The sequence below is a fragment of the Acinetobacter sp. CIP 101934 genome (assembly GCF_000369585.1).
Classification (GTDB): Bacteria; Pseudomonadota; Gammaproteobacteria; order Pseudomonadales; family Moraxellaceae; genus Acinetobacter; species Acinetobacter schindleri.
The window spans coordinates 144,135-201,805 of the sequence record NZ_KB850094.1 but is presented as its reverse complement, the minus strand read 5'-3'; the positions used below and the strand labels follow the sequence as shown (position 1 = coordinate 201,805).

The 57,671-nt window shown below is 43.5% G+C and carries 49 protein-coding genes, 2 tRNA genes, 2 rRNA genes and 1 other annotated feature (1 of these 54 only partly in view); of the genes, 24 read left to right on the top strand and 29 right to left on the bottom strand.

Annotated elements, in window-relative coordinates:
- From F899_RS01455 to tyrS, 6 genes are all read right to left on the bottom strand, one after another.
- A 23S ribosomal RNA gene (locus F899_RS01455) occupies positions 1–2,759 on the bottom strand; it reaches 135 nt to the left of the window's first position.
- Positions 2,760–3,131: 372 nt separating this feature from the next.
- Positions 3,132–3,207 (bottom strand) — tRNA-Ala (locus tag F899_RS01450).
- Positions 3,208–3,275: 68 nt separating this feature from the next.
- Positions 3,276–3,352: transfer RNA gene (locus F899_RS01445), tRNA-Ile, on the bottom strand.
- Positions 3,353–3,413: 61 nt separating this feature from the next.
- Positions 3,414–4,951, bottom strand: a 16S ribosomal RNA gene (locus F899_RS01440).
- Together the 16S and 23S rRNA genes with 2 tRNA genes alongside form the textbook arrangement of a ribosomal RNA operon.
- Before the next feature lie 734 nt (positions 4,952–5,685).
- Positions 5,686–5,979 carry a hypothetical protein gene (locus F899_RS01435; RefSeq protein ID WP_008306955.1) on the bottom strand — a complete coding sequence of 98 codons (294 nt, stop codon included), beginning with the start codon at positions 5,977–5,979 and terminating at the stop codon, positions 5,686–5,688.
- 534 nt (positions 5,980–6,513) lie between these two features.
- The gene (tyrS, locus tag F899_RS01430; protein ID WP_004813954.1) at positions 6,514–7,746 is read right to left on the bottom strand and encodes a tyrosine--tRNA ligase; all 1,233 of its coding nucleotides are present in this window, start codon (positions 7,744–7,746) and stop codon (positions 6,514–6,516) included.
- 63 nt (positions 7,747–7,809) lie between these two features.
- Between tyrS and F899_RS01425 the strand changes: the two genes are divergently transcribed.
- A complete protein-coding gene (locus F899_RS01425) occupies positions 7,810–8,937 on the top strand; it encodes an anhydro-N-acetylmuramic acid kinase (protein ID WP_004897500.1) in 1,128 nt (375 codons plus the stop codon).
- Positions 8,938–9,011: 74 nt separating this feature from the next.
- Here the strand turns inward: F899_RS01425 and F899_RS01420 are convergent, their stop codons facing one another.
- The 4 genes from F899_RS01420 to F899_RS01405 form a co-directional block, all read right to left on the bottom strand.
- Positions 9,012–10,301: a lytic murein transglycosylase gene (locus F899_RS01420; protein WP_004813957.1), complete on the bottom strand. Its 1,290-nt coding sequence runs from the start codon at positions 10,299–10,301 to the stop codon at positions 9,012–9,014.
- Between the two features lie 687 nt (positions 10,302–10,988).
- Positions 10,989–12,110: a 5-(carboxyamino)imidazole ribonucleotide synthase gene (locus F899_RS01415; protein WP_004897498.1), complete on the bottom strand. Its 1,122-nt coding sequence runs from the start codon at positions 12,108–12,110 to the stop codon at positions 10,989–10,991.
- Positions 12,111–12,125: 15 nt separating this feature from the next.
- Positions 12,126–12,638, bottom strand: a complete 513-nt coding sequence (gene purE / locus F899_RS01410; RefSeq protein WP_004647147.1) for a 5-(carboxyamino)imidazole ribonucleotide mutase — start codon at positions 12,636–12,638, stop codon at positions 12,126–12,128.
- A 198-nt stretch (positions 12,639–12,836) separates the two neighbouring features.
- Positions 12,837–13,178, bottom strand: a complete 342-nt coding sequence (locus F899_RS01405; protein ID WP_004897496.1) for a DMT family protein — start codon at positions 13,176–13,178, stop codon at positions 12,837–12,839.
- Between the two features lie 5 nt (positions 13,179–13,183).
- Here F899_RS01405 and F899_RS15535 point away from each other — a divergent pair, with 5 nt between their 5' ends.
- From F899_RS15535 to F899_RS01395, 4 genes are all read left to right on the top strand, one after another.
- Complete coding sequence (locus F899_RS15535; RefSeq protein ID WP_017401641.1) at positions 13,184–13,357, top strand: hypothetical protein; 174 nt, start codon at positions 13,184–13,186, stop codon at positions 13,355–13,357.
- Positions 13,358–13,408: 51 nt separating this feature from the next.
- Entirely contained in the window at positions 13,409–14,770 is a 1,362-nt protein-coding gene (gene mpl, locus F899_RS01400) for a UDP-N-acetylmuramate:L-alanyl-gamma-D-glutamyl-meso-diaminopimelate ligase (RefSeq protein ID WP_004897494.1), read from the top strand.
- A 244-nt stretch (positions 14,771–15,014) separates the two neighbouring features.
- On the top strand, positions 15,015–15,161 hold the full coding sequence (locus F899_RS15985; protein ID WP_004897491.1) for a hypothetical protein: 147 nt from the start codon (positions 15,015–15,017) through the stop codon (positions 15,159–15,161).
- A gap of 27 nt (positions 15,162–15,188) precedes the next feature.
- Positions 15,189–16,100 carry a zinc-dependent alcohol dehydrogenase family protein gene (locus F899_RS01395; RefSeq protein ID WP_004897490.1) on the top strand — a complete coding sequence of 304 codons (912 nt, stop codon included), beginning with the start codon at positions 15,189–15,191 and terminating at the stop codon, positions 16,098–16,100.
- Between the two features lie 64 nt (positions 16,101–16,164).
- Here F899_RS01395 and F899_RS01390 read toward each other — a convergent pair whose 3' ends face one another.
- A complete protein-coding gene (locus F899_RS01390) occupies positions 16,165–16,635 on the bottom strand; it encodes a BLUF domain-containing protein (RefSeq protein ID WP_004897488.1) in 471 nt (156 codons plus the stop codon).
- Between the two features lie 190 nt (positions 16,636–16,825).
- Between F899_RS01390 and F899_RS15300 the strand changes: the two genes are divergently transcribed.
- A complete protein-coding gene (locus tag F899_RS15300) occupies positions 16,826–17,209 on the top strand; it encodes a hypothetical protein (RefSeq protein ID WP_005220468.1) in 384 nt (127 codons plus the stop codon).
- On the opposite strand, the gene F899_RS01385 is transcribed toward F899_RS15300, so the two are convergent.
- Positions 17,163–17,456: a GNAT family N-acetyltransferase gene (locus F899_RS01385; protein WP_004897484.1), complete on the bottom strand. Its 294-nt coding sequence runs from the start codon at positions 17,454–17,456 to the stop codon at positions 17,163–17,165. The two genes, F899_RS15300 and F899_RS01385, sit on opposite strands and share 47 nt — an antisense overlap.
- Before the next feature lie 106 nt (positions 17,457–17,562).
- Complete coding sequence (locus F899_RS01380) at positions 17,563–17,844, bottom strand: GNAT family N-acetyltransferase (protein ID WP_004897480.1); 282 nt, start codon at positions 17,842–17,844, stop codon at positions 17,563–17,565.
- 154 nt (positions 17,845–17,998) lie between these two features.
- Between F899_RS01380 and F899_RS01375 the strand changes: the two genes are divergently transcribed.
- From F899_RS01375 to F899_RS01355, 5 genes are all read left to right on the top strand, one after another.
- Entirely contained in the window at positions 17,999–19,183 is a 1,185-nt protein-coding gene (locus F899_RS01375) for a sugar transporter (protein WP_004897477.1), read from the top strand.
- A gap of 331 nt (positions 19,184–19,514) precedes the next feature.
- Positions 19,515–20,480 (top strand): TerC family protein, encoded by a 966-nt coding sequence (locus F899_RS01370; RefSeq protein ID WP_004780335.1) that lies wholly within the window; start codon positions 19,515–19,517, stop codon positions 20,478–20,480.
- Between the two features lie 199 nt (positions 20,481–20,679).
- Positions 20,680–22,014 carry a guanine deaminase gene (gene guaD, locus F899_RS01365; RefSeq protein WP_004897475.1) on the top strand — a complete coding sequence of 445 codons (1,335 nt, stop codon included), beginning with the start codon at positions 20,680–20,682 and terminating at the stop codon, positions 22,012–22,014.
- A gap of 218 nt (positions 22,015–22,232) precedes the next feature.
- Complete coding sequence (gene hpt, locus F899_RS01360) at positions 22,233–22,760, top strand: hypoxanthine phosphoribosyltransferase (protein WP_004813981.1); 528 nt, start codon at positions 22,233–22,235, stop codon at positions 22,758–22,760.
- A gap of 171 nt (positions 22,761–22,931) precedes the next feature.
- Positions 22,932–23,189 carry a GlsB/YeaQ/YmgE family stress response membrane protein gene (locus F899_RS01355; RefSeq protein ID WP_004813984.1) on the top strand — a complete coding sequence of 86 codons (258 nt, stop codon included), beginning with the start codon at positions 22,932–22,934 and terminating at the stop codon, positions 23,187–23,189.
- 135 nt (positions 23,190–23,324) lie between these two features.
- On the opposite strand, the gene F899_RS01350 is transcribed toward F899_RS01355, so the two are convergent.
- Positions 23,325–24,026 carry a DsbC family protein gene (locus tag F899_RS01350; RefSeq protein ID WP_004897472.1) on the bottom strand — a complete coding sequence of 234 codons (702 nt, stop codon included), beginning with the start codon at positions 24,024–24,026 and terminating at the stop codon, positions 23,325–23,327.
- Positions 24,027–24,149: 123 nt separating this feature from the next.
- Entirely contained in the window at positions 24,150–25,097 is a 948-nt protein-coding gene (gene dmeF, locus F899_RS01345; RefSeq protein ID WP_004897470.1) for a CDF family Co(II)/Ni(II) efflux transporter DmeF, read from the bottom strand.
- A gap of 56 nt (positions 25,098–25,153) precedes the next feature.
- On the opposite strand from dmeF, the gene F899_RS01340 reads away from it, so the two are divergent.
- A complete protein-coding gene (locus F899_RS01340) occupies positions 25,154–25,420 on the top strand; it encodes a metal/formaldehyde-sensitive transcriptional repressor (RefSeq protein ID WP_004813991.1) in 267 nt (88 codons plus the stop codon).
- A 175-nt stretch (positions 25,421–25,595) separates the two neighbouring features.
- The gene (locus F899_RS01335; RefSeq protein ID WP_034429865.1) at positions 25,596–26,741 is read left to right on the top strand and encodes an MFS transporter; all 1,146 of its coding nucleotides are present in this window, start codon (positions 25,596–25,598) and stop codon (positions 26,739–26,741) included.
- Positions 26,742–26,783: 42 nt separating this feature from the next.
- Here the strand turns inward: F899_RS01335 and mnmE are convergent, their stop codons facing one another.
- The 5 genes from mnmE to rpmH all read right to left on the bottom strand — a co-directional run bounded on the left by mnmE (position 26,784) and on the right by rpmH (position 30,891).
- Entirely contained in the window at positions 26,784–28,142 is a 1,359-nt protein-coding gene (mnmE, locus tag F899_RS01330; RefSeq protein ID WP_004897464.1) for a tRNA uridine-5-carboxymethylaminomethyl(34) synthesis GTPase MnmE, read from the bottom strand.
- Positions 28,143–28,235: 93 nt separating this feature from the next.
- Positions 28,236–29,999 carry a membrane protein insertase YidC gene (gene yidC / locus F899_RS01325; protein ID WP_004814010.1) on the bottom strand — a complete coding sequence of 588 codons (1,764 nt, stop codon included), beginning with the start codon at positions 29,997–29,999 and terminating at the stop codon, positions 28,236–28,238.
- Between the two features lie 5 nt (positions 30,000–30,004).
- On the bottom strand, positions 30,005–30,325 hold the full coding sequence (yidD, locus tag F899_RS15295; RefSeq protein WP_004814012.1) for a membrane protein insertion efficiency factor YidD: 321 nt from the start codon (positions 30,323–30,325) through the stop codon (positions 30,005–30,007).
- 9 nt (positions 30,326–30,334) lie between these two features.
- A complete protein-coding gene (gene rnpA / locus F899_RS01320) occupies positions 30,335–30,727 on the bottom strand; it encodes a ribonuclease P protein component (RefSeq protein WP_004897461.1) in 393 nt (130 codons plus the stop codon).
- Positions 30,728–30,756: 29 nt separating this feature from the next.
- Positions 30,757–30,891, bottom strand: coding sequence for a 50S ribosomal protein L34 (rpmH, locus tag F899_RS01315; protein ID WP_000831329.1), 135 nt, complete (start codon positions 30,889–30,891; stop codon positions 30,757–30,759).
- Positions 30,892–31,552: 661 nt separating this feature from the next.
- On the opposite strand from rpmH, the gene dnaA reads away from it, so the two are divergent.
- The 5 genes from dnaA to F899_RS01290 all read left to right on the top strand — a co-directional run bounded on the left by dnaA (position 31,553) and on the right by F899_RS01290 (position 38,365).
- Positions 31,553–32,935, top strand: coding sequence for a chromosomal replication initiator protein DnaA (dnaA, locus tag F899_RS01310; RefSeq protein ID WP_004897458.1), 1,383 nt, complete (start codon positions 31,553–31,555; stop codon positions 32,933–32,935).
- 109 nt (positions 32,936–33,044) lie between these two features.
- A complete protein-coding gene (dnaN, locus tag F899_RS01305) occupies positions 33,045–34,193 on the top strand; it encodes a DNA polymerase III subunit beta (protein WP_004814015.1) in 1,149 nt (382 codons plus the stop codon).
- Between the two features lie 27 nt (positions 34,194–34,220).
- The gene (gene recF / locus F899_RS01300; protein WP_005220464.1) at positions 34,221–35,303 is read left to right on the top strand and encodes a DNA replication/repair protein RecF; all 1,083 of its coding nucleotides are present in this window, start codon (positions 34,221–34,223) and stop codon (positions 35,301–35,303) included.
- 55 nt (positions 35,304–35,358) lie between these two features.
- Positions 35,359–37,827: a DNA topoisomerase (ATP-hydrolyzing) subunit B gene (gene gyrB, locus F899_RS01295; RefSeq protein WP_004814017.1), complete on the top strand. Its 2,469-nt coding sequence runs from the start codon at positions 35,359–35,361 to the stop codon at positions 37,825–37,827.
- A gap of 190 nt (positions 37,828–38,017) precedes the next feature.
- Complete coding sequence (locus F899_RS01290) at positions 38,018–38,365, top strand: hypothetical protein (protein ID WP_005220462.1); 348 nt, start codon at positions 38,018–38,020, stop codon at positions 38,363–38,365.
- Positions 38,366–39,102: 737 nt separating this feature from the next.
- Here the strand turns inward: F899_RS01290 and F899_RS01285 are convergent.
- Both F899_RS01285 and F899_RS01280 read right to left on the bottom strand, forming a co-directional pair.
- Positions 39,103–40,266: a zinc-dependent alcohol dehydrogenase gene (locus F899_RS01285; RefSeq protein ID WP_004814020.1), complete on the bottom strand. Its 1,164-nt coding sequence runs from the start codon at positions 40,264–40,266 to the stop codon at positions 39,103–39,105.
- Between the two features lie 330 nt (positions 40,267–40,596).
- The gene (locus tag F899_RS01280; protein ID WP_005220461.1) at positions 40,597–42,540 is read right to left on the bottom strand and encodes an ATP-binding cassette domain-containing protein; all 1,944 of its coding nucleotides are present in this window, start codon (positions 42,538–42,540) and stop codon (positions 40,597–40,599) included.
- Between the two features lie 230 nt (positions 42,541–42,770).
- Here F899_RS01280 and F899_RS01275 point away from each other — a divergent pair, with 230 nt between their 5' ends.
- The 4 genes from F899_RS01275 to erpA all read left to right on the top strand — a co-directional run bounded on the left by F899_RS01275 (position 42,771) and on the right by erpA (position 46,693).
- Complete coding sequence (locus tag F899_RS01275) at positions 42,771–43,775, top strand: putative solute-binding protein (RefSeq protein ID WP_005220459.1); 1,005 nt, start codon at positions 42,771–42,773, stop codon at positions 43,773–43,775.
- Between the two features lie 254 nt (positions 43,776–44,029).
- Positions 44,030–45,040, top strand: a complete 1,011-nt coding sequence (locus tag F899_RS01270) for a putative solute-binding protein (protein ID WP_005220458.1) — start codon at positions 44,030–44,032, stop codon at positions 45,038–45,040.
- 187 nt (positions 45,041–45,227) lie between these two features.
- The gene (locus tag F899_RS01265; protein ID WP_005220456.1) at positions 45,228–46,241 is read left to right on the top strand and encodes a putative solute-binding protein; all 1,014 of its coding nucleotides are present in this window, start codon (positions 45,228–45,230) and stop codon (positions 46,239–46,241) included.
- Positions 46,242–46,357: 116 nt separating this feature from the next.
- Positions 46,358–46,693 carry an iron-sulfur cluster insertion protein ErpA gene (gene erpA, locus F899_RS01260; RefSeq protein WP_004814030.1) on the top strand — a complete coding sequence of 112 codons (336 nt, stop codon included), beginning with the start codon at positions 46,358–46,360 and terminating at the stop codon, positions 46,691–46,693.
- A gap of 73 nt (positions 46,694–46,766) precedes the next feature.
- On the opposite strand, the gene F899_RS01255 is transcribed toward erpA, so the two are convergent.
- From F899_RS01255 to F899_RS01230, 6 genes are all read right to left on the bottom strand, one after another.
- Complete coding sequence (locus F899_RS01255; RefSeq protein WP_171063867.1) at positions 46,767–47,144, bottom strand: hypothetical protein; 378 nt, start codon at positions 47,142–47,144, stop codon at positions 46,767–46,769.
- A gap of 104 nt (positions 47,145–47,248) precedes the next feature.
- Entirely contained in the window at positions 47,249–48,163 is a 915-nt protein-coding gene (locus F899_RS01250; protein WP_005220452.1) for a matrixin family metalloprotease, read from the bottom strand.
- Between the two features lie 69 nt (positions 48,164–48,232).
- Entirely contained in the window at positions 48,233–49,063 is an 831-nt protein-coding gene (locus F899_RS01245) for an OXA-134 family carbapenem-hydrolyzing class D beta-lactamase OXA-278 (RefSeq protein WP_005220450.1), read from the bottom strand.
- Positions 49,064–49,212: 149 nt separating this feature from the next.
- Positions 49,213–51,153 (bottom strand): molecular chaperone DnaK, encoded by a 1,941-nt coding sequence (dnaK, locus tag F899_RS01240; RefSeq protein ID WP_005220446.1) that lies wholly within the window; start codon positions 51,151–51,153, stop codon positions 49,213–49,215.
- Between the two features lie 118 nt (positions 51,154–51,271).
- Positions 51,272–51,814, bottom strand: a complete 543-nt coding sequence (gene grpE, locus F899_RS01235) for a nucleotide exchange factor GrpE (RefSeq protein ID WP_004814040.1) — start codon at positions 51,812–51,814, stop codon at positions 51,272–51,274.
- A gap of 1,110 nt (positions 51,815–52,924) precedes the next feature.
- Positions 52,925–53,419: a hypothetical protein gene (locus F899_RS01230; protein WP_004814042.1), complete on the bottom strand. Its 495-nt coding sequence runs from the start codon at positions 53,417–53,419 to the stop codon at positions 52,925–52,927.
- 206 nt (positions 53,420–53,625) lie between these two features.
- Between F899_RS01230 and F899_RS01225 the strand changes: the two genes are divergently transcribed.
- The gene (locus F899_RS01225) at positions 53,626–54,696 is read left to right on the top strand and encodes an alpha/beta hydrolase (protein WP_004814044.1); all 1,071 of its coding nucleotides are present in this window, start codon (positions 53,626–53,628) and stop codon (positions 54,694–54,696) included.
- 71 nt (positions 54,697–54,767) lie between these two features.
- Here the strand turns inward: F899_RS01225 and F899_RS01220 are convergent, their stop codons facing one another.
- On the bottom strand, positions 54,768–55,439 hold the full coding sequence (locus tag F899_RS01220) for an acetoacetate decarboxylase family protein (RefSeq protein WP_004814046.1): 672 nt from the start codon (positions 55,437–55,439) through the stop codon (positions 54,768–54,770).
- Positions 55,440–55,543: 104 nt separating this feature from the next.
- Between F899_RS01220 and F899_RS01215 the strand changes: the two genes are divergently transcribed.
- Entirely contained in the window at positions 55,544–56,128 is a 585-nt protein-coding gene (locus F899_RS01215) for a peptidylprolyl isomerase (RefSeq protein ID WP_004814048.1), read from the top strand.
- A gap of 426 nt (positions 56,129–56,554) precedes the next feature.
- Positions 56,555–57,424 (top strand) — a sequence feature (16S ribosomal RNA rRNA prediction is too short).
- Positions 57,425–57,671: the final 247 nt, after the last annotated feature.

The following is a 57,671-nucleotide window of genomic DNA, read 5'->3' as shown; positions in this document are numbered from 1 at the left end:
AGGCTTCCCGCTTAGATGCTTTCAGCGGTTATCCCTTCCGAACATAGCTACCCGGCGATGCGACTGGCGTCACAACCGGTACACCAGAGGTTCGTCCACTCTGGTCCTCTCGTACTAGGAGCAGATCCTCTCAAATTTCCAGCGCCCACGGTAGATAGGGACCGAACTGTCTCACGACGTTCTAAACCCAGCTCGCGTACCTCTTTAAATGGCGAACAGCCATACCCTTGGGACCTGCTTCAGCCCCAGGATGAGATGAGCCGACATCGAGGTGCCAAACACCGCCGTCGATATGAACTCTTGGGCGGTATCAGCCTGTTATCCCCAGAGTACCTTTTATCCGTTGAGCGATGGCCCTTCCATACAGAACCACCGGATCACTAAGACCTACTTTCGTACCTGCTCGACTTGTGGGTCTCGCAGTTAAGCGCGCTTTTGCCTTTATACTCTACGCGTGATTTCCGACCACGCTGAGCGCACCTTCGTACTCCTCCGTTACTCTTTAGGAGGAGACCGCCCCAGTCAAACTACCCACCAGACATGGTCCTCGTCCCGGATAACGGGACAGAGTTAGAACCTCAATATTACCAGGGTGGTATTTCAAGGACGGCTCCATGGCAACTAGCGTCGCCACTTCAAAGCCTCCCACCTATCCTACACAAGTAAGATCAAAGTTCAATGTCAAGCTGCAGTAAAGGTTCACGGGGTCTTTCCGTCTAGCCGCGGGTACACCGCATCTTCACGGCGATTTCGATTTCACTGAGCCTCTGCTGGAGACAGCGCCCCCATCATTATGCCATTCGTGCAGGTCGGAACTTACCCGACAAGGAATTTCGCTACCTTAGGACCGTTATAGTTACGGCCGCCGTTTACTGGGGCTTCGATCAATAGCTTCGCTTGCGCTAACCACATCAATTAACCTTCCAGCACCGGGCAGGCATCACACCCTATACGTCCACTTTCGTGTTTGCAGAGTGCTATGTTTTTAATAAACAGTTGCAGGGGCCTGGTTTCTGAGGCTGCCAACAGCTCAAGGAGCAAGTCCTATCACCGCCGGCAGCGTACCTTCTCCCGAAGTTACGGTACCATTTTGCCTAGTTCCTTCAGCAGAGTTCTCTCAAGCGCTTTGGTCTACTCGACCTGACCACCTGTGTCGGTTTCGGGTACGATTCCTGTTTAACTGAAGCTTAGAGACTTTTCCTGGAAGTATGGTATCAGCCACTTCACTGTACAAGTACAGCTTGCTATCAGTTCTCAGCATAGAGTACCCCGGATTTGCCTAAGATACATGCCTACAACCTTCCACCTGGACAACCAACGCCAGGCTGACTTAACCTTCTCCGTCCTCTCATCGCATTAAACAGAAGTATTGGAATATTAACCAATTTCCCATCGACTACGCCTCTCGGCCTCGCCTTAGGGGTCGACTCACCCAGCCCCGATTAACGTTGGACTGGAACCCTTGGTCTTTCAGCGAGCGGGTTTTTCACCCGCTTTGTCGTTACTCACGTCAGCATTCGCACTTCTGATACCTCCAGCAGACTTCTCAATCCACCTTCATCGGCTTACAGAACGCTCCCCTACCACTTGCAATAAATTGCAAATCCGCAGCTTCGGCATATAGTTTTAGCCCCGTTACATCTTCCGCGCAGGCCGACTCGACTAGTGAGCTATTACGCTTTCTTTAAAGGGTGGCTGCTTCTAAGCCAACCTCCTAGCTGTCTATGCCTTCCCACATCGTTTCCCACTTAACTATAATTTAGGGGCCTTAGCTGGCGGTCTGGATTGTTTTCCTCTTGACTACGGACGTTAGCACCCGCAGTCTGTCTCCCGGATAGTACTCATTGGTATTCGGAGTTTGCATCGGTTTGGTAAGTCGGGATGACCCCCTAGCCGAAACAGTGCTCTACCCCCAATGGTATTCGTCCGAGGCGCTACCTAAATAGCTTTCGGGGAGAACCAGCTATCACCGAGTTTGATTAGCCTTTCACCCCTATCCACAAGTCATCCCCTGGCTTTTCAACGACAGTGGGTTCGGTCCTCCAGTCAGTGTTACCTAACCTTCAACCTGCTCATGGATAGATCACCCGGTTTCGGGTCTATACCCAGCAACTAAACGCCCTATTAAGACTCGGTTTCCCTACGGCTCCCCTATACGGTTAACCTTGCTACTGAATATAAGTCGCTGACCCATTATACAAAAGGTACGCAGTCACCACTTGACGTGGCTCCCACTGCTTGTATGCATGCGGTTTCAGGATCTATTTCACTCCCCTCACAGGGGTTCTTTTCGCCTTTCCCTCACGGTACTGGTTCACTATCGGTCAGTCAGGAGTATTTAGCCTTGGAGGATGGTCCCCCCATATTCAGACAAGGTTTCACGTGCCTCGCCCTACTCGACATCATCATATCAGCCCTTTCGTGTACAGGACTATCACCCACTATGGTTGCACTTCCCAGAGCATTCCACTAAAACTGATATGACTTAATGGGCTGTTCCCCGTTCGCTCGCCGCTACTGAGGGAATCTCAATTGATTTCTTTTCCTAGAGGTACTGAGATGTTTCACTTCCCTCCGTTCGCCTCGTATGACTATGTATTCATCATACGATACCTGGCTTATACCAGGTGGGTTTCCCCATTCAGACATCTCCGGATCACAGGATATTTGCCGCCTCCCCGGAGCTTTTCGCAGGCTATCACGTCTTTCTTCGCCTCTGACTGCCAAGGCATCCACCACATGCACTTAATTACTTGACTATACAACCCCAAACAGTCGCTAGTACCTACAAGTAGTACTATCAACATTACAGTTTAGAGCTTCGTGAACTTAATCACTGTACAGCTTCAATTAGATTCATATACCAAAACGCTTGATTCAGTTTAATCGCTAGAACTCATTTCATCCAACTTTCACAATTGCTTGTTAGGTTGTTTAAAACGAGTTTGAACAAATTATTTCAACTCAAATATATTCTGTTAATGATTCACTGTATCCTCGTCGGACTACAGTCAACTGTGATAAATCACAGAGCTTAATAACAATGCCGCGCATTATACGCAACTTAATCACTAAGCTCTATAAGCTATCAGTTCGTTTGCTTAATGTTTAACTCATTGCATCGCAATGAGTGGTGGAGACTAGGAGAGTCGAACTCCTGACCTCCTGCGTGCAAAGCAGGCGCTCTACCAACTAAGCTAAGTCCCCAGCTTATCATATAGGATTCAATGTTCTGATTTTCTGCTTTACTCTGCAATTGCTTGCTTCGTCAGTAGTGGTGGGTCTGACAAGACTTGAACTTGTGACCCCACGCTTATCAAGCGTGTGCTCTAACCAACTGAGCTACAGACCCTCAGATACATCGTCATGAAGAACAACTTGTTGTGGATTCTTACCAATCGTCAATCTTTCGTTAAGGAGGTGATCCAGCCGCAGGTTCCCCTACGGCTACCTTGTTACGACTTCACCCCAGTCATCGGCCACACCGTGGTAAGCGTCCTCCTTGCGGTTAGACTACCTACTTCTGGTGCAACAAACTCCCATGGTGTGACGGGCGGTGTGTACAAGGCCCGGGAACGTATTCACCGCGGCATTCTGATCCGCGATTACTAGCGATTCCGACTTCACGCAGTCGAGTTGCAGACTGCGATCCGGACTACGATCGGCTTTTTGAGATTAGCATCCTCTCGCGAGGTAGCAACCCTTTGTACCGACCATTGTAGCACGTGTGTAGCCCTGGCCGTAAGGGCCATGATGACTTGACGTCGTCCCCGCCTTCCTCCAGTTTGTCACTGGCAGTATCCTTAAAGTTCCCGGCATTACCCGATGGCAAATAAGGAAAAGGGTTGCGCTCGTTGCGGGACTTAACCCAACATCTCACGACACGAGCTGACGACAGCCATGCAGCACCTGTATCTAAGTTCCCGAAGGCACCAATCCATCTCTGGAAAGTTCTTAGTATGTCAAGGCCAGGTAAGGTTCTTCGCGTTGCATCGAATTAAACCACATGCTCCACCGCTTGTGCGGGCCCCCGTCAATTCATTTGAGTTTTAGTCTTGCGACCGTACTCCCCAGGCGGTCTACTTATCGCGTTAGCTGCGCCACTAAAGCCTCAAAGGCCCCAACGGCTAGTAGACATCGTTTACGGCATGGACTACCAGGGTATCTAATCCTGTTTGCTCCCCATGCTTTCGTACCTCAGCGTCAGTATTAGGCCAGATGGCTGCCTTCGCCATCGGTATTCCTCCAGATCTCTACGCATTTCACCGCTACACCTGGAATTCTACCATCCTCTCCCATACTCTAGCTTTCCAGTATCGAATGCAATTCCTAAGTTAAGCTCAGGGATTTCACATCCGACTTAAAAAGCCGCCTACGCACGCTTTACGCCCAGTAAATCCGATTAACGCTCGCACCCTCTGTATTACCGCGGCTGCTGGCACAGAGTTAGCCGGTGCTTATTCTGCGAGTAACGTCCACTCTCTTTAGGTATTAACTAAAGGAGCCTCCTCCTCGCTTAAAGTGCTTTACAACCAAAAGGCCTTCTTCACACACGCGGCATGGCTGGATCAGGCTTTCGCCCATTGTCCAATATTCCCCACTGCTGCCTCCCGTAGGAGTCTGGGCCGTGTCTCAGTCCCAGTGTGGCGGATCATCCTCTCAGACCCGCTACAGATCGTCGCCTTGGTAGGCCTTTACCCCACCAACTAGCTAATCCGACTTAGGCTCATCTATTAGCGCAAGGTCCGAAGATCCCCTGCTTTCCCCCGTAGGGCGTATGCGGTATTAGCGTTCCTTTCGGAACGTTGTCCCCCACTAATAGGCAGATTCCTAAGCATTACTCACCCGTCCGCCGCTAGGTCAGTTACCGAAGCAACCTTCCCCGCTCGACTTGCATGTGTTAAGCCTGCCGCCAGCGTTCAATCTGAGCCATGATCAAACTCTTCAGTTTAAAATCAATAGTGCTTTATTCAAAACACCAAATCTTGGCTCATCAATTTTCTGACATCAATTTCTCAAATAAACTTCGAGTAATTTCTACCATTAATCAATGAAAATAATTTCGATCAATCAACCAGTAAAAATCCACACAAGTTGTTCTTCATAATCTCTTAATGATCTTTCTAACACCTCGTCAGTGCCAGAAGCTGGACTCAAAACACCGGATAACTCAGCGTCTCGCTTCGTTCATCACCGTGTATCTCGTCGGTATGGGTGCATTCTAGAGGATTTCAGAATCATTGCAACCCCCAATTCACTATATTTTTCACGTATGTATCTTTTTTCTACGAAAATCACTAAAAAATCGCTTTTTTATCTAAAATTTAACCATTTTTTTGAAATAAAACCTGTATTCAGTGCAATTCATTTTAAAACGGTTATTTTCATTAAGACTTAATAGCTCTCAAAAAATTACTAAATCTTAATAAGACTGTGAAATTTCAACTCTGTATTCAGAATTTTTCAAAACTTGCTTATATCAGCTTACATATTTTGTTATTTTCTATCCGACTAATAGATATAGGTGCTATCAGGAAAGTCAGTTTGCTGCTTTCATAGCGACTTCTTTTTCTAATCCCAAGTTTTAAAAAGTCAAAATAGTCGAATCAGCCGTATTCAGCTTTATATAAGTTACGAAACCTGACTTTTAATATCTATATAAAGCCAAAGAGAATATTAAGATAGCTAAGCTACGTATTGGCGATACTTATGTCCCACCCAGTGATGCATGACTTCTTCAATCACTTCTTTCTTACCTTTATAGTCCTCAGCAGCAAATAACAATTTAGCCCGACGAGGTAACCGCTCTTTGACTAAGGAAAAGAGAAGATAGTGTGATGCGAGATCGAGTTGCTGTAATAAAGTATATGCCTGTTTAAAAGATTTCTGTTTCTGCTCAGGCGTATCGTATTCAAATAGAAAACGTAAAATAAAATCAATTTCCTGATCAAAAATATCCTGAGTCCGATAGTGATACATAAACACTGCTTACCCTCTTATTTTAAATTTCTAGATCTTCTTTGAGACCTGATGTGATCAGCATACTGATAACTTTCTGGATGTCAGTATCTATCCGGCGATCTGTAGTGGATTTAAAGCAAATAAAAAATTTGATTTTTAAAAGATAATATAGAAAGGAAAAGTGGAGTTTTTCAAATAAAAAAGGAAGAGATCTCTCCCAAAATCTCTCCCTCGGAATTGAATCTTTACCCGATCCAGTATGTCATTATTATAGTTATTTGCTTCAGTATCTTAAAAAAAGTCTCTTGGGGAAGAGACTATAAGTTGTGGAGTTATTTATTATTACCACTACCCTCTAGATGTGCTTAAAGCGAATTCTCTAGATGAATAAATCTTATACATAATAATAGGGAAACGCAAGGGATTCGGCAAAATTTAACTCTTGTTTTTATAAGGTTTTTTTTGAATTTGCTTATTTGATTTTTGAATATAGAGTCATATAAAAAAAAGCAGGCCGAAGCCTGCTTTTAATTCAATAACTTAGAAAGTGTCTTAATCAACAAAGGTCACTTTTGCAATCGCTTTTTTGCTCGCCTGAACAATCAAAGTCACGTTTTCTTTCACAGAAAAAGACGTATCAACTGGTTGCCAGTCTACTTTTACTGCACCACGACCCAGCGCATCTTTGGCTTGTGCCGAGTTTTTAGTCAGACCCGCTTCACGCAGGATTGAAGTAATAAAGATTTCACCACCGAACTCGCTTAATGAAATGGTTACTTCCGGTGTGCCTTCAGGAAGTTCACCCTCAGTAATGATATTACCCGCGCCTTTATGTGCATGCGCAGCAGCCTCACTTCCATGGAAACGTTCAACCAGTTCCAGTGCAAGAATGCGTTTCACTTCCTGTGGATTACGACCTTCTTCAATCTCTTTCAGCAATACCTGAATTTCCTCTACAGATTTGAAGCTAAGCAAATCGAAATAACGTTCGATCAGTGAATCCGGCATTGACAGTACTTTCTGGTACATCGCACCTGGCGCATCAAATACGCCAATATAGTTACCTAAAGATTTAGACATTTTATTAACGCCATCTAAACCTTCAAGAATTGGTACTGTAATACAGACTTGTGCTTCCTGGTCATAACGACCTTGAAGGGTACGACCCATTAACAGGTTAAAGGTCTGGTCTGTGCCACCCAGCTCTACGTCCGCTTCTAGTGCTACTGAATCATAACCTTGTACCAATGGATACAGGAATTCATGAATCGCAATCGGTTGCTGATTGTTATAACGTTTTGTGAAGTCATCACGCTCAAGCATACGGGCAACAGTTTGCTGTGATGCCAGTTGAATCAGATCAGCAGCAGTTTTTTGTGCAAACCATTCCGAGTTAAACACCACTTTGGTTTTGTTTGGATCAAGAATTTTAAATACTTGTTCTTGATAAGTTTTAGCGTTTTCTAAAACTTGCTCTCGCGATAATGGTGGACGTGTTGCACTTTTGCCGGTTGGATCACCGATCATCGCAGTATAGTCACCAATCAGGAAGAAAACTTCGTGGCCCAGGTCTTGGAACACTTTTAGCTTATTGATCAGTACAGTATGACCTAAGTGCAAGTCAGGTGCAGTGGGGTCAAAACCCGCTTTAATTTTTAGTGGACGATTCTGCTTTAATTTCTTTAGAAGATCTTCTTCAGAAATAATTTCGTGTGTGCCTCGTTGGATGAGGGCAAGTTGTTCTTCAGCCGGCAGGAAATTTGACATCACAAAACCCAAATACATCAGTTATTCAATTTGTGCGATATACTAACACTTTTTCAGCATATTGCAGGCTTAAGAATAACCATGACAGCGATCTATATTGGGGTAATGACCGGCACAAGCATGGATGGTGTCGATATTGTTGCTGCTTCTTTTGATCCACTCCAGCTTCATGCCACCCTCACCCTACCTTTTGATCATGATCTTCGTGATGAATTGATGGCGCTCACACTACCAGGCGATAATGAAATTGACCGCATGGGTAAAGCAGATGTTGCGCTGGCACAGATGATTGGTCATGGTATTAATGCGCTGATAGAAAAAAATAAGCTGGATCGCACACAAATCAAAGCCATTGGCTCACATGGACAAACTATTCGCCACCGTCCTGAACATGGTTTTACCCTGCAGATCGGTGATCCAAACATTATTACTGAAATTACCCAGATTCCAGTGATTTCCGATTTCCGTCGCCGTGACCTGGCAGCTGGTGGCCAAGGTGCACCGCTAGTTCCGGCTTTCCATCAGGATATTTTTCAGCATGACAGTATTCACCGGGTGATTCTAAACCTGGGTGGTATTGCCAATGTCAGTATTCTACCTGCCGGTCAGCCAGATCAAGTCTATGGCTTTGATACCGGTCCAGCCAATATTCTGATGGATGCCTGGTGTGAGCGTTATACCGGCCAGCCTTTTGATGAAAATGGCAACTGGGCAGCCTATGGTACACCCATCCGTAGCCTATTAGATCGTTTACAGGAACATGCATTTTTCTCCAAAGAACCCCCAAAAAGTACCGGCCGTGAAGACTTTAACCTAGAATGGCTGGATGAACAGATTGCCGACTGGCGCAGCAGTCTAGAATATGATGAGCTGGAAGATACTCCAGAAAATGTTCAGGCGACGCTCATGAAGCTCACCACACGTGCCATTAAAAAAGCGATTTATCGCTCTGGTCTGGATACAGGTGAAGTCTATGTTTGTGGAGGTGGTGCTTATAATTCACATCTACTGGAACAGCTGCGCTGGCGTTTGCGTAAACATCACTGGAGTGTGCAAACCACAGCTGATTTAGGCTTAAATCCAACATGGGTCGAAGGCACTGCCTTTGCCTGGCTGGCGATGCGCTTTATGAATCAGCTGAGTGGCAATCTGCCAGCTGTGACCGGGGCTTCAGGCTATCGTGTGCTCGGTACGATTACAGCAGTTTAATCTCCTGAATTCTTATAACTATATATAGGTATAAAAAAGGTCTGCATTATTGCAGACCTTTTTTTCAATCTCTGTTATTGCATCATCAGTTTGGCATTTTCATTCCGAAACGCACGTAAAATCTGTTGACCTGCCCGTCCGGTTGGAGTTAAACCTAAACGGATCTGCTCTTGGCGGATTGCCTGACGGGTTTTATCCCCAATCAAACCATCTACTGCACCAATGTCATAACCTTTATTGAGCAAGAATTGCTGAATCTCTCGACGTTCTGCACGTGATGTGCCAGCATCATCGGTTGGCCATGTTTGCACCAAGCCACCTTTACCTTGCAAACGATCTGACAGATGTGCAATGGCTAAAGCATAGCTTTCGGCTGCATTATAACTATAGATGGCGTCAAAGTTTTTAAAGACCAGGAACACCGGCCCATTGGCACCGGCAGGCGCCAATAAACCAGCTTGAGAGGATTCCAATAAATTCCCTTGAACTAATGCCGAACCATCGACACGAACCACCCCTTGATTGATCCAGCTACTCAAGGATTTTTTATTGCGACGCCCCTCACCCGAAACTGACATACCTTGAGGAATTTTTACTTCAAAACCCCATGGCTGTCCGCTCTGCCAGCCGCGTTTTTTCAAGAAGTTGGCTGTTGAAGCCAAGGCATCCGGGATACTGCTGACGAGATCACGACGCCCATCACCATCAAAATCAACCGCCAGTTCATCATAAGTGGATGGCATAAACTGGGTGTGACCAAAAGCTCCTGCCCATGAACCTTTAAGCTGGTTTTCATAGACATCACCACGTTGCAACAGCTTCATGGTAGTAAAGAACTCACCACGGAAATAGCTTTGACGACGACCTTCACAACTCAAAGTACCGAGCGCCTGCAATAAAGGATATTTACCAGAAATATCACCATAATTACTTTCCACACCCCAGACTGCCACCACAGTTTCAGCCGGAATGCCATAAGCAGCACTGACTCGATTTAATACGTCGCGATGCTGCTGTAATTTCTGACGGCCTTGCTGTACGCGCTCTTCATCGACCAGACCAGACAGATAGTCCCAAATTGGCGTTGAAAATTCTGGCTGATAGTTGAGTCTTTCAATTACAGAATAATCAGGGGTTAAATTTTGGGTATATCGGTCATAGGTCGCTGCATGGACACCTTTAGCGAGTGCCTGGGGTTTTAATCCAGCCAGACAGCTTTGAAATGAACTGGAACTTGGCGTATAGATGCCAGGACTCGAGGACAGCTCTGATGTACTTACACGCTGTCCATTAATGATCAGTTCAGCCTGTGCCTGAGAGGCAGCCAGAACGATTGAGCCAAGAAAAAGTGCAAGCCGTTGCATAGTACCCTTGAATACTTATATTTCGAATTATGTTCCTATTCACCTTATCAGCTTGTGGATAAAATTAAAGCACAAATACGTAAAATTTAAATTCATATTTTCTTCACTTTTAAATTTATTTGTAAGTTTTGAATTTAAAAACTTATCCACAAGATGCTTTAAATTCAAATTTGAACTAATTTTTAAATTTAAATTCAAAGCCATGTTATCAGCCTTTTAAATTCAAAATTGACTGTGTGGATAACCAACATCACATAAGCTTAATAACAAGTAATTGCAGACACTTAGGATTTAAATTCATTTATAAAATACAAGAAGGATTTTTAAATTCAAAACTTTGAATTCATTCCCTGGCTTTTAAATTTATTGTTTTGAATTTAAATTCAAAATAGAAAATCTAAATTCAAATGACCTCTTTTAAATTTAAATTTATGAATTTAAATTCAAAATACACTTTGCAAGTTTTAAATTCATTTTAAATTTAAATCTGCATGGCCGAACTGATGCAGCAACAGGTTAAATTTTCATCAATTATTTATAAATTATTGTTTGTTTTATAAGCAATTGATTTTGAAAATAATCCGATAAATGGTAGGGTATTTTCAAAGAGGCGCAATCATGCCTGAAAGCCGACAAATAAAAAAGCGACCACAGGTGTGATCGCTTTTTTTATCAGCAAGTTAAAGCTTAGATGCTCATATCTTCGCTCAATGCCAATGGATTCGGTAAAATCTTCGCCAATTGACGACATAGCATAGTCAATTGTGCACTGTCGGTTGGCATCAGGGTGATGTGACCAATCTTACGGCCTTCACGTTCTGACTTATTGTATAAGTGCAAATGCGCGCCTTCCAAGGCTAGAACATCTTCAGATTTTGGATGTTGACCGATGATATTCACCAGCACGGTTGGACGGATCACGTCAGTTGAACCTAAAGGCAAGCCAGCCACCGCACGCACATGGTTTTCAAACTGCGAACACACTGCACCTTCAATCGACCAGTGACCTGAGTTATGCACACGAGGTGCCATTTCATTAGCATATAGGCCTTTGTCTGTTACAAACAGCTCAAGAGTTAATACACCCACATAGTTCAGATGATTCAGCAGGCGAGTGATGTAATCTTGTGCGACTGGCTGCAAGTCCGCACTGTTGGGTGCAGGTACAATCGAATGAGACAGAATGCCATTATGATGATGATTTTCAGCCAATGGCCAAGTCTTCACATCACCATCTTGACCACGTACCGCAATAATTGAGACTTCACGTGAGAAAGTGACAAAACTTTCTGCAATCAGTTCACCGGCAGGACCTAGTTCTGCCCAAGCCTGATCAGTTTGATCTGCTGAACGTAGAACGAATTGACCTTTACCGTCATAACCACCACGAGAAGTTTTAAGTACAATCGGCAGACCGAGTTCTGCAACAGCAGCTTTTAAGCTCTCTAGAGAGGTGACTGCTTTATACGGTGCTACCGGAATTGCCAATTCATCAAACAGGGCTTTTTCAGACAGACGATGCTGTGCAATTGCCAAAGCCTGACGTGGCGGATGCAGGTCTTTGTTTTTCGTTAAAACATCTACATCCGCCAGTGGTGTATTTTCAAACTCAAGGCTGAACACATCTGCACTGTTGATAAAGTCTTGCAGACCATTTTCAGCCTTGGTGGAAAATACCGGACCCAAAGCAGCAGAAGGGCAGTCTGTGCTGGCTTCAAAAAATGTACATTGAATATTTAATGGAAGTGCCGCTTGCGCCATCATACGACCCAGCTGACCGCCACCAAAAATACCGATGGTTTTATCCATAATCTGTGTCTCGACTTAAGCCTGGCCTGGAATATTGTTGCTTGCCACTTTATCTGTTTGCGCTGCACGGAAATCTGCAACATTTTTTGCGATTTCTGGACGGGTCAAACCCAGAATTTGCGCGGCCATAATGGCAGCATTGGTGGCACCGGCAGGACCAATCGCCAAGGTACCCACGGCAATACCTGCTGGCATTTGCACAATAGACAGCAATGAATCAACACCGTTTAAAATCGAAGATTTCACCGGTACACCCAAAACTGGAAGATCAGTTTTCGCCGCACACATCCCCGGTAAATGCGCTGCGCCACCTGCACCGGCAATAATTACCTGAATACCACGATCACGCGCTTGCTCGGCATATTCAAACAGGCGGTCTGGGGTACGGTGTGCAGAAACAACTTCGGCTTCAAATGGGACACCAAGCTGCTTGAGCATATTGGCAGTGTGTTCGAGAGTTGCCCAATCTGATTGAGAACCCATGATAATACCTACGAGAGGAGTATCTTGTGCAGCAGCCGCATTCATTGCAAATTTTCCAGAGATTAAAGTGAGAAAAGATAAATCTCGACGAGAGAGCCAAGCTTGAATAGGAGTGCGTATTATAGACTGAAAATTCAACTTCATAAAATTTAACGGTCAAAGCAAGGCTCGATTTTTCTTGTTTTTTTATTGGATTCTTAAAAACTGGAATAAAAATAGGGGAGTAGTCGCAGTTACAGCCAGTCAGGAACTGCGGAACACGAAATACACACATCCACACAGACATAAAGCAGCCCAGAGATAATCTAGTTTAAATGGCTGTTTAAACATAAATAGCATAAAGGGCACAAAGACCAGTAGCGTCACCACTTCCTGGGTGATCTTCATCTGACCGACTGCGAGTCCGTGTTGCGCCATCAGCCGTGTTGCAGGAATCATCAGGCTATATTCAAATAAAGCAATGACCCAGCTAAATAAAATGATCTTCCACATTGGGGCATCATGCGGCAAAAATTTCAGATGACCATACCAGGCCAATGTCATAAAGCAGTTTGCACAAATAAGCAGGAGCAGGGGCCAGAACATAGCGGATGCCGGTAGAAAATTTACAGGATATTTTACGGATTATTGCAGCAAAAGATAATCGTGAAGCTTGGTTTTTTATCACATCTAGCATCGTTTCTTCACATAAAAAATCACGCCAGAATGCCTATCTTTTCCCGCAAAGCCTTGCTATCGTTGCCGGTAAATCGAATAAATCATGACAACAGCACAGAAAACAAAGTGATGTGTCAGTACAAAATGGAGTGAAATAGATGCATCTGCATATCTTGGGCATTTGTGGCACCTTTATGGGCTCGCTGGCCTTACTCGCGCGAGACCTCGGACATAAGGTGACAGGTTCAGACCAGAACGTGTATCCACCAATGTCGACCCAACTGGAAAATGCAGGCATTACTTTAATGCAGGGCTATGACCGTAGCCACCTACAACCACATCCGGATCTGGTCATTGTTGGTAATGCCATGAAGCGTAGTATTGATGCCGTGGAATATATGCTGAATGAAGGTCTGCCTTATATTTCAGGTCCGCAGTTCCTGGCTGATCATGTTCTGCAAGGTAAACACGTGCTGGGTGTCGCCGGAACACATGGTAAAACCACGACCACCACGATGCTGGCTTGGGTACTGGATCAAGCCGGTCTGGAGCCAGGTTTTCTGATTGGCGGTGTGCCATTGGGCTTTTCGGAAAGTGCGCGTCTCGGTGGTGGGAAATATTTCTGTGTCGAAGCCGATGAATACGATTCTGCTTTCTTCGACAAGCGTTCCAAGTTCGTGCATTACCATCCAAAAACCGCAATTTTAAATAACCTGGAATTTGACCATGCCGATATCTTTGATGATCTGGCCGCAATTCAAAAACAGTTCCATCATCTGGTACGCACTATTCCGTCTGAAGGTCGCATCATTGCACCGATTACGGAAACCAATATTGATGAAGTACTAGAGCAGGGCTGCTGGACACCGGTAGTTCGCACTTCACTGGATGCCAATGAAAAAGCTGAACTCTCTGCACAACAGTTGTCTGCTGATGGTTCACATTTTAAAGTGCTTCAGCATGGCGTAGTGAAAGGCGAAGTAAAATGGAATATGACGGGTCAGCACTCTGTTGCCAATGCTCTGGCAACTATTGCTGCGGCTGAGCATGTCGGTGTATCCATTGAAACTGCCTGTGAAGCACTCTCCAATTTTGGCGGTGTAAAACGCCGTATGGAACTACTTGATACGGTACGTGGTATTGAAGTCTATGATGATTTTGCCCATCATCCGACTGCAATTGATACTACCCTCGACGGCGCACGCAAGCGTCTGGGTGAGCGCAAGCTTTGGGCGATTATTGAACCGCGTTCGAATACCATGCGTATGGGCAGTCACAAAGAGGGTTTGGCTTATTCAGCACGTCTGGCGGATGAAGTGATCTGGTATCAGCCTGAAGGTCTGGATTGGGATCTGCAACCTGTGATTGAGGCTGCACCAAATAAAGCTGTGGTAGCACGTACTTTGGATGAGATCATTCAAACTGTTGTTACTGAAGCAGGGGAAGGCGATGCTGTGGTGATCATGTCCAATGGCGGTTTTGGTGGCTTGCATCGGAAACTGATTAGCGCCTTACAGTAAATTATCTAAATCAATACTTGTAGCCTTTATTCCATAAGATTTCTCAAGGATCGTAGATACATATCTATGGTCCTTTTTTAATATAAAAAAATACTTAATTTTTTTAAGGAATTAACTATTTTACCAATGATCTAATCCTAAAGTCCTGCTAGCTTAAAGTCATTACGTGTTTCTCAGCTAACAGTCGTCATAGCTAAATACGACTGCCAATCCTCCACAATAATCACTAAGAAGGATAGTTGCCATGTCAAATACAATGAAAGCAATGGTTTACTATGGCGCCAATGACATCCGCTTTGAAGAACGTCCCATCCCGAAAATCTTGCAGCCCGATGATGCCGTTATCAAACTGACTAAGGTCACGATCTGCGGGACCGACCTCGGCATCTAGAAAGGTAAAAACCCGGAAATTGAACAGGTGGCAAAAGAAAAGACCGGCAACTTTAATGGCCGGATTCTCGGTCATGAAGGCATTGGCATCATTGAAGAAGTCGGTTCAGCAGTCAAAAACTTTAAAAAGGGTGATCGGGTCATTATTTCCTGCGTCAGCCGCTGCGGTACCTGTGAAAATTGCCAGAAACAGCTGTATGCACACTGTCGTAATGAAGGTGGCTGGATTATGGGTTATATGATTGATGGTACCCATGCCGAATATGTCCGCACACCTTTTGCTGACACCTCTCTTTACCATTTACCTGAAGACTTAAATGAAGACGTCGCCGTCTTCCTGTCCGATATCCTGCCAACCTCACATGAAATTGGTGTGCAATATGGTGATGTCAAACCGGGTGACAATGTCGCGATCGTAGGTGCAGGACCAATCGGGATGAGTGCCTTACTCACTGCTCAATTTTATTCTCCAGCCAATATTATTATGGTAGATATGGATGATAACCGGCTGGAATTTGCTAAAACGGTAGGCGCAACTCATACCGTTAACTCTGGTAAAGAAGATGCCATTCAAAAGATTTTAGAAATTACCGATGGACGCGGTGTCGACTGTGCCATTGAGGCGGTAGGGGTGGAACCGACCTGGAATATTTGCCAACATGTGGTGAAAGAGGGTGGACATATCGCCAACGTCGGCGTACATGGTAAAGCAGTGAATTTTGAACTGAACAAACTGTGGATTAAGAACCTGACCATTACTACCGATCTGGTCAATGCCAATACCACTGGCATGCTGCTCAAGACCTGCTGTTCCGGCAAAATACCACTAGAAAAACTGGCCACGCATCACTTTAAATTTAACGAGTTTGAAAAGGCCTATGATGTGTTTAAACACGCGGCTGATGAAAAAGCCCTAAAAGTGATGATTGACATGAACTAATGCAAATCAGACAAAAAAGTCCGCTATGCGGACTTTTTTTTATTTTTAGTCTGGATTCACCAGATCAGAAATAGGGGACATAACCACGTTGTTTATAACCTTGGGGTGAAACCAGCTGTTGATGATTTTCGTCAACACGATACAAGATCTCGAGCAAGCCATCCAGATCTTGCTGGTTCAGATAATGCGGCTGAAAAGTGCTATGACCCAGCTTGGAAAAGAACGAAGCAATCTCGCTATGCTTATGTACATATTTCATCGACCACTCAGCAAAGCTTGGCGCTTCCACGGTTGTATCAGCGAAACGATACACCTGCTGATGCCGACGGTCTTTCGAAATACTTTGAAAAAGCTGCTCTACAATCTCAGGTTCACCCTGCAAACACTGGAAAAACTTTCCATGTGCATAATACAGTGCTCCATAGATCTGATGCTCATAATTGAACTTTCGTGCAATTGCTAAAATATCACTCAGGTCTTGTAATAGATCTTGTTCTGTTTCGATGCGCGTACTGGCATAACAGAGTTGTAGCATGAATGATTCCTTTAAATTTCAAGTATTGATTTTATAGTCAATATATTGGGTTTAGGTTATTTTTTAATCAAATATCAGCTATTTCTTACACTGTTTTCAGTTTGCATTTTGTAGCTAAATTATTAAAAATTAAAGAGACATCATTGAAAAATAATTACTCGAATGATAATGCTTTTAATGAGGGTGAAACATGCTAAAAGATCTTTTCATTACGTTAAGCTTGTTATGTCTGTGTTTCGCGCTAGTCATCGTGTTGCATAGCTGGGGCTTGCAACGTGAGATTAACATGCTGATCAGCAGCATGCTATTAACTTGGGCACTATTGATTTGTGTGGATCATCGTGCCTTTTTTCAGACCAGCATCTCCCTGATCATCGTTATTTTGATCATGCTGCAACAGTATGAACAGATTGTCTGGATGGGATTAGGACTCTTCAGCGGCACTCTGCTTTATAGACTGCCACAAGCCCATAAACAGGGCTTATCGTCTTTTATCCATTTGAATCTTTTTATTCCAACGGGGTGGTTTAAAAGGCTAAAGTCGCTACGTCATGTAAATTCCGATCACGCTTAAACATGACATGCACATAAGAGCATTGTGGAATAATTTTCAGCTGTTTCTGACGTGCAAATTCGACCAGAATATCCAGCATTTTACGGGCCACGCCTTTACCACGCAGTGCATGTGAGACCCAGGTATGGTCAGCAATAATGGTGTCCGGTTCACGCCATTGATAAGTAATTTCTGCTACGCGCTGACCATTGTCTTCCATGTAAAACACACCGCCGCGCTTTGAGTCCTGATGTTTGATGTTGCTCATTTTCTTACCTGTTGTACTAATCCAGGATCAACCTGTTATATCGTCATATCCTCATCCATTAAACATCTTATAGATGTTTAGTCCCATCTTTGAGTTAGATGAAGTCCTACTGAAGTACATCCCGTATGCTTTCATTTTTGTCAAACACCGACTTGGCAAAAGGGCAGAGTGGAATAATTTTCAGAGCATGCATTCTGGCAAAACCGACCGCAGCTTCGACCAGCTGCTGTCCAACACGTTGTCCGCGTAGGCTGTCATCCACCCAGGTATGATCAATAATGAACTTATCATCACCTGCCCAGGAATATGTCATCTCTGCCAGGCGCTGGTCTTTCTGCGCCACATACCATTCACCTTTAGTTCCTTGTTCCTGGTGTTCAATCTGCATAGGTTTACCTCAAGATTTTATCTCAGACTGCCATAGTCCTCAGCTTTACAATGTTGCAATTTTTTTAATTCCACTGAGTAAAATTACAGCCTGCCTCATGTGAAATTTTCTGGCAAAAGCATAGAATGTGCCGATCCTGTATTGATCCTCCCTCATGTCTGCTTCTGCTCAACCTCTTTCTGTTACACGCCAATGGATCTGTGTGATTATCTTGGCCTGTGCCGCTTTTATTTTTAATACAACCGAGTTTATTCCAGTAGCACTACTGAGCGATATAGGAAAGAGCTTTGCCATGACTCCAAGAGAAGTCGGGCTGATGCTGACTATTTATGCCTGGGTAGTCGCATTACTGTCTTTACCAATCATGCTACTCACTAGAAATATTGAACGCCGTTTCCTGCTTACACTGCTATTTATGGTCTTTATTGCCAGTCATGTGCTGTCTTATTTTGCCTGGAGTTTCATTGTCCTGGTTATCAGTCGGATCGGAATTGCAGTTGCTCATGCACTGTTCTGGTCAATCACGGCATCACTGGCAGTGCGTGTAGCACCGAAAGGAAAAGAATTTCAGGCCTTAGGCTTACTATCTACCGGTACTGCGATGGCAATGGTACTCGGAATTCCTTTTGGCCGGATGATTGGCGAAGCGTATGGCTGGCGTAACAGTTTTGGATTAATTGCGGTGATTGCCACGTTAGTCTGCTTTATTCTGGTTAAAACTTTGCCACATTTACCGAGTATTAATTCAGGCTCCTTTAGCAGTTTAAAAAGCCTGATCAAACGGCCCAGCCTGATGCTACTTTTTGCACTTACTGTATTGGTGATCAGTGCCCAGTTCACAGCCTATAGTTATATCGAACCTTTTGCATTGAATGTGGCACATTTCAGTTCTGCACAGACCACAACATTGCTGCTGATCTACGGCGGAGCAGGCTTCCTGGGTTCCTACTTATTTGGTAAATTTGCACCACAGTTTCCACGACTGACGATTCCATTTTTCACTTTAGGGCTGGGTATATCGATGCTCTTGCTATTGCCAATGTCAGTGAGCCTTTTTGGCTTAAATAGCCTGAGTCTTATGTGGGGGGTCAGTATTATTGGTTTTAGTCTGGCTTTACAGGCAAAGACTTTAAACCTCGCCTCAGATGCCACCGATGTAGCCATGGCGATTTTTTCAGGTTTATACAATGTCGGAATTGGTGGGGGTGCATTACTCGGCGGGATTGTAACCGCGCAAATTGGCTTGGGCAGTATCGGCTGGATGGGAGGATTACTGGCATTTTTTGGATTTGCACTTAGTGTGTTTCTGGTACGCCGTCCTGATTTTCTTAAAGCTTAGTGAATGATTTTTGTAAATAAAATTGTATTCCTAATTAAAATCTGTCATGCTTAATTTACATTGAGCTATCGCTCAGACAAAATTTAGTTTGAACAAGGGGAGTAGCCTCCTCCAAACGTTTAAGAATGAAATTTCAGTTTTTGAACGTGTCAGAATATCGTCATTACACTTTGCAAAAAGTCGGTATCTGAGCATCTTTAGGTCACACTTGATATAAAAAAGTGAAACACTAAGATGTAGGCAAGACCTTGATCATGTTGTTATAGATGTTTTTCATCGGGCAGCTGGTCAAGGTTTTTTTATGGCCAGACGTCCGATGTGGAGAATTCACATGGAAACAATTGGTACGCTCTGGCTGTATCTTGTCTTTTTCGCAATTGTCGCCGTCATGCTGGTGATCGATTTTGTCGGCTTTAAACATCAGCATGGTCAGGAAGTAAAAGTCCGTACCGCTGCCTACTGGAGTATTGCCTGGGTCAGTGTCGCGACTTTATTTGGTGGTGGATTATGGCTGTATCTGGAGCAGACTGCAGGTGCGGCAATTGCCAATACCAAGGTCATGGAATACTTTGCTGGTTATCTGCTGGAAAAATCCCTAGCAATTGATAATGTCTTTGTCTGGCTGATGATCTTTGCCGCCTTTGCCATTCCACCAGCGCTACAACGTAAATTGCTGTTATATGGTGTACTGGGTGCGATTGTGCTCAGAACCATCTTCATTTTTATTGGTGCCTGGTTTGTACAGGAGTTCTCGTGGATTCTGTATCTCTTCGGTGCGTTCCTGGTGTATACCGGCTTCAAATTCCTGCGTGGTCAGCATGAAGAAGACAGCAATATTGAAGATATGGCCATTCTGAAATGGCTACGTAAACATATGCGTATTACCCCGCAACTTCAGGGCGATAAATTCTTTGTCCGTCAAAATGGTTTGCTTTGGGCAACGCCGTTATTCTTGGTGCTGATTCTGGTCGAAGCCTCTGATGTGATCTTTGCAGTCGATTCTATTCCTGCTATTTTTGCTGTCACCACCGACCCCTTCATTGTGCTTACTGCGAACCTGATGGCAATTTTAGGCCTGCGTGCAATGTTCTTCCTGCTCTCGGGTGCAGCCTCAAAAATGCATTATCTGCCTTATGGCCTAGGTTTGATTCTGGTCTTTATCGGCTTTAAGATGCTGATGCTGGATGTATTCCATATGCCGATCTGGATTTCACTGAGCTTTATTGTGATTGTCTTGACTGTGACCGCGATCTTGTCGATTCGTCATAGCAAGAAACATAACGAAACTACGCTGTAAGATTAAGCATCAAAAAAGCCTGCATCAGCAGGCTTTTTTATTTGTCTACAAGCTTGGCTGCACACGCACGCTCTGTTGAAATTATTCGTGATTATTTGATCTCATAAAAAATACGCATGGTTAAATATGAATGTTCATATAAACATGCTAATTTTTTCAGCTACAATCAATCGAAAAAATCAAAAAGCGCAGGTTTTAAATGTCTTCTATCATTGCAACGACGGCAGTACGCGGTCGCTTCCTGGATATCAAGAATACGGTTGCCCAAGCGCGTGAAATTCACGACCAAGTGCGATATGTAGAAGATGGCTTGCTCATCAGCCAGAATGGTGAGATTCAATGGTTTGGCAGCTGGGAAGAAGGACAGCAGTATCTGCCTGAAGGAGTGCAGGTGACTCATTATCCTGAGCAGCTGATCGTGCCAGGTTTTATTGATACCCATATCCATTTTCCGCAAACCGAAATGGTCGGTGCTTATGGTGAACAACTTCTAGAATGGTTAAATACCTATACTTTTCCGACTGAAATCCAGTTCCAGGATCCAGCTTATTCAGAAAAAATTGCCGAGTTTTTTGTAGAAGAATTACTTAAAAACGGCACCACGACCGCATTGGTCTTTTGTACCGTCCATCCTGAATCAGTCAATGCTTTATTTAATGCAGCGACGACGCGTAATATGCGTCTGATTGCGGGTAAAGTGCTAATGGACCGTCATGCACCAGAAGCACTGACGGACACCGCAGAAACAGCGTATACCGATTCTAAAAAGTTGATTGAAAAGTGGCATGGCAAGGGCCGTAACCTGTATGCGATCACGCCACGCTTTGCTCCAACTTCGACAGCTGAACAGCTGGAAAAAGCAGGACAACTTAAAGCGGAATATCCGGATGTGTATGTGCATACTCATTTAAGTGAAAACAAGAATGAGATTACCTGGGCCAAGGAATTGTTCCCGGAACATCAAAGTTATTTAGATGTTTACCATCACTATGGTCTGACTGGTTCTAAATCGGTATTTGCTCATTGTGTGCATCTGGAAGAGCAGGAGTGGGATTGCATGCATCAGACCGACTCGGCTATTGCCTTCTGTCCAACCTCAAATCTGTTCCTGGGCAGTGGTTTATTCCCTTTGAAGAAGGCTTGGGACAAAGGCGTTAAAGTGGGACTGGGCACCGATATCGGGGCAGGGACCTCATTTAATCAGCTACAAACCCTGAATGAAGCCTATAAGGTGCAGCAATTGCAAGGCGATAAACTGTCTGCCTTTGAATCGCTATATCATGCGACACTAGGGGGAGCTAAAGCCTTGAGTCTGGAGGATCAACTTGGCAACTTTAATATCGGTAAAGAAGCCGACTTTATTGTATTAGATCTGAATGCGACGGCATTACAACAGCTGCGTCAAAGCAAAGCCAAAAATATTGAAGATGCATTTTTTGCACTGATCATGCTGGGTGATGACCGTAATATTGCAGTGACTTATGTTTCTGGAGAAGCGGTTTATGCCAAAACAACAGCTCAGGAAAAAGCCTGAAAAATCGCGCCGTCGCACATGGTTCATGCTATCAGCAATAGCCATTGGCTGCGCTTTTCTACTCAAGCGCGATTCACAATTGCCGAAAAAATGATTATATTAACACAGGGCAAAACAGGTGCATCTGCCTGCTGGATGTATTAAAATTGCTGATATATCAGGTGTTGCAGGTCAACACCTTTTTTATTTTGCTATTTTTACTTTTTAGGTATCTACCCATGACCGTTCAAATGAGCGTAATGATTTCCGCTGAAGAAATTCAAGCTAAAGTCAAAGAGCTTGGTGCTCAAATCGATGCACACTATGCCCATAGTGACAAAGAACTTGTGCTCATCGGTTTGTTACGTGGTTCAGTGATTTTTATGGCCGATTTGTGTCGTGTGATTTCAAAACCACATGAACTGGATTTCATGACTGTGTCCAGTTATGGTGGTGGCACGGTATCGTCACGTGATGTAAAAATCCTGAAAGATTTAGACGGTGAAATCCGTGGTAAAGATGTACTGGTGGTAGAAGACATCATCGATTCCGGCAACACCCTGAGCAAAGTCTTGGAAATTCTGCACACCCGTAACCCAAACTCGATTCAGCTCTGTACCTTGGTAAGCAAACCTTCACGCCGTGAAATTAATCTGGATGTGCAGTTCCTTGGCTTTGAAGTCGAAGACAAGTTTATTGTCGGTTACGGCCTCGATTATGACCAGAAGTACCGCCATTTGCCTTTTATTGGTGAAATTGGTCTTTAAGAGATCCAACTTTAAAAAAGTGGCGACTGCCACTTTTTTTATGTCTGCTTCACATGAACAAAAAGCTAACATTCCGTTTCAGGACTTCGCTAGATTGAAGACTTCACTTATCCGATGATGATTTCTGAACATGACTTAAAAACAAAGACATGATAAGAAAGGAGCATACATATGTGGTCACTTATAGTTGCAATTGTTATTGGTTTTATCGCAGGTTTAATTGCGCGTGCAATCCATCCTGGAGATGACAAGGCAGGCTTTATTATGACAACCCTACTGGGGATTGCCGGTTCATTACTTGCGACCTATGGCGGTCGTATGCTAGGTCTTTATGAGGAAGGTTCAGCAGCAGGCTTTATTGCTTCGGTGATTGGTGCCATTATCATTCTGTTTATCTACAACATGGTCACCAAACGCAGAACTGTCTAAATATTTAATTGAATAATTTCTGTTTTGCATTGAAAAAAGCACCCTGTCGGGTGCTTTTTTACTGCTGGCTGTTTAAAGATTTAATTCAAAGCTTCTGCTCTCAATATCCTTCAGATGAACAAGCGAAAGTTAAGATTAAAGACCGAGTTCTGTCAGAATCTTTTCAATCTGTTCAGCCGGATAGGCACCCATGACTTTAAAACCATTCGAGAAAATAATTGCTGGGGTACCCTGAATATTTAGGGATTTAGCCAAGGCCAAGTTGCGTTCTACCGGATTGGCGCAGCGTTTGCCAGATTTAGGCTGAATACCTTTACTAATCAGATCCTCCCAGGCTTGAGCCGGATTTTTTTCACAATAAATCTGTCGTGAAGGGGCTATAGATTGCGCTTTCAGTGGCAGAACAAAAGTGTAAATGGTTACGTCATTGAGCTTTTTAAGTTCTAGTTCAAGCTGTTTACAATAGGGGCAATTGGGGTCAGAAAAAATCGCCAACTGACGCTTGCCAGTGCCTCGTACTGTTTTCAATGCATCCTGTAAAGGCAACTTTTTCCAGTCGATACTGTTCTGTTTCAGCACCAGATCCCGGGTAAGATTTTGCTTATCGGCAAGGCGAATCATAGACCCACCGATGAGATGCTTGGCATCCTCGTTCAGGTAAATCACTTGTCCATCCATAGAACCACTATAGATCCCTTTCATTTCAGTAGTCTGAAGATTTTCAATTTTCAGGTCTGGACTATTTTTGGCCAGGTTGGCTTTGACTGTATTGATATCGGCAAAGCTAAGGCTCGTAGCCAATGCCGTCATGGCCAGCAGTAGGATAGGTTTCAACATGAATCTCCCGCTCATGTCAGAGTAAAGTAGTGCTGATTCTATGCGTTTCATGCAGAAAAATCAGATGATTTATGTACTGTCACGGTTCAATATTCTTGATGTTTCACGTGGAACATAAACTGCTCATGAAACAGAGGTAACCGGATTAATCTCTACAGAAATATGCACGATTTCTTCGTGAATAGAAATAGCGTCGCGTACCTGATCAGGGCTTAAATCTAGCGTAGTCTCCAGCGCTATAAAACAGGAAAACTTGCCTTTCCCAACGCGGGAAACATGCAGGTCAGACAGTTTTACTAAAGGACCAAATTCTGCGATAACTTCCCGGATTTCATCTACCACCGGTGCATCCATATCGGCATCCAGCAGGGTTTTGGCAGTCTGTTTCAATAACCCAATAGACCAGCGTGCGACCAGAACTGAGCCAACAATCCCGAGCACAGCATCCAGAATATCCCAGCCGAAATACTTACCGGCAAGCAGGGCTATGATGGCAAAGACTGAAGTCAGGGCATCTGCTACTACATGCATAAATGCTGCCTGATGATTCAGATCACGCTGATGGTCAGAATGGCGATGATGATGCTCATGATCGTGGTGATGCCCATGAGCATGTTCGTGTCCACCATCATGCAGCAACCAAGCACAGACCAGATTAATAAATAAACCTAAAATCGCAATAGGAATGGCTTCGTTATAGTGAATCTCTACCGGAGCAAACAGGCGTTCAATCGAATGGAAAGCCATAAAGCCCGCAATCACCAATAGCATGATGGCACTACTATAACCTGCCAGAATTTCAATACGCCAAGTCCCCATATTAAAGCGAGGATCATCGGCATAATGACGTGCTGCTTTGTAGGCGGCAAAGGCAAGTCCCAAGGCCAGGACATGGGAACTCATATGCCAGCCATCTGCCAGCAAGGCCATGGATTGAAAGACCCAGCCACCCATAATCTCAAATACCATCATCACGGCAGTCAGGATTGTGGCGAGCAGTATCTTCTTCTGTGCCAGTGGATTGCCTTGATCAAACTGATGGTTGTGCTGTGGAGCGGTATTGTTTTGCATTTGAGTGGTCTTATTTATATACTCCCCCTTAGTATATTTATTTTTGGAGACTTGTGGTGAGTCATTTGCATGAAGATAAAAAAATATTAAATCGTGTACGGCGTTTAAAAGGTCAGATTCATGCGGTAGAAGCCTCACTGACACAACAAGAACCCAGCTGTATTGATGTGCTACAACAGGTCGCTGCCATTAAGGGGGCGGTGAATGGTCTGATGAATGAACTGATTGAGGAGCACCTTAGAGAGCATGTAATCAAAGATCCAGAAGCTGTCAATGAACAGGATCTTCAGGAATTTTTAAAATTGCTCAAGCGTTATGGATGATTTTTTCTGCTGAATATTTTCGTTTTGTTTACAGCAAGATAATTGACCGCTTTTTCATCTAACCGATACACTGCTTTCCATTCAAATTTTTATTCAACATCATTTTTCTGGAAGCGTGATGTTGAACTTCTATGGCAGCAGCATGACAATAAATACCACATGGCGACCATTCGCCATGGTCAGCCTTACATTGATTATGGGGACTATCGGCACGGCACTGGCCAGTCCGCTTTACCCTATTTATCAACAGGTTTGGCATCTATCTCCAAGCCAGATTACTTATATTTTTGTCGCCTATATGTTTGGCTGTCTAGGCACTCTGTTGTTTCTGGGACGAACCAGTAACAGTATTGGTTTTTTAAGAACCTTACAAATCGGCTTGGTATTTATCAGTCTAGGCTTAATCATTTCCGTCTTTGCAGACAATGCACTGACTTTATCAGTGGGGCGTTTCATTATCGGCATTGCCTCAGGTCTCATGACCACTTCTGCCATGATTGGCATGATGCAAACCATTCCAGAGAGTCATAAGCAGTTTGCGCCACAACTGGTATCGATTCTGACTGCAGTTGGCTTTGGTTTGGGTCCGTTGGTCGGCGGAATTATTGCGCAGTTTTCTCAGACGCCACTGATCACTCCATATCTACCTATTATTTGGGGAGCAGTACTGTGTTTTATTGGCTTGTTCTGGTTAAAAGTGCCAGCATTTGAACGTCAGCCCTTTAGTATTGCACCGAAATTACTGCGTCCTGAGCCTCAATATCATGCTTTGTTTATGATCGTGGGTTTGACCGCATTTTGTGCCTTTGCTGCCTTTAGTTTATTTGCCTCACTGTCACCCTCTTTTGTGCAGGATATTCTGCCTTGGCATGGGCCTCTAGTCAGTGGTACCGCCATCACCTGCATTTTGCTGATTTCTGCCATAGTGCAGTTCTTTGCTAAAGCGGTTGCTGCAAAGAAATGTCTGAATATTGGCTTGATCATTATGTTTGCGAGTCTGATAAGTCTTGCACTGTGTATGCTCCTCAAAACGAGCATTTTATTTTTTGTCAGTGATATTCTGTTTGGAATTGGACATGGTTTTGCCTTGATGGGCGCATTTGGTGTGATTCATGCGATCACAACCTTACAGAATCGGGCCGCAGTCATGTCGACCTATCTGTTTATGGGTTATTTAGGCACGATTGTGCCGATTATTGCAGTGGGTTATCTGGCCGATCATTTTGGCTTGGGTTTTGCTGTTATCAGCTTCTGTGCGGTGATTAGTATTTTATGTGTAGTTCTCTGGGTATCACATCAGAAACTGCATGTAAAAGCCTGATAAACAAGCCCTCTATGGAGGGCTTTTTATATATCTTGAAGATTATTTTCCAATACAGAACGATCCAAAGATCTTACCCAGCAAATCATCCGCACTAAAGTCACCGGTAATCTCGCCCAGTGCGTTCTGTGCCAGACGTAAAGACTCTGCGACCAGTTCACCTGCGTTATAAACAACAAGTTGTTCACGGGCTTCAGCCAAATACATCTGAGTGCGCTTCATTGCGTCTAAATGGCGGGTACGGGCAATAAAGGTATCTTCTTCAGGCTGGAAGCCTGCATGCGCTGTAATTGCCTCTATGAGCGCTTGCACACCGGTTTCCTGCTTGGCTGAGACAGTGATATGACGGAAACCCTGAAAATCGCCAATGATAGCTTCGGCACCGGTCAAATCTGCTTTATTACCAATCAGCATCAGGCGTTTCGGTTCAATATGTTCAGCAAAATATTCCTGTGCCAGTTGTAATGGATCATCACCCTGACTCAGGTCATAGACCAGCAACAGCAGATCCGCCTGTTCAATTTCCTTGATTGCACGACGAATCCCTTCTTTTTCCACGATATCACCCGTTTCACGCAGACCGGCAGTATCAGTCAGGGTAATTGGCAAACCATTTAAGGTAATTTTCTCATGCAAAACGTCACGTGTCGTACCCGCAATATCGGTCACAATGGCGCGTTCAATCCCGGCCAAAGCATTTAGCAATGACGATTTACCGGCATTAGGTTTACCGGCAATGACCACCTGCAAACCTTCACGTAGAAGCTGGCCCTGACGCGCAGATTGCTGTACTTGAGTGATTGCACTGGATACGCCATCCAGCAGATTTAGAATCTTGCCATCCGCTAGAAAATCAATTTCTTCTTCCGGGAAATCAATTGCGGCTTCTACATGCAGACGCAAATGAATCAGCTGCTCAAGTACGGCATTCACCTTGGTTGAAAATGCACCTTGCAGAGAACGTACTGCCGAACGTGCAGCCGCTTGCGATGTCGCATCAATCAGGTCAGCAATGGCTTCAGCCTGGACCAGATCCAGCTTGCCATTTTCAAAGGCACGCATGGAGAATTCACCCGCTTTGGCTGCTATTGCCCCAAGTTCCAGCAAACGTGCCAGCAGGGCATTCTGAATCACCGGACCACCATGGCCTTGCAATTCAACCACATCTTCGCCCGTGAAAGAATTTGGATTCGGAAAGCAGATCGCTAAACCTTCATCCATGACTTCACCTGCCGCATCATAAAACTGGCGAAAACCGGCAAATCGGGCTTTAGGCAATTCTTTTTGAGTTAGCGCCTGGGCAATTGCATAAGATTTTGGACCAGACAGGCGGATCACCCCAACGCCGCCACGTCCCGGTGGTGTCGCAATCGCAGCAATCGTAGTGGTTGGGTTGAGCATAAAATTCACCTGCAGAAGAACAAAAAGTACAGCCAAAAAAAATCCGCCTAAGATTACCATCTTAAGCGGATTTATTCAGCCCGTCAGTTCAACTTAGTTGACTGGCTTTGCCTCATCACGTTGTGCACGATCTTTGGCAACAGACTTGTTGATCAAGCTTTGCTGCAGGATGGTAATCAGGTTGTTGACAATCCAGTACAGCACCAGACCAGCCGGGAAGAACAGTAAGAATACTGTAAAGATCACTGGCATGATCTTGAACACTTTCGCCTGCATTGGATCAGTCGGTTGTGGGTTCAACGACTGCTGGATATACATGGTTGCACCCATCAGCAATGGCAGGATGAACCAAGGATCCATTGAAGATAAATCCTGAATCCACAGCATCCATGGTGCATGACGCAGTTCCACAGATTCCATCAGTACCCAGTACAATGCCAGGAAGATTGGCATTTGCAGCAAGAGCGGTAAACAGCCGGCAAGTGGATTTACCTGCTCGCGTTTGTACAGTGCCATCATCTCTTGAGAGAAGCGCATACGGTCTTCACCGAACTCTTCTTTCATACGCTGCATTTCTGGCGCAATCACACGCATTTTCGCCATAGAGCGGTAACTCTTCGACGACAATGGCCACAGGATCAGTTTTACCAGAATAGTCAACAGAATGATCGCCCAGCCCCAGTTACCTACCAGGCCATGGAAAAATTCCAGACCAACAAATAGTAGTTTGGCAATCGGCCATAACCAGCCATAATCTACAGTCTGGTTCAGACCTGTTGCCAGATCTTTGAGCTCTGACTGGATTTTTGGACCAGAATAGAAGGTCGCATCAATTTCAGCCACAGTACCGGCAGGTACATTGAAGGTCGGAGAGGTAAAGCCAATGATATTCATGTTATCAGTTGACTTACGTGATTCCAGCTTCGCCGTATAGGCCTCGCCATTGCCCTGTGTCAGTTTCAGGTTACCTGGTACCCATGCACTGACAAAGTAGTGCTGCACCATTGCAACCCAGCCGCCTTTGGCTTCAGTGCTGAGTTTTTCTTCAACAAAGTTGTCAAATTTCAACTTGTTGTAATGCTCATCCGGGGTACCCCAAGCGCCACCTAAGAAAGTACCTAAAGTAAAGATACCTTGATCAGATTTGCCTGGATCCTCAGAATTGTCACGCTTGATCTGGCCAAACATTTGACCTTGCCAAGCCTGTCCACTGCGGTTGATAACCTTGTGGTTCACGACAACTGGATATTCACCTTCAGTAAAATTGAAGGTTTTGATGACTTCTACACCATCTGCCGTCTTGAATACCATTGGTACAGACAGAACTTTTACATTCTCGCCATCTTTATTTTTGACTGCCTTGGCATCTGCCAGGGTATAAGCAGTTTTTTCTAGCTCATAGCTTGGACGGCCGTTACGGCTGCTGTCCGGTCCATTTAGACCAATTAAACCTGACTGCGCGACATAAGTACGTTTCGCATCGCTTTCCAGCATGACGAAAGGTTCATCGCTGTCTTTGTTTTTGTCATGATTGAGTAATTCAACACGAACAATATCACCACCTTTAGGATTAATCCAAAGATGATAAAGGTCAGTTTGTACTGAAATAAGCTGCTGACTTACAGGTGCTGTAGCATCCGTGGCTTGCTGCGCTGGAACATTTGCTTGTGGCACATCAGAAGCGGCGGTAGCCGTCTGAGCATTTGGCAAATCTGCTGACACTTCTTGCGACACAACTGCAGTTTCCTGCTGAGGTTGAGTTTCCGCATTTCCATAATCTTTTTGCCACGCCAAAATGAGCAAATATGCGACAACAAACATAGCCCCGAGAATTGCAATCCTGGCCCATTGTTGCATATGTATTACCCCAAGTGGTGAGAGTGATTTTGGTTCAATAAACGATCACGAAAGGGTACAGCAACGTGAAGCGTTTGAGAATCTATTTGCTGAAATGAAATAAAACGAATCGCTTTCGGAGGAACAGGATCGTATCCTGAGCCACCCCACGGATGACAACGGCAAATACGTTTAGTAGCCAGCCACACACCACGCACAGCTCCATGTGTATGGACTGCTTCCAAGGAATATTGAGAACATGTTGGAAGATAACGACAGCGTGGTCCAAGTAAAGGACTAATCGCAATCTGATAGAAACGTATTAACCAATGCAGTAAACGTACCATTGGCCATCTCTACTTTTGTGGGGAGGGAGCTATTTTTGTATGCTTTTTGGCAAGACGGTTGAGTTTCTGCCAAGCAAATTGTAGTTGCTGGTGCAATTCTGCATTCGGGACTGTATCAATACCAGCTTTTGGCATCACCACAATATCCAGATCGCTGAGCTGCTGTTGATGCAGGCGAAAACTTTCGCGAGCAAGACGTTTTACTCGATTTCGTTCATGCGCACGGCGCACTTTTTTCTTGGCAACAACTAAACCCAAACGGCTATTTGGCAGTTCGGACGGTTTTGCAAGAAATAAGAAATGGGGTTGATGCACTTTTAAAAGCGCACCATCAAAGACACCTTTATAATCGGCAGCACAGCGTAATCGTAACTCTGTGCCAAAACCATAAAGTGTTGTCATATCACCCAAAGTCGGCGAAGCCTAACTGATTAAACAGTTAAGCTGTGACGACCTTTTGCACGACGGCGAGCTAGAACTTGACGACCAGCTTTAGTAGCCATACGAGCACGGAAACCATGAACGCGTTTACGCTTTAATTCAGATGGTTGGAATGTACGTTTCATGTCGAAACTCCAAAAATGATCTTTCTATGAAGGTCCGCGATTTTAGTGCTCATTGCTTGAGCTGTCAATGCAAAAGCATATTTCTTTTCAAATTAGTCTAGGGATTGGCTTGCCTGATACTTTTCAAATTGTGTAGTCAAAGAGTGAATAAAATAGTTAACCACAATATAAATAATTGTTTTAATATTATATTTTAGTTATTAACATCTATATCAACAGATTTATCCACAATACTATACACAATTCAAATTTAGATTCTCGTTTTGAATTTAAATTTAAACCATGTGTTGGTTATCCACAGAAAGTCTGGATCTTATAAATAAATTCAAATTTATAAATTTAAATTTATTACTATTAGGAAGCTGTTTTTCTGTGGAAAATGCATTTTTAATTTTAATAAACATAATCTTATATTGTGGATAAAACTGTTTCTATAATTTTTATACTTTGTGGATAACTTTATGCTATATTTTATCCACAGCTTGCGGATAAACTTATCCACACCAGGTTTTAAATTTAAATTTATGCATGAAAAGCGCTTTTTTGAACGATTTATGCTGAATATTTCATGACAGATGTGGATAACTTGGTTAGAATGGCGACCCGCTTTCAGGTGCGGCAATGGCTTTTGAATAAACAATGGAATGAATAGGGGATTCACATGCTTTGGACAGACTGCTTAAATCGCTTGCGACAAGAGCTCTCTGGAAATGTCTTTACAATGTGGATACGCCCACTGGTTGCAGAGGAACTGGACGATACTCTTCGTCTTTATGCACCGAACCCTTACTGGACGCGCTACATTCAAGAACATCATCTGGAGCTGATCTCGATTCTGGCGGAACAGTTATCTGAAGGCCGTATCCGTAAAGTCGAAATTCTGGTGGATTCCCGTCCTGGTGCGATTTTATCTGCCAGTGAACAGCCAGCAACTACCACGGCTGCTTTAGAAACACAGCCAGTGAGTACGCCTGCGCCTCGCCCACGTAAAGAAAAAGAAGAATCGGTTAAAAATAGCCGCAAGCGTCAGCTAAATCCCTTATTCACTTTTTCTCTATTTGTGGAAGGCCGCTCGAATCAGATGGCCGCAGAAACCTGCCGTAAGGTACTGACCCAGCTCGGTGCATCTCAACATAACCCATTATTTTTGTATGGCCCGACCGGTCTGGGTAAAACCCACTTGATGCAGGCTGTTGGTAATGCATTATTGCAAGCCAAGCCGAATGCCCGCGTGATGTATATGACCGCAGAAAGCTTTGTGCAGGACTTTGTCAGCTCGCTGCAGCAGGGCAAGGTTGAAGAATTTAAGAAAAACTGTCGTTCTCTGGATTTATTACTGGTCGATGATATTCATTTATTGGCGGGTAAAGAGGCCAGTCTGGTTGAGTTCTTCTATACTTTTAACGCACTGTTGGATGAATCGAAACAGATCATCTTGACCTCGGATCGTTATCCGAAAGAATTGACTGAACTGGATCCACGTCTGGTTTCACGTTTCTCCTGGGGCTTGTCGGTAGGGGTTGAGCCGCCCGATATTGAAACCCGTATTGAAATTTTACTTAAAAAAGCCGAAAGCAATGAAGTGGACCTGCCACGTAACTGCGCACTGTTTATTGCACAACAAGTGGTTGCGAATGTGCGTGAGCTTGAAGGTGCACTAAACAAAGTGGTGGCGATTTCCCGCTTTAAAGGCACACCGATTGATCTGGATGTAGTGCGTGAATCCTTAAAAGATGTTTTGGCGATTCGCGCCCGCACCATCAGTACTGAAAATATTCAGCGTGTGGTCAGTGAATATTTCCGTATTCCGCTGAAAGAACTGGTCGGTCCGAAACGTACCCGTATTTATGCACGTCCGCGTCAGCTTGCAATGGGTCTGGCACGTGAATTGACCGGAGACAGTTTCCCGGAAATTGGCATGGCATTTGGGGGTCGTGACCACAGTACCGTGATGCACGCCTGTGAAAAAGTATTGAGTCTGCGTGAGGAAGATCCGATCTTCAACGAGGACTATAAAAACCTGCAGCGCCTGCTGCAAAGCTAAGCCAAAACGCTCAAATTCTGCGCTTGCTATGCGGCTTTTTTTGCCGCATAGTACAGTGCTAAATAATTAACTTTTCCATATTAATCTTCAGTTTTCAGAGGAATGTACCGTGCGTTTAAAAATCGCGAAAGAGAGCTTACTGAATGTTCTATCACATGTCGTAGGAGCGGTTGAACGTCGCCATACCTTAAACATTCTGTCTAACCTGAAAATTCAAGTGACAGCTCAAGCATTAACGGTGACTGGTTCAGATCTTGAGGTAGAACTGGTAGCAAGTATGCCTCTGAATGAAGGTGCATGTTTGCAAGCCGGTGAAACCACGGTTCCTGCACGTAAGCTGATTGATATCTGTAAATCTTTGCCATCAGCTGCGTTGGTAGATCTGCAAATTACTGAAGATCAGCGCTGTATTTTGAAGTCTGGAAACAGCCGTTTTGTGCTCGGTACCTTGCCTGCTGAAGACTATCCATTGCTGTCGACTGAAAACAGTCAGGGCACCCAGGTAACTGTGACCCAGCGTGAACTAAAACGCCTGTTTGAAAAAACTGCGTTTGCGATGGCGGTACAGGATGTACGTTTCTACCTGACCGGTACATTACTGGAGATTGATGCCAACCAGCTGCGTGCAGTAACCACTGATGGTCATCGTCTGGCGCTGTGTGAAACAGCTGCGCAATCAACTGCAGCTCAGCCAATTCAGGCGATTGTGCCGCGTAAGGCAGTAGGTGAATTACAGCGTTTGCTTAGTGTTGAAGATGATCAGTTATCATTGCTGATTGGTCGTGAATTGCTAAATGTAACTATCACTGTTGCAAACCGTGATAAGGAGCAGGGGGATACTACAGTACGTTTCACCACGAAACTGATTGACGGTAAATTCCCTGACTATCGTCGTGTGATTCCACGTGGTGGTGACAAGCACGTAATCATCGCACATGACGTATTTAAGCAATCTCTGCAACGTGTTGCGATTTTGAGTAATGAGAAACTGCGTGGTGTATTCCTGAACTTTAATGCGGATTCACTGCAACTGCGTGCCAATAACCCGGAGCAGGATGAAGCGATTGAAGATCTGGCCATTCAGTATGCAGATGCACCAATGGAAATGTCTTTCAATGCGCAATATTTGCTAGAAGTCTTGGGTGTGCTGGACGGTGATGATGTCTCCATGAGCATGACCGAAGCAAACCAGTCGGTGTTGGTTCAGGATCCTGCACATACTGATCAAACTTATGTGGTCATGCCGATGCGCGTTTAAGCGGCAGCATCCAGGCACAAGCTAATCATGCATATTACGCGTTTGCATATAGAGCGTGTACGAAACTTAAAAACGGTTGCTCTCCAGGGATTGCAGCCGTTTAACGTTTTTTATGGCCAGAATGGTTCAGGCAAGACTTCTATTCTGGAAGCCATTCATCTGCTGGCCACAGGGCGTTCTTTTCGTACCCATATTCCTAAAAATTACATTCAACACAGCGCTTCGGATGCGATCGTGTTTGCCCAGTCTGATACCGAAAAAGTTGGTATGCAGAAAATGGCCAGTGGTGAGCAGCTGATCAAGGTAAATGGTGATCTGGTGGCGACCCAGGGGCAGCTGGCCAAACTGCTACCTTTGCAGCTGATTGATCCACAAAGCACCGATATTATCGATCATGGTGCCAAGCCACGCCGACAGTTATTGGACTGGTTAATGTTCCACGTGGAACCAGAGTTCTATCATGCCTGGCAATATTATTCGCGTGCCTTGAAGCAGCGCAACAGCTTGCTAAAGTCTAGGCGCTACCTCAGTCTGTCAGAGCTGGAACCGTGGAACCAGATGCTCAGTCAATATGGTGAGATTCTGCATTCACAACGGGTCGGTATTGTCGAGCAATGGAAAGTTTTCTTTGAAGAAGACCTGAAACATTTGCTGCCAGATCTTACGATTAGCCTGGATTATAGTCCCGGTTTTCATACTGAAACTGGCCTGCTCAATGACCTGACCAATCATCATGAGCGGGACATTGAAAGACGCTATACAGAATACGGCCCACATCGCGCAGATTTGCGTCTGAAGACCCCTCTGGGAGATGCAGATGTGATCCTGTCTCGTGGACAGAAAAAGCTGCTGCTGATGGCGTTAAAACTGTCGCAAATTGCAATGCTACATTCTTGTAATAAGGAAACTGTGGTATTATTAGATGATCTGACAGCAGAATTAGATTTAACCGCACAACAACGTTTAATTGAGCGATTGAGCCAACTTGGTAGTCAAGTTTTTATTACCACTTTAGACCACGAATCAGTACAAAAGCATTTACATGATTTGTCTATCTCATATCAGTTATTCAATGTTGAAAACGGTATCGTTCAGGTTGTTGTGCAATAGTATTTTAAAGTTTTACCCATCTTTGGATAGACCTATTTTTCACTAGGGAGAAACCATGAGTTCAGAAGATCAAGCTGCTTCTCAACCAGAACAAACCATTGAAAAGGCTTATGATTCCTCTAGCATCAAGGTATTACGTGGTTTAGACGCTGTGCGTAAGCGTCCAGGCATGTACATTGGTGATACAGACGACGGTACAGGCTTACACCACATGGTTTTCGAGGTGGTCGACAACTCGATTGACGAGGCGCTGGCAGGTCACTGTGATGAAATTTTAGTGACTATTCATGAAGATGAATCGGTGTCAGTCTCAGATAACGGCCGTGGTATTCCAACTGATATTCACCCTGAAGAAGGTGTGTCTGCAGCAGAAGTAATTCTGACTATTCTGCATGCCGGCGGTAAGTTTGATGACAACAGCTATAAGGTCTCTGGTGGTCTGCACGGGGTAGGTGTTTCGGTTGTAAATGCCCTGTCAGAAAAACTGGAACTGACCATTCATCGTGCTGGTCATATTCACCAACAGGAATACCGTCATGGCGATTCACAGTACCCGTTAAAAGTCATCGGTGATACAGACCGAACCGGTACCCGTGTACGTTTCTGGCCAAGTGCTGAAACCTTCAGCCAAACCATCTTCAATGTCGATATTCTGGCGCGCCGTTTACGTGAACTGTCGTTCCTGAATGCCGGTGTGCGTATCGTACTGCGTGATGAACGCATTAATGCGGAATATGTATTTGATTATGAAGGTGGTCTGTCTGAATTTGTGAAATATATCAATGAGGGCAAAACTCACCTGAATGATATCTTCCATTTTACTACCATGGCGGAGAACGGGATTGGGGTAGAAGTGGCATTACAATGGAATGATTCTTATCAGGAAAACGTACGCTGCTTTACCAACAACATCCCGCAAAAGGATGGTGGTACGCATTTAGCCGGTTTCCGTGCTGCACTGACCCGTGGTTTAAATAACTACATGGATAGTGAAAATATTCTTAAAAAAGAAAAAGTTGCAGTATCTGGTGATGATGCACGTGAAGGCTTGACTGCGATTGTATCGGTGAAAGTGCCTGATCCGAAATTCTCATCACAGACCAAAGAAAAGCTGGTGTCGAGCGAAGTAAAAACTGCGGTCGAACAGGCCATGAATAAGTCATTCTCTGAGTACCTATTAGAGAACCCGCAAGCAGCGAAATCAATCGCGGGTAAAATCATAGATGCCGCACGTGCCCGGGATGCAGCGCGTAAAGCACGTGAAATGACACGTCGTAAGAGTGCGTTAGACATTGCCGGTCTTCCAGGTAAACTGGCAGACTGTCAGGAAAAAGATCCAGCATTGTCTGAACTATACCTGGTCGAGGGCGACTCGGCGGGTGGTTCTGCGAAACAGGGCCGTAACCGTAAGATGCAGGCAATCTTGCCACTGAAAGGTAAAATCCTGAACGTGGAACGTGCACGTTTCGACCGTATGATTTCATCGGCTGAAGTGGGGACGCTGATTACTGCACTGGGCTGTGGTATTGGCCGTGAAGAATACAACCCGGACAAGTTGCGTTATCACAAAATTATTATCATGACTGATGCTGATGTGGATGGTTCACACATCCGTACCTTGCTGTTGACTTTCTTCTTCCGTCAAATGCCGGAGCTGGTAGAGCGTGGTCATATTTATATTGCACAGCCACCGCTGTACAAGCTGAAAAAAGGCAAGCAGGAACAGTACATCAAGGATAATGATGCACTGGAAACTTACCTGATTTCGAATGCGATTGATGAACTTGAACTGCATATCAGTGCGGATGCACCTGCTATTCGTGGTGATGCACTGGCAAATGTGATTGCGGATTACCAGACCTCGCAAAAAAGCTTGAATCGTTTAACCCTGCGTTATCCTGCAACATTGCTGGATGGTTTATTGGCACTTGAAGCATTTAAACTGGATCAGGCAACTGATCTGGATTATGTGGAAAACTGGGCAATGCAGTTGCGTCAACACATCGAAGACAAGCAACCAAGCCTGCGTCCTGAGCTGGGTATTGAAACCTTCGAGAAGGAAGATGCAGAAGGCAACAAGTCTGTGACTTATCTGCCACGTATCACGATTTATATCCATAACCTGCCACATGTTTATCTGCTTGATTCAGGTCTGTTGGGTTCAAGTGAATATGCACGTTTATTGAAGAACTCGAAGAGCTGGTTTACGTTACTTGAAGAGGGTGCTTACCTGCAAAAAGGTGAGCGCAAGATTCTAGTGAATAGCTTCCATGAAGTATGGCAGCACATCCTGCAAGACTCACGTCGCGGCATGATGATCCAGCGTTATAAAGGTCTGGGTGAGATGAATGCGGATCAGCTGTGGGAAACCACTATGGATCCAGAAAACCGTAATATGCTACAGGTGACGGTACAGGATGCGATTGAAGCAGATCGTATGTTCTCTTGCTTGATGGGTGACGACGTAGAACCACGCCGTGCCTTCATTGAAGAGAATGCTCTGAACGCAGATATCGATGCATAACTGATACACAATACACTTAAAAAAGCACCTTTCGGGGTGCTTTTTTTATGATCAATTTATGCTAATGTCATTTTAACTGGTTAGTATATTCAGCAGCTGATCAGTGATTCTGGCACCCTATCTGGTGATTTTTTTTATTCGCAGTATTTGTCTGATCTGGGCCAGCCTATAGCAATAAAGAGGTTTATCCATGGATAGCCAGCTTGAAGAAGTTCGTGAAATTTGGGCCAATGCATTCTATACCGGTCATTATGAGGTTCTGCGTCAGTATGAGCATGAAGACTTTAAGGTGGTGTTTGAGCAGAAAAACCGTGTAGAAACCAGTTATGTCCGTTATGACAGGATTGCGCATGCGGTCAAGAATGGGGTCTGGAAACCGCATAAGCCTGAAGTAGAATATGAAGATTACGAATATAATGCGGATCAGACGGAATGTTGTGTGGTGACTGGTTTAGCTAAAGATAAACATCGTATTCAGGAATTGTGGCGCTATGCAAATGAATGGAAAATCATTGAACTTCGATTTCTAAAATCCTAGATTTTTAACTGTTTAACAAAGTTATAAAAATAAAGTAATTAATAAATCAAAATATGTATGAATAGTACCGTTCCTAAATAAGCTCAAAGCTTGATCAATAGTGTGGATAACTTCAAAGTTATCCATATTTATTTATGTGAATAAGATAGTATTTATCCACAATAGATTCACTTTTAAATCAGCTCTTATTTTAAATTCAAATTTATTCTCTGGTGACTTGTGGGTAAATATTTTTAAATTTAAAATAATGTTTTAAATTTAAATTAGCAGCTTATGCAGGATTTCTGCGTTTAAGCCAAAACTGTCCAAAATAGATTAGTTTGCCTGCTGTTTTTATAGAAAATTAAAATAAATATTATATAAAATAACCGCTTATGTGGTTAATGTAGTTTTATTTAATAGTTGGCGTGGAACATATTTTTACTTGGGAAATCTAGGTGTAGTTAAACTACATAATTATTTTAATAATCAAGTGAAATTTAATTTTATTTTTAAAATCATTGGATTAAATATAGTTATTATGGGTTTATTCTTTGGGGTGCTTTTCTAGATCAGCATTTGTATTCGGATTTGTCTGAGCTATTTTCTGCAAGTTAGAAAGAGGAGTAAAAATTAAATAACTTCCGTTAAACAGAGTTTTTGATGAAGAAACTTGAAAAATAGAAACAGGTGATTTGATCTGTCTTGATTAAAGAATAAAAAGCGCCTGGAAGGCGCTTTTTATTCTTTTAGTACATTTACGGTGTCAGAATGACTTTACGACAGTCTTCTTCCTTTTTATCAAAAATACGGTAGCCTTCCGCAGCATCTTCCAGTTGCATGCGATGGGTAATAATCACATCTGGAGACAGATCTCCATTTTCAATATGTTCGAGCAACTGCGGCAAGTATTTATGCACATGGGTTTGTCCCATTTTAAAAGTCAAACCTTTATCAAAGGCATCACCAAACAGGAAGCCATGAATTGGACCGGCATAAACCCCCGGTACACTCACCACACCGCCGCGTCGGACTGCTGCAATACATTGTCTTAGTGCTGAACCACTCGAACCTTCTAATTTCAGGTTGGTCATTACGGTTTCCAGAACACTCCCTTTGGCTTCGAAACCAACGGCATCAATAACTGCATCAACACCACGATAACCTGCTGTATTTTGAATAATAAATTCAGCTGCATCGACTTCATCAAAGTTGACCGGAATGACCCCATAGGTTTGATGAGCAAATCGCAAGCGATAAGGGTGATGGTCTACCATGAAGATCTGTTCGGCACCGAGCATCCGTGCACAAGCTGCAGATAACAGACCGACTGGACCTGCACCATAAATCGCCACTGTAGAACCACGGGTGACTTGAGCATTGGTTACTGCCTGCCAGGCTGTTGGCAGAATATCGGTCAGGAATAATACTTTTTCATCAGGCAAAGAGCCGGGAACCTTAAACGGTCCGACATTACCTTTGGGAATTCGCACATATTCAGCCTGACCACCCGGAACACCACCATACAGGTGGCTAAAGCCAAACAAGGCCGCTCCTGGTGGAATCTGTTTTTTATTCAGGATCGCACCACGACCCGTATTGGTATTTTCACAGGCAGCCATGAGTTCATGTTCACAGAAAAAACAGTGACCGCATGCAATGACAAAGGGAATGATCACCCGGTCACCTTTTTTGACTTCTGTCACTGCAGGGCCGACTTCTTCTACAACTCCCATAAATTCATGGCCGAAAATATCACCGTCTTCAGTGGCAGGGATTTTTCCCCGGTATAAATGCAGATCTGAGCCACAGATGGCGGTGGCTGTCACCCTTAAAATAACGTCATCTGGTTCCTGAATCACTGGATCTGGAACAGATTCAACTCGTACATCCCGAGCACCATGATAGGTAAGAGCACGCATGCGGATTTCCTCTCTAGTTCAACATAAATAGTCTCAAATAAGGCTGCTGATTATTAAAAAGCCTTTTTATTAGAGCCTTATAACCTGACCTAGAGCTGTAAATTAATGTATGAAATAAGGAAGCCGAGTGTTTAAAAAATAAACTTATATAGTACTTGCGTAATTCACTACAAAATATGTCAAAAATCGAGTAAATGATTAACCAAGCTGAGAAGTGTAGGAAAATAGGTAAGAGAAAAGATTTACTAATAGCAGAGAAAATATAAACCCATAAAAAAAAGATCAGAAACTATAGTTACTGATCCTTGAAACTTTAAACAAATATTAAAATTAGCTTTCTTGGAAAGGCTGTTCCAGTTCTTCTAATTCCATCATCAGTTCCAGCATCTGTTCTTCAACAGTTTCCAGTTGTGCTTTCAATTCAGTCTGCTCATTCATGAGCTTAAGCAATTCATCCTTACGCGCTGCATCATACAGACCAGTATCTGCCAGCTTTTCTTCAATTGCTGCGAGTTTTGGCTGCAACTTTCCGATCTGGCTTTCACATTTTTCAATATTTTTGCGAATCGGCCGAGTCTGCTCACGTTGGCGAGCAGCCTCCTTGCGTTGGGCTTCTTTATCCATTTTATTTGGTACAGGTTTCGCTTCAGCTTGCTGTGTTTTCACCACTTCAGCAGTTTTAGGCGCATTTTTTAATAATTCTGCACGTGCCTGACGTAACCACTCGGCATAAGCCACCAGATCGCCATCAAATTCAGTACATTTGCCGTTATGAACTAACAGTAGCTCATCACAGACACTGGCGATCAGCTGACGTTCATGCGAAACCAGCACGACAGCACCCTCAAAATCTTGTAGTGCCATCGTTAAAGCATGACGCATATCCAGATCCAGATGGTTGGTTGGTTCATCCAAAATCAGCACGTTTGGACGTTGCCATACGATTAATGCAAGTGCTAAACGGGCACGTTCACCACCCGAGAAACTTTCACTTGGTGTATCCATGCGTTCGCCGCTAAAGCCGAAGCTGCCGAGGAAAGAACGCAAGCTGGCCTCACTGATTTTAGGATCAGCAATACGTGCCAGCTGCAACATCGGACTGGCGCTACCATCCAGTGCATCCATCTGGTGCTGGGCAAAGTAGCCAATATTTAACAATTCCGAGTCTTTACGAAGACCTTTAATTAAAGCTAAATCACCGACGAGAGATTTAATCAAAGTCGATTTACCAGCACCATTCATCCCCAGCAGACCAATACGGCTATTCGGAGTAATTTGCAGGCTGATATTACGTACAATCAGCTTGTCGCCATAACCGATATCGGCATTTTCTAGCTGTAGTAATGGTGAACTCATTTTGGTTGGTTCACGGAAGCTGAAAGTAAACGGTGTATCTACATGCGCAACAGAGAGTTCCTGCATACGCTCCAGCTGCTTGATTCGGCTCTGGGCCTGTTTTGCCTTGGTAGCTTTGGCCTTAAAACGGTCAATAAATTTTTGCAGATGGGCACGCACTTCAAGCTGCTTTTCATAGGCTTGTTGCTGCTGGGCTAGACGTTCGCTACGGGTGCGCTCGAAAGTCGAATAGTTACCGGTATATAAGGTCAGTTCCTGATTTTCGATATGTAAAATATGATCGGTAATGGCATCCAGGAAATCCCGGTCATGTGAAATCAGCACCAAGGTGCCTTCATAGGCTTTGAGCCAATCTTCTAGCCAAAGAATCGCATCTAAATCTAAATGGTTGGTCGGTTCATCCAGTAATAACAGATCAGAACGGCTCATCAGGGTACGCGCCAGATTCAGACGCATACGCCATCCCCCCGAAAAACTGGCAACATCCAGCTCGGATTGATAATCCATAAAGCCTAAACCTGCCATCAGCTGTGAAGCCTTAGAGGGTGCTACATAACCGGAAATTTCGTCAAAGCGGCCATAGAGGCGTGCCAGTTCAGCATCATCCAGTTGTTCAGGATGATTCAGCTTTTGTTGGATATCCCAGTATTCCTCATCACCGGACAGGACAAAATCAATCGCCTTCATATTCAAGGCTTTGATTTCCTGGGCCATATGCGCCACAGTCCAGACTGCAGGACGGGTCAGGGAACCACTGTCAGATTCAATTCCACCCAAGAGTGCTGAAAATAGGGTCGACTTACCGGCTCCATTGACACCGGTCAGGCCAATTTTCCATCCAGGATGCAATTGCATGGAGGCTTTCTGGAAAAGGATGCGTCCACCGCGGCGTATGGTTAACTGATCTAACTGAATCATGGAACTGTACTGACATTCGACAAGAAGAATGGCGCTATTCTAAAGGAAAGCCCATCAAAATAAAAAAATCTTGCTGGAGAATTCACAGGATCCTGCACTTCATCCATAACATAGATTCATATTTTTGAATCTATGTTTAAATAGAACAGGTGTTTTTAATGACAAAACAAGATGATATTGAAATATAAATTTCAGTAAAAAATAACCAAGAATAAATAGAGTAGAGCAAAATGAAAAAAGGATCTTTGATTTTAGCAGCCTTGACTGTACTTGCCTCAAATATGAGTTTTGCCAAGGTAGATATCTGCGTCTTTGATTTATTGGGCAAATCTGGTGAATCTTACAAGTTACTAGAAGAATGGCAGTTAGTGAGCAAGCAATGGGGGACTGAAGTACAACTTCTTGCTTATCAGGATGAAGCCAAAGTCGATCAGGACTTTAAAGCAGGCAAATGTGATGGACTGTTTATGACCTCCATGCGTGCCCGGGCCTATAACAAATTTGCCGGTTCAATTGATGCTATTGGTGGTGTGCCTAGCAATGATATTGCCATGAAAGCCATTAGCTATGTACTGGATCAGCGTAATGCCAAACGTCTGGTGTCTACCATTGGTAAAGACAAGTTTGAAGTTGCCGGAATTGTGCAAATTGGTACGGCATATATTTTTGTACGGGATCGTGCCATAAACAAGATTGAACAGGTTAAAGATAAGAAATTTGCAGTTTTGCATTATGACTATGCACAAAAAGTCATGGTAAATAGGATTGAAGCTGTGCCAGTTATGTCGGAAATTTCTAATTTTATTCGCCGTTTTAATCAGGGCGAAGTCGATATTGTGGCTGCACCTGCTTATGCTTTTAAGCCGCTAGAACTGTCTAAGGGCTTGGGGAATAAAGGTGCAATGATCAAGTTCCCTGTAGTAAATGTGACGGCAGATTTAATTATTCGGCCAAATAAATTTCCGGACAAATTTGCAGCACACTCACGTGCCTGGTTCATCAAACAGTTACCGAAAACCATTGCTACTGTTAAACGTATGGAAGCAGAAATTCCAGCTAAATATACGCTAAATTTAAGTCGTGAGGACTATACCAGTTACCAGAAAATTCTCCGAGATGGCCGGATTGATCTGACTAATCAGGGCATCTATGACCCAAATATGATGCGGGTATTGAAACGTGCGCGTTGTACGGTAGAACGTACCAATTTTGAATGCTCATTAGGCGGAGAATAGTGCTCTAATGTATTTGTTTGTAAATTGAATTAAAAAAATGTAAGTTTTTAGGATTTTAAATAAATCGCTAAAAAATTGATATCTATGGACTTCCTTATATCCAAAATGTGAATACGGGACACATTTTGATAATAGGGGACAAACTCCCTAAATATAATGGAGTAAATACTCTATTTTTTTTAAAGAAACTTGCTAATATTTGTCACAAGTATGGAAACTCCATCGAAGAACAAGATTTTGCAAGGATTATTAGAATGAAAAAAACACTTCTAGCATTGGCGGCGTTTTCTGCCGTTAGTTTCGCAGGTACAGCGCAAGCGAAAAAAGTCGATATCTGTGTTTTCGACTTACTGGGCAAATCTGGTGAGTCTTTTCAGATGGCTCAGGAATGGGCACTGGCAGCAAAATCATGGGGGGCAGAAATTAATCTGATTGCCCGTCAGGATGAAGCAGTTGCAGATAATGATTTTAAAGCGGGTAAATGTGACGGCGTATTTATGACGGCGATGCGTGCACGTCAATACAATAAATTTGCTGGCTCTATTGATGCGCTAGGCGGCGTGCCAAGCAATGCGATTGCACAGCGTGCCATTACCTTTGCTTTGGATAAACGTAATGCTGCCAAGATGGTCAGTAATTTAGGCGGCAAAAAATATGAAATTGCCGGTATTGCACCACTGGGCTCGGCTTTTATCTTTGTACGTGACAAAAACATCAACTCGATTGAAAAAGCCGCCGGTAAAAAGTTTGCTGTGCTGGGCTATGACGATGCACAAAAAATCATGGTACAGCGTGTAGGTGCCCAGGCAGTCGTGTCTGATGTATCCAACTTTGTGGCCAAGTTTAATAATGGTCAGGTAGATATGGTAGGTGCACCTGCTTATGCTTATAAGCCGCTAGAAATCTATAAAGGCTTGGGTAATAGTGGCGCGATGTTTAACTTCCCGGTGCTGCATGTCACTTCAGACTTTGTGATCCGTCCTGAAAGCTTCCCGGCAGGTTTTGGACAGAAATCACGTGATTGGTTTGTTAAGAACTTGCCAAAGAGCATGGCGATGATCAACCGTTTAGAATCCGGTATTCCAGCCAAATATAAAATGAACCTGAGTGCAGAAGACAAGACCAAATATCAAAAAATGCTTCGTGATGGTCGTATGGATATGACCAAGCGGGGAATCTATGATGCTTCTATGATGAGTGTACTGAAACGTGCCCGCTGTTCTGTCGATAAGGCAAACTTCGAATGTTCACTGCCGGGTGAATAAACTGATTTTAAAAGGAAAAAAGCCTGGAAAATTCCAGGCTTTCTTTATGTTAAGGCAGGCAACTTTGCCATTGCCTGCGACTTGAAAATGATTAGAATGAATATCAGTCATGCTGTCATCTTTCTTATAAAAACAATGATATGCAGCAGTCTTGAGAAAACAAAAACAATTTTTTAAGGAATAAAATATGAAAACTTGGTTGAAGGCGCTCGCACTCGGTACAAGCATGGTCACAGCGTCCGGTATAGTACAGGCGAAGCAAATCGTCTGTGTATTTGATCTGGTCGGTAAGAATGGCGATGTGTACGCTGTGATGAAAGATTATCAGCTGGCTGCAAAAAACTGGGGTGCAAATATCGAGCTGCGGGTAAATACCAATGAAGCTGTGGTTGCAGAAGACTTTAAAGCCGGGAAATGTGATGGTATTAGCGTCACGGGGATGCGCGGACGCCAGTTCAATAATTTTACCGGTTCACTGGATGCCATTGGTGCGATCCCAGATCTGAATCTGGCGGTTAAAGTAATGCAAGGACTGGCAAGCAAGACTTTTGCCAAACATATGTTACAAGGCAAATATGAAGTCGCCGGAGTCATTCCAGTGGGTGATGCTTTCCTGCTGGTCAATGACCGCAGTATTAATACCGTAGCTAAAGCAGCAGGCAAAAAAATTGCTGTACTGGATTATGACGAAGCGCAAAAAATCATGGTGCAACAGGTAGGTGCACAGGCGGTCAGCGCTGATGTCACCAACTTCGGTGCCAAGTTTAACAATGGTCAGGTTGATATCATTGGCGCACCTGCTGCCGTATTCAAACCCTTAGAACTGCATAAAGGTCTAGGTAGCAAAGGTGCAATTGTGAATTATCCGATTTTACAGGTGACAGGCAATATCATCATCCGCCCAGATAAATTCCCGGTAGGTTTTGGGCAAAAGTCACGTGAATGGGTGAAAGGGGAGTTGCCACGCGCTTTTGGAATTTTAGGTAAAATGAAAGCTGATATTCCCTCTAAATACTGGATGGATATTCCAGCAGCAGACAAACCCGGTTATCAGAAAATGATGCGTGAAGCGCGGATTGATCTAACGAAGCGCGGTATTTATGACAAACGTATGATGAAGCTATTATGGCAGTTCCGCTGTAAGCAGGACCCGAAAAACTTTGAGTGTGCACTACAGGATGAAAATTATAAACAATCCTGATAAATTTACTCTGATTAAGCTTTAATTTACAAAGACTGACCATATATTGAGTATGCTATACTTGAAATATGGTCTTTTCTTTTTAAAGATGCCCGAACCGAACAGAGGAATCCATCATGAATGCTCAAGCACTTGTGCTGACTGACAATGCTGCCAATAAAGTACGCCAATTGCGTGACAGTGAAGGTAACCAAGATCTTATGCTACGTGTCTATGTGACTGGTGGCGGCTGTTCAGGTTTCTCTTATGGCTTCAACTTTGCTGAAAGCCAGAATGAAGATGATGCAGAATTTATTAACGGCGATGTGAAGATGCTGGTCGACTCACTCAGCTATCAGTATCTGGTAGGTTCAGTCGTTGACTATATTGAAGGGCTGGAAGGTTCACGCTTTGTGGTACAAAACCCGAATGCTACGACTACATGTGGCTGTGGTTCATCTTTCTCGATCTAAACATGATTGAGATTTAGACCATAGAAATCAAAAGTCCTCAAAATGAGGACTTTTTTATACGCTATTTTTATATTTAAGCCTCAAGTTTCACCGCTTCAAGCAGGTCAAAGATCACTGTCGTCACATCCTGACTCAGCTCACGATTATTAAAAATCTCATAAGCTGTGATAGTAATGTCGGTATCACTTGGTAACAGTTTTTGTTCTTCCTCAATCAGGTCGTTGATCGGCAGCAGAGTTTGCCTCACTTCTAAATGCAGAATGTCCTGGTAAGCAATATTTTCATCCTCAAGTTCAATCAGCTGCTCATTGAAATAAGGGAGCAGAATCGCATGCAAATAAGGCTGAAGTTCTACAATATCAAAGATTTCGATATCACGAGTTTCATCAATTGTACTGATATGATCATTGGCTTCAATCAGGATATGGTAATAACTCATGCCGATCTCCACAGAGGGCTTTGGTGAATGATAGATGCTCACAATAACATGAAATCATCGACTATGGTCGTTCAAAAAGATAATAAAGACATAAAACTTATAAGGAATTAAATTGCTTAAGATTTACGTGTATAAAGCAAAGTCTTATCTGCCGGGCGCAGTTCAAAATTTTCCAGCTTTTGTTCACCTAATACCGGATACATCAGTGCTTCAGGATCGCCATGATGCAATAAACCCAAGGCATGACCCAGTTCATGTGCCAGTGTTAGACGCAAGTCATCTTGCGCATCAAACTGATAGATATGGATTTCATCGCCTTTAAAAATCCCTTTATGGAACTGGCGTGGCGGAAAGCGCTGTTGTGCCTGATTGATATTGTTATGGTGAGACTGAACACTGCTTTGATAGGCGGAAATCTGAGTATTAAAAGATAATTGTTGTTGCTGCAGATATTCTGCTTCACGCTGGAAACGTTCTGACCTGAATTGAAGCTCGTTAAATTCCTGTTGCAACTGCTGACGTTGATGAGCAGAAAGTCCCGGCTGATTGCGCCGTAGCATGAGTTGCTCGAACTGGAGTTGTAGCAGATTGCGCTGCTCTAACAGCTGACGCTGTTGCTGATCCAGATGATTTCGGGAGGCGGTCAGGTTTTCTGCCTGACGTTGATATTGGGCTTCATCGCGAAGTAATTTCTGTGTGGTTTTTTTCAGTGCATCATATTCCTGCTGGCGGTGATCATAAATGAGCTTGATGCTGAGCTGCGCATTTTCATCATAGACCATCAGGTCATCACGGCCAGTACCACTATGCCAGATCTCAACGGCTTCTTGTGCCAGTTGAATCACTTCTTCACGGGTCAGTCCAAAACCCGGGTCAACCTGATCCACCTTAAAGCGTAAGCGCGTATCAAAAGGATGGGTGAGTCGGTCAGTCAGAGAGTTGAATTTTAGCTGCGGATGAGACTGGGTCTGTAGATGCAGAAAACCTGCAACTAGTAATACCACTACGACTAGACAGAGCAAAAGACGCATATTTTTTATTTAAATGTTTATTTTTAAAAATATAGCTTAAATTTGGCGTTTTTCCCATGCCTATTTACGTTACCCTTCAGCTTTCGGATAAAGCCCTAATTCGGCCAAGGCCTGCTGCAAAATTTTAAGACGGATCGCCGGATCCATATTACTTTGCATCTGCATATTCAGTGAAAATGCCACGATTTCAGCCTGCGGTGTTTCAACCCAGCCGGTGAGCCAGCCGACTTGCGGTTCCACATCCATGCCCCAACCGGATTTGGCATATAGGCGATAAGCTTGCTGTTCCTGTAAAAGTAACATGGCTTTGACTTGTTGCTGGACTTGAGGATCAAAGGCAAGCTGCTCTTGAGCAAGCGCAGAGACAAATTCGACTTCCTGTTTTGGAGTGATTTTCAAAGGGCCTACCAACCAGAAGTTATCGACCTGCTGCCCAATATGTTGATTGCCGAATTGAATACGTCTCACTTCCTGTTCCATCAATTCAAGGCCAATGCGACGTGCTAGTTCCTGATAGACGGGTACAGCAGAAGCTTGCATGGCTTGGCCGAGAGTCATGTCTTTTTCCCAGGCTGCAAAACTGCGCTTCTTGCCATCCCATTTAAAGATTTCATTGGTCGTGGCTTTACCATGTTGCAGGCCAATCAGAGCATTAAATATTTTAAAGGTTGAAGCAGGAACATATTCGGTATGTGCACGACTCAAATCATTGCCATAGACCTGTAGATGTGGACCCCGTTGAATTACTAAAACGCCAGAGCTTTGTGCCTGATCAAATAACTTTGCAATAGCTTGAATAGATTGAGTTGAAGTGATTTGAGAGGGCGAATTTGAAACAGGGAAGCTACAGGCTGTCAGGCTCAAGTAACTGAGTAAAGGCCACAAAATAAGAATTTTCATAAGTTCAGGATATTTTAATATTTGATTTAACTTAAACAGCTTTGCCTGAAAATACGATCCAATTTTGGTAATTTTCCATTAATTCTTTCAAGTCTAGGCATAAAAAAACCGCGCTTTCGCGCGGTCTTTTTTAAGCTTAAGCTGATAAATTATTTTTTATCATCTTTCACTTCAGTGAACTCAGCATCTACAACGCCATCATCCGCTTTTTGTTGTTGACCTTCACCGCCTTGGAAAGCATTTGGATCAAAACCTTGCGCACCGCCTTGGCCTTGAGCTGCTTCATAAGCACGTTGAGTAATCGGCATGATGATGTTTTGCAGCGCTTCAGTTTTCGCTTTGATCGCTTCTACATCATTTTCTTTAGTTGACGCTTCTAACTCAGACACTGCAGTTTCGATTGCAGTTTTTTCGTCAGCAGTCACTTGTTCACCAAGATCTTTCACTGCTTTTTGAGCAGAAGAAACCAAGGCATCCGCTTCGTTACGTGCTTTAGCCAGCTCTTCAAACTTACGGTCTTCTTCAGCATTCGCTTCAGCATCTTTGATCATTGCTTCGATTTCAGCATCAGACAAACCTGAGTTTGCTTTGATCTGGATAGATTGCTCTTTACCAGTGCTCTTGTCTTTCGCAGATACTTTCAAGATACCATCGGCGTTGATGTCGAACGATACTTCAATTTGTGGCACACCACGTGGAGCTGGTGGGATGTCACCTAACTGGAAATTACCCAACAATTTGTTTTGCTGCGCCATTTTACGTTCACCTTGGTAAACCGAAATGTCTACAGCAGGCTGGTTGTCCGCAGCAGTTGAGAACACTTGCGATTTTTTCGCAGGAATCGTGGTATTTTTCTCGATGATTGGAGTCAATACACCGCCCATGGTTTCAATACCAAGTGTTAAAGGCGTTACATCAAGCAGAAGTACGTCAGTTTTGTCACCAGACAATACCGCACCTTGAATCGCAGCACCCATTGCTACCGCTTCGTCAGGGTTCACATCTCTACGTGGCTCACGACCAAAGAATTCTTGAACTTTCTGTTGAACCATTGGCATACGAGACTGACCACCCACCAGGATTACGTCAGAGATGTCAGAAGTCGAAAGACCAGCGTCTTTAAGTGCAATACGGCAAGGCTCAATCGTACGCGCAACCAGGTCAGCAACCAAACCTTCAAGTTTTGCACGAGTAACGTTGATCACTAAGTGTTTAGGACCAGTCGCATCTGCAGTGATGTATGGAAGGTTGATTTCAGTTGCGTTAGAAGAAGAAAGCTCGATTTTTGCTTTTTCAGCAGCTTCTTTCAGACGTTGTAATGCAAGTGGATCGTTTTTCAGATTCACGTTTTGTTCTTTCTTGAACTCTTCAACTAGATAGTCGATTAATGCGTTATCGAAGTCTTCACCACCCAGGAATGTATCACCGTTGGTAGATAACACTTCAATTTGCTGGTCGCCATCAAGGTCAGCAATTTCAATGATTGATACGTCGAAAGTACCACCACCCAAGTCGTATACAGCAACTTTACGGTCGCCTTCTTTCTTGTCCATACCGAACGCAAGTGCAGCAGCAGTTGGTTCGTTGATGATACGTTTAACTTCTAAGCCTGCAATTCGGCCTGCATCTTTGGTAGCTTGACGTTGCGCATCATTGAAGTAAGCAGGAACAGTAATCACCGCTTCAGTCACTGTTTCACCCAGATAGTCTTCTGCAGTTTTCTTCATTTTTTTCAGAACTTCTGCAGAGATCTGTTGTGGTGCAAGTTTCTTATCGTTTACTTCAACCCAAGCATCGCCATTGTCAGCTTTCAGGATTTTATAAGGCACCAGACCGATATCTTTTTGTACTGCCTGGTCTTCATAACGACGACCGATCAGACGTTTAATCGCGAATAATGTGTTTTTAGGGTTCGTTACCGCTTGGCGTTTAGCTGATTGACCAACCAGAATTTCACCATCTTTGTACGCAATAATAGATGGAGTTGTACGTGCGCCTTCAGCGTTTTCGATAACTTTAACTTTGTCGCCTTCAAGTACTGCAACACATGAGTTTGTAGTACCTAAGTCAATACCAATGATTTTAGCCATTTGGATGTTTCCTCTAAAATTTTTTTGTGATTTACACTTGTTATCCGATATGAGAGCCGTTCGATTTTTTTCAAGTAAATTTTTTGAAAAATTTCACAAACTCCCGAATTTATTTGGCTTAAGCGCCAACCATGACCATGGCAGGACGTAATAAACGGCCGTTCAGGGCATAGCCTTTTTGCAAGACTGTACCGATCTCATTGGCTTTGGTATCTGGTGCAATACCAACTGCCTGATGTAACTCGGCATTAAAACCATTCTCGGTATCAACTACGACCACACCAAATTTTTCTAATGTTGTCAGTAAACCTTTTAAGGTTAGTTCTACGCCTTCCCGTAACGGGCCTTGTTCTTCACCCGCAGCGAGAATTGCACGTTCCAGGTTATCTACAGTTTCTAACAGCTCTTTAGAGAACTTTTCCAAAACAGTATCTTTATGCTTTTCTGATTCGCGCTGAATGCGTTCTACACTTTTTTGTGCCTCATATACGGCATTTGCAGTACGTGCTTTTTCCAGTTTTAAATCGCCTTCAAGCTGTGCGATTTGTTCCTGTAAAGACTCAACGGTAACTTCAGCTTGTTCAGGTTCAGCTTGAGCTGTTTGTTGTTCCGTTTGCTCTTGCTCAAGTTCTTGAGCTTGATCGTTTTGCTCAGTCGCCATTGATTTACTCCGTTTAAATGGGTTCTTAAACATGTACAGTCCTTCGGTATCAGTGCTAACTGCGTGAATGCTGAACTGCCATGATTTGGGAAGTTCTTAATTACATAAAGAAGTCGGGGCTGGGCTTCAAAATTCAAGCGAAATGAGTGATTAATTTTAAGATTTATTGCAAAAGGCTGTGTTTCTGTTATTCCAAACTGGATTGAAATGAGAAAAAGCAGACAATTTCTCTGTTTTGAAGATAAAAACCTCAGAATTTTTAGTTAGTTTTGATCTTAGTAATTAGATGAGAGATGAATGTATAAGTACTTAAATTAGTTTTTAGAAAATAAATCATTCATTAAAAGAATGTTTTTAATCAGAAAAATTTTTAATCGTATTTTTAGATATAAATAATAATATTTATCTGTTTTAAAAGTTAAATCAAAAGCACCATCATAGCTTTATCAACAGTGACCTGGTTCAGAAGGAGAGAGCCGAACTAGGTTACTGTTCCTGATTCGTTTTACTCTTTTATAGCTGAATACCCCAAGACTCAGCTATTTTTTTGCCTGAATGTTTATATTGATTGTTTTTTAGACATAAAAGCGATTAATAACTAAGCAATAAAGTATTTCACAAAAAATGATCAACTTCGTATTATTCGTTTCAGATTCTATCGCTGTAGTTTCTTCTTATTTTGAAATGTGTTTTTCAAGCTTATCCTCTCTAGATAAGCTTTTTTTTTGCGTAAAATTTATTAATTTTCTTCTCAAATTCTAGTGATCAATCACTTATAGAAAAGCTGTAAGTTAAAGCCTACAAGGATTCAGGACAATATCTACTTTGTTAGATGCTCGAATCAGCCTAATATTGATTTATCGAGAACAGGAAGTTCTTAAAAATTTGCTGAGAAGCATATAAACGAGAGGATGTTCGTTTAAACACAACCCTATAAAACCCTTGAAGAAATACGCTTCAGGGGTTTTATTCTATAATAGCTATCTAACATCTATTTCTGTTCATAAAGACATTAAAAAAAGCCCGAGATCGGGTTTTTTTATAGATGAAACTTATCTGGATCAGTGGCCGTTTAGGTCGCTTTCAAATTTTTAGATTAATCTGACTATTCTAGCGACGTGATTCCTGCCAGCGTTTGACACGTTCATTACGGTTCTGTTCAGCTTTACGTCGTTGCTGCTGTTCAGCTGCTCGGCGACGTGTATCTGCCTGCTGTCCACGCTTTTTACGCTCTGCCTCGGCTCGGTTTCTAGCCGCTTGGCTGCTACTGATTTTTTTGCGTTGCTGTTCAATACGCTGGCGTTCCTGCTGACGTCTGTGATCCAACTCAATCTGTTTTCTACGTTGATCATTTAACTGGCGTCGCTGTTGCTCTAGTCGCTGACGTTCCAGTTCAGTTCGGCGACGTTCCTGCTGTAAACGTCGTTGCTGTTCATATTCCCAACGCTGCCGATCATAACGGTTGTCATAACGGTAATCGCGGTCATAGCGATAGTCATAAGCTCTATTATAACGTCCGTCATAATAGTCATCTTCAGGGAATGCGACACAACCTACAGCCAATAAGCTCGTCGCAATTGATACGAATATCAGTTTTCCAGCCATAGGTGAGCACTCCTTGTTAAGGTCAATCCTACAATTTGCGCCTAAACAGCAGCTTAAATTGTCAATGACAGGGGGATAAAATGAGATTAGCTTATTGATCTGCCTAAATTTGTATGTCGATGTAGGCACTTATATAAGAATATGGTCAAAATACACCCTGATCATGTAGAAAATATGAAGAATTAAGCGAATAAGGATGGGAAGCTATGGTGATATCGAGTCAGCAATTACAGGCCATGATGGATAAGGGGCAAGGGGTAGCAGCACGTCTGCTGGACCGATTACCTAAAATTGCTCAGGAAAGAATAGTCAGAAGTCTGGATTATCCTTACCACTATCCTGAACTGGATCCCTTTGTAAAATGTCTGATGGCCGTGCAGTTAAAACAGGGCAAAACTGGAATAGTCAGAGAAGATATCGCGCAGTCACGTATTTTCTTTGAACAGAGCATGCAATTGCTAAAATCCAAACCGACTGCTATTCGCCAGGTTGAAGATATCCGGTTATCCTTGCACAGTGGCATCGTACAAGCACGTCACTATCACCCGGCTCCAGCTAAAAAGTTGCCTTTAATTATATTTTATCATGGAGGAGGCTTCCTGATTGGCAGTCTGGACACACATGATGAATATTGTCGGTTGCTGGCCAAACACGCGCATGCCCAAGTATTAAGTGTCGCTTATCCTCTGGCGCCGGAACATCATCCTTCACAAATTGTTCAAGTTTGCGAAGATGCACTGGCTTGGGCGCATCAACACAGCAAGCAGCTCAGAATTCTAAAAAAACGCATTGCAGTCGCAGGAGACAGTGCGGGTGGCAATTTAGCAGCAGTTGTAGCTCAGCGCAGTGCAGACAAGGTTTATGTACCTCAGGCCCAGTTACTGCTTTATCCAGCCATGGACTTTAAAAGCCGTCATCCTTCCTATTTTGCTTATAAAGATGGTCTGGTACTCACTGATGGTGATATCGAACTGGTGACTTATCATTATGTGGAACGACATGAAATTGCATTGGATGATCCACTCATTTCACCGACCTATGGCAACCTGAAAAATTTACCGCCGACTTATCTGATTACTGCTGGTCATGATGTGTTGCATGATGAAGGGGCTATTTATGCACATAAGTTGCGTCAGCATGGAGCGAAAGTGCATTATCATGATTATACCGATCAGACGCATGGTTTTATTAATTTGACCAGTATTTCAAGACGCGCCAAAAAGAATGTAATTGAAATGAGTAAACACTTCCGTAAGTTCTGGGATAAGCATAGTTAAAAATAGCTCTCTATCTATATAGAGTAATAAATCAAATCTCAATTAAGGTGTTTCACGTGAAACACCTGTTTTTACTTTTTATGTACCTTGGCTTCGGGAAAGATCAGATTGAATTTAGGTACATAAAAGCTTTGTATATATTTAGCGCGGGAAAAATCCGGGAAAATCGATTGAGTATTTTGCCACTCTACCTGAGCGAGTTTGGATAGATAGCCTCTGAATTGCGGGCTAAACTGATAATGTGACGATTTCCAAGTTTGTCGAATCTTTAACATGGATGTTGGAAGATGATAGCTATTTAAATAGAAGGAACGTGATGATTTAGATTTCTTCAGAAGAACAGTCATGTTTTGCCCTTGATGAGTGATTCGACAAATGACTTCCTGTCCTTGTTCCTGCCATTCAAATTCTGCGTATTCCTTCGGTATCCCCCATAAGTGCTGACCGTGAACAATAGATTCATGCGTAGAAACATAAATCTTTGGAATAGTAGACAGACGTCTTCGACTTATTAAAGGATGGTCCATAATCAGTAGCTCGTCATAAGGACCTACAGGAGAATGGTGATAATGTACCAGCATAACTTGTACAACACGGCCCAGCGGAGAAGGAGCAATTCCAAAATTCCGAGATTCACGGATAAAGTGCGGTGTAATCCAATAATTCAAAATAAAACCCTCTCCCTGTAAATGCCAGGGAGGAAACTGATGAATATTTTTCTCCTGCAAACGATGCACGTTCATTCTTATTCTCTTGTAATTGGTCGGTTAGGGTAATGCATTAATGGGTATCAAAGATTAATATAGCTTGATTCTCAACCCTTACTTCTGAGTAGATGAGTTAAAAAATGTTAAAAAAACCATTATATGCAATAGCTTTAACAGCTTTAGCTTTACCAGCACTGGCGGCCAATTCCATAGTTGAAATGAAAACTTCTATGGGGAATATCGAAATTGAGCTTTATAATGATAAAGCACCGATCTCTGCCAAAAACTTTGAAGACTATATAAAAGACAACTTCTATAAAGGCACCATTTTTCACCGGGTGATTCCAGGTTTTATGGTACAGGGGGGCGGCTTTGATGCGAATATGGTGGAAAAGCCAAATAATAAGTCAACTATTAAGAATGAATCTTATAATGGTTTAAGCAATACACGTGGCACTTTAGCCATGGCCCGTATGAACCAGCCAGATTCAGCCCGTTCCCAGTTCTTTGTGAACCTGGTCGATAATAACTTTTTGAACCGTTCTCCTATGAATGCGGGTTATGCAGTATTTGGTAAAGTAACTAAAGGCATGGATGTGATTGATAAAATTGCTGGTGTTCCAACTGCCAACTATGGAATGCATCAAAATGTGCCGCTAAAACCAATTATTATTAATAGTGTGAGCATTAAAACAGCAAGCCCGCAAAAAATAAGTAAAAAATGATGTAGAAATCTTTTACGGTTATTTTTATTTTATAATCATGTGGTTATGTGAATAATAGAATAAAAATGATCCATATTGGTGCATAAAAATAGTACACTCGTGATTTGTGTCAGTGAAAAGCACTTGCACGTGTAGGAAATTGCCCTATAATGCACCCATACCGACGAGATACACGGTGATGAACGAAGCGAGACGCTGAGTTATCCGGTGTTTTGAGTCCAGCTTCTGGCACTGACGAGGTGTTAGAAAGATCATTAAGAGATTATGAAGAACAACTTGTGTGGATTTTTACTGGTTGATTGATCGAAATTATTTTCATTGATTGATGGTAGAAATTACTCGAAGTTTATTTGAGAAATGAATGTCAGAAAATTGATGAGCCAAGATTTGGTGTTTTGAATAAAGCACTATTGATTTTAAACTGAAGAGTTTGATCATGGCTCAGATTGAACGCTGGCGGCAGGCTTAACACATGCAAGTCGAGCGGGGAAGGTTGCTTCGGTAACTAACCTAGCGGCGGACGGGTGAGTAATGCTTAGGAATCTGCCTATTAGTGGGGGACAACGTTCCGAAAGGAACGCTAATACCGCATACGCCCTACGGGGGAAAGCAGGGGATCTTCGGACCTTGCGCTAATAGATGAGCCTAAGTCGGATTAGCTAGTTGGTGGGGTAAAGGCCTACCAAGGCGACGATCTGTAGCGGGTCTGAGAGGATGATCCGCCACACTGGGACTGAGACACGGCCCAGACTCCTACGGGAGGCAGCAGTGGGGAATATTGGACAATGGGCGGAAGCCTGATCCAGCCATGCCGCGTGTGTGAAGAAGGCCTTTTGGTTGTAAAGCACTTTAAGCGAGGAGGAGGCTCCTTTAGTTAATACCTAAAGAGAGTGGACGTTACTCGCAGAATAAGCACCGGCTAACTCTGTGCCAGCAGCCGCGGTAATACAGAGGGTGCGAGCGTTAATCGGATTTACTGGGCGTAAAGCGTGCGTAGGCGGCTTTTTAAGTCGGATGTGAAATCCCTGAGCTTAACTTAGGAATTGCATTCGATACTGGAAAGCTAGAGTATGGGAGAGGATGGTAGAATTCCAGGTGTAGCGGTGAAATGCGTAGAGATCTGGAGGAATACCGATGGCGAAGGCAGCCATCTGGCCTAATACTGACGCTGAGGTACGAAAGCATGGGGAGCAAACAGGATTAGATACCCTGGTAGTCCATGCCGTAAACGATGTCTACTAGCCGTTGGGGCCTTTGAGGCTTTAGTGGCGCAGCTAACGCGATAAGTAGACCGCCTGGGGAGTACGGTCGCAAGACTAAAACTCAAATGAATTGACGGGGGCCCGCACAAGCGGTGGAGCATGTGGTTTAATTCGATGCAACGCGAAGAACCTTACCTGGCCTTGACATACTAAGAACTTTCCAGAGATGGATTGGTGCCTTCGGGAACTTAGATACAGGTGCTGCATGGCTGTCGTCAGCTCGTGTCGTGAGATGTTGGGTTAAGTCCCGCAACGAGCGCAACCCTTTTCCTTATTTGCCA

Coding starts and splice junctions, on each gene's coding strand:
- F899_RS01435 (WP_008306955.1), bottom strand. CDS start 5,979: ATGTATCACTATCGGACTCAGGATATTTTTGATCAGGAAATTGATTTT.
- tyrS (WP_004813954.1), bottom strand. CDS start 7,746: ATGTATTTGGGTTTTGTGATGTCAAATTTCCTGCCGGCTGAAGAACAA.
- F899_RS01425 (WP_004897500.1), top strand. CDS start 7,810: ATGACAGCGATCTATATTGGGGTAATGACCGGCACAAGCATGGATGGT.
- F899_RS01420 (WP_004813957.1), bottom strand. CDS start 10,301: ATGCAACGGCTTGCACTTTTTCTTGGCTCAATCGTTCTGGCTGCCTCT.
- F899_RS01415 (WP_004897498.1), bottom strand. CDS start 12,110: ATGGATAAAACCATCGGTATTTTTGGTGGCGGTCAGCTGGGTCGTATG.
- purE (WP_004647147.1), bottom strand. CDS start 12,638: ATGAATGCGGCTGCTGCACAAGATACTCCTCTCGTAGGTATTATCATG.
- F899_RS01405 (WP_004897496.1), bottom strand. CDS start 13,178: ATGTTCTGGCCCCTGCTCCTGCTTATTTGTGCAAACTGCTTTATGACA.
- F899_RS15535 (WP_017401641.1), top strand. CDS start 13,184: ATGCCGGTAGAAAATTTACAGGATATTTTACGGATTATTGCAGCAAAA.
- mpl (WP_004897494.1), top strand. CDS start 13,409: ATGCATCTGCATATCTTGGGCATTTGTGGCACCTTTATGGGCTCGCTG.
- F899_RS15985 (WP_004897491.1), top strand. CDS start 15,015: ATGTCAAATACAATGAAAGCAATGGTTTACTATGGCGCCAATGACATC.
- F899_RS01390 (WP_004897488.1), bottom strand. CDS start 16,635: ATGCTACAACTCTGTTATGCCAGTACGCGCATCGAAACAGAACAAGAT.
- F899_RS15300 (WP_005220468.1), top strand. CDS start 16,826: ATGCTAAAAGATCTTTTCATTACGTTAAGCTTGTTATGTCTGTGTTTC.
- F899_RS01385 (WP_004897484.1), bottom strand. CDS start 17,456: ATGAGCAACATCAAACATCAGGACTCAAAGCGCGGCGGTGTGTTTTAC.
- F899_RS01380 (WP_004897480.1), bottom strand. CDS start 17,844: ATGCAGATTGAACACCAGGAACAAGGAACTAAAGGTGAATGGTATGTG.
- F899_RS01375 (WP_004897477.1), top strand. CDS start 17,999: ATGTCTGCTTCTGCTCAACCTCTTTCTGTTACACGCCAATGGATCTGT.
- F899_RS01370 (WP_004780335.1), top strand. CDS start 19,515: ATGGAAACAATTGGTACGCTCTGGCTGTATCTTGTCTTTTTCGCAATT.
- guaD (WP_004897475.1), top strand. CDS start 20,680: ATGTCTTCTATCATTGCAACGACGGCAGTACGCGGTCGCTTCCTGGAT.
- hpt (WP_004813981.1), top strand. CDS start 22,233: ATGACCGTTCAAATGAGCGTAATGATTTCCGCTGAAGAAATTCAAGCT.
- F899_RS01355 (WP_004813984.1), top strand. CDS start 22,932: ATGTGGTCACTTATAGTTGCAATTGTTATTGGTTTTATCGCAGGTTTA.
- F899_RS01350 (WP_004897472.1), bottom strand. CDS start 24,026: ATGTTGAAACCTATCCTACTGCTGGCCATGACGGCATTGGCTACGAGC.
- dmeF (WP_004897470.1), bottom strand. CDS start 25,097: ATGCAAAACAATACCGCTCCACAGCACAACCATCAGTTTGATCAAGGC.
- F899_RS01335 (WP_034429865.1), top strand. CDS start 25,596: ATGGTCAGCCTTACATTGATTATGGGGACTATCGGCACGGCACTGGCC.
- mnmE (WP_004897464.1), bottom strand. CDS start 28,142: ATGCTCAACCCAACCACTACGATTGCTGCGATTGCGACACCACCGGGA.
- yidC (WP_004814010.1), bottom strand. CDS start 29,999: ATGCAACAATGGGCCAGGATTGCAATTCTCGGGGCTATGTTTGTTGTC.
- yidD (WP_004814012.1), bottom strand. CDS start 30,325: ATGGTACGTTTACTGCATTGGTTAATACGTTTCTATCAGATTGCGATT.
- rnpA (WP_004897461.1), bottom strand. CDS start 30,727: ATGACAACACTTTATGGTTTTGGCACAGAGTTACGATTACGCTGTGCT.
- rpmH (WP_000831329.1), bottom strand. CDS start 30,891: ATGAAACGTACATTCCAACCATCTGAATTAAAGCGTAAACGCGTTCAT.
- dnaA (WP_004897458.1), top strand. CDS start 31,553: ATGCTTTGGACAGACTGCTTAAATCGCTTGCGACAAGAGCTCTCTGGA.
- recF (WP_005220464.1), top strand. CDS start 34,221: ATGCATATTACGCGTTTGCATATAGAGCGTGTACGAAACTTAAAAACG.
- gyrB (WP_004814017.1), top strand. CDS start 35,359: ATGAGTTCAGAAGATCAAGCTGCTTCTCAACCAGAACAAACCATTGAA.
- F899_RS01290 (WP_005220462.1), top strand. CDS start 38,018: ATGGATAGCCAGCTTGAAGAAGTTCGTGAAATTTGGGCCAATGCATTC.
- F899_RS01285 (WP_004814020.1), bottom strand. CDS start 40,266: ATGCGTGCTCTTACCTATCATGGTGCTCGGGATGTACGAGTTGAATCT.
- F899_RS01280 (WP_005220461.1), bottom strand. CDS start 42,540: ATGATTCAGTTAGATCAGTTAACCATACGCCGCGGTGGACGCATCCTT.
- F899_RS01275 (WP_005220459.1), top strand. CDS start 42,771: ATGAAAAAAGGATCTTTGATTTTAGCAGCCTTGACTGTACTTGCCTCA.
- F899_RS01270 (WP_005220458.1), top strand. CDS start 44,030: ATGAAAAAAACACTTCTAGCATTGGCGGCGTTTTCTGCCGTTAGTTTC.
- F899_RS01265 (WP_005220456.1), top strand. CDS start 45,228: ATGAAAACTTGGTTGAAGGCGCTCGCACTCGGTACAAGCATGGTCACA.
- erpA (WP_004814030.1), top strand. CDS start 46,358: ATGAATGCTCAAGCACTTGTGCTGACTGACAATGCTGCCAATAAAGTA.
- F899_RS01250 (WP_005220452.1), bottom strand. CDS start 48,163: ATGCGTCTTTTGCTCTGTCTAGTCGTAGTGGTATTACTAGTTGCAGGT.
- F899_RS01245 (WP_005220450.1), bottom strand. CDS start 49,063: ATGAAAATTCTTATTTTGTGGCCTTTACTCAGTTACTTGAGCCTGACA.
- dnaK (WP_005220446.1), bottom strand. CDS start 51,153: ATGGCTAAAATCATTGGTATTGACTTAGGTACTACAAACTCATGTGTT.
- grpE (WP_004814040.1), bottom strand. CDS start 51,814: ATGGCGACTGAGCAAAACGATCAAGCTCAAGAACTTGAGCAAGAGCAA.
- F899_RS01230 (WP_004814042.1), bottom strand. CDS start 53,419: ATGGCTGGAAAACTGATATTCGTATCAATTGCGACGAGCTTATTGGCT.
- F899_RS01225 (WP_004814044.1), top strand. CDS start 53,626: ATGGTGATATCGAGTCAGCAATTACAGGCCATGATGGATAAGGGGCAA.
- F899_RS01220 (WP_004814046.1), bottom strand. CDS start 55,439: ATGAACGTGCATCGTTTGCAGGAGAAAAATATTCATCAGTTTCCTCCC.
- F899_RS01215 (WP_004814048.1), top strand. CDS start 55,544: ATGTTAAAAAAACCATTATATGCAATAGCTTTAACAGCTTTAGCTTTA.